Annotated in this window: 65 protein-coding genes and 1 riboswitch (2 of these 66 running past the window's edge); of the genes, 62 read left to right on the forward strand and 3 right to left on the reverse strand. The window is 45.3% G+C overall.

The annotated features are described in order from the left end of the window. From scpB to H9630_RS04225, 10 genes are all read left to right on the forward strand, one after another. Positions 1-153: the 3' portion of an SMC-Scp complex subunit ScpB gene (gene scpB / locus H9630_RS04180; RefSeq protein WP_191714206.1), read on the forward strand. The gene continues 438 nt to the left of window position 1, outside the view; only the last 153 of its 591 coding nucleotides appear in the window; the start codon falls outside the window, past its left edge; it ends in the stop codon at positions 151-153. Between the two features lie 262 nt (positions 154-415). Then, entirely contained in the window at positions 416-1,147 is a 732-nt protein-coding gene (locus H9630_RS04185; RefSeq protein ID WP_191714207.1) for a pseudouridine synthase, read from the forward strand. Positions 1,148-1,238: 91 nt separating this feature from the next. Then, the gene (gene resA, locus H9630_RS04190; protein ID WP_191714208.1) at positions 1,239-1,799 is read left to right on the forward strand and encodes a thiol-disulfide oxidoreductase ResA; all 561 of its coding nucleotides are present in this window, start codon (positions 1,239-1,241) and stop codon (positions 1,797-1,799) included. Positions 1,800-1,812: 13 nt separating this feature from the next. Continuing rightward, positions 1,813-3,471 carry a cytochrome c biogenesis protein ResB gene (locus H9630_RS04195; RefSeq protein ID WP_191714209.1) on the forward strand — a complete coding sequence of 553 codons (1,659 nt, stop codon included), beginning with the start codon at positions 1,813-1,815 and terminating at the stop codon, positions 3,469-3,471. Beyond that, on the forward strand, positions 3,468-4,652 hold the full coding sequence (gene ccsB, locus H9630_RS04200) for a c-type cytochrome biogenesis protein CcsB (protein ID WP_191714210.1): 1,185 nt from the start codon (positions 3,468-3,470) through the stop codon (positions 4,650-4,652). The genes H9630_RS04195 and ccsB overlap by 4 nt, the downstream gene beginning before the upstream one ends. 160 nt (positions 4,653-4,812) lie before the next feature. Then, the gene (locus tag H9630_RS04205; RefSeq protein WP_191714211.1) at positions 4,813-5,529 is read left to right on the forward strand and encodes a response regulator transcription factor; all 717 of its coding nucleotides are present in this window, start codon (positions 4,813-4,815) and stop codon (positions 5,527-5,529) included. Beyond that, positions 5,522-7,303, forward strand: coding sequence for an ATP-binding protein (locus H9630_RS04210; protein ID WP_191714212.1), 1,782 nt, complete (start codon positions 5,522-5,524; stop codon positions 7,301-7,303). The genes H9630_RS04205 and H9630_RS04210 overlap by 8 nt, the downstream gene beginning before the upstream one ends. Before the next feature lie 46 nt (positions 7,304-7,349). Continuing rightward, positions 7,350-7,883 carry an RNA polymerase sigma factor SigX gene (gene sigX, locus H9630_RS04215; protein ID WP_191714213.1) on the forward strand — a complete coding sequence of 178 codons (534 nt, stop codon included), beginning with the start codon at positions 7,350-7,352 and terminating at the stop codon, positions 7,881-7,883. After that, positions 7,873-9,057: a GerMN domain-containing protein gene (locus tag H9630_RS04220; protein ID WP_191714214.1), complete on the forward strand. Its 1,185-nt coding sequence runs from the start codon at positions 7,873-7,875 to the stop codon at positions 9,055-9,057. Before sigX ends, H9630_RS04220 begins: the two co-directional genes overlap by 11 nt. Before the next feature lie 76 nt (positions 9,058-9,133). Continuing rightward, positions 9,134-9,266: riboswitch (FMN riboswitch) on the forward strand. Positions 9,267-9,411: 145 nt separating this feature from the next. Next, positions 9,412-9,993 carry an ECF transporter S component gene (locus H9630_RS04225; protein WP_191714215.1) on the forward strand — a complete coding sequence of 194 codons (582 nt, stop codon included), beginning with the start codon at positions 9,412-9,414 and terminating at the stop codon, positions 9,991-9,993. Positions 9,994-10,199: 206 nt separating this feature from the next. Here the strand turns inward: H9630_RS04225 and H9630_RS04230 are convergent, their stop codons facing one another. Then, positions 10,200-10,451 carry a ferredoxin gene (locus tag H9630_RS04230; protein ID WP_142826477.1) on the reverse strand — a complete coding sequence of 84 codons (252 nt, stop codon included), beginning with the start codon at positions 10,449-10,451 and terminating at the stop codon, positions 10,200-10,202. A gap of 106 nt (positions 10,452-10,557) precedes the next feature. On the opposite strand from H9630_RS04230, the gene H9630_RS04235 reads away from it, so the two are divergent. From H9630_RS04235 to H9630_RS04410, 36 genes are all read left to right on the forward strand, one after another. Beyond that, positions 10,558-11,583, forward strand: coding sequence for a helix-turn-helix domain-containing protein (locus H9630_RS04235; protein ID WP_191714216.1), 1,026 nt, complete (start codon positions 10,558-10,560; stop codon positions 11,581-11,583). Then, positions 11,580-13,007, forward strand: a complete 1,428-nt coding sequence (locus H9630_RS04240) for a RecQ family ATP-dependent DNA helicase (protein ID WP_191714217.1) — start codon at positions 11,580-11,582, stop codon at positions 13,005-13,007. Before H9630_RS04235 ends, H9630_RS04240 begins: the two co-directional genes overlap by 4 nt. Before the next feature lie 79 nt (positions 13,008-13,086). After that, on the forward strand, positions 13,087-13,905 hold the full coding sequence (locus H9630_RS04245; protein WP_191714218.1) for a LysM peptidoglycan-binding domain-containing protein: 819 nt from the start codon (positions 13,087-13,089) through the stop codon (positions 13,903-13,905). Positions 13,906-13,977: 72 nt separating this feature from the next. Continuing rightward, positions 13,978-14,607, forward strand: coding sequence for a CBS domain-containing protein (locus H9630_RS04250; protein ID WP_191714219.1), 630 nt, complete (start codon positions 13,978-13,980; stop codon positions 14,605-14,607). A gap of 71 nt (positions 14,608-14,678) precedes the next feature. Further along, positions 14,679-15,431 (forward strand): metallophosphoesterase, encoded by a 753-nt coding sequence (locus tag H9630_RS04255; RefSeq protein ID WP_191714220.1) that lies wholly within the window; start codon positions 14,679-14,681, stop codon positions 15,429-15,431. A gap of 66 nt (positions 15,432-15,497) precedes the next feature. Further along, on the forward strand, positions 15,498-16,475 hold the full coding sequence (locus H9630_RS04260) for a YpdA family putative bacillithiol disulfide reductase (RefSeq protein WP_191714221.1): 978 nt from the start codon (positions 15,498-15,500) through the stop codon (positions 16,473-16,475). Positions 16,476-16,545: 70 nt separating this feature from the next. After that, on the forward strand, positions 16,546-17,514 hold the full coding sequence (locus tag H9630_RS04265) for an asparaginase (RefSeq protein WP_191714222.1): 969 nt from the start codon (positions 16,546-16,548) through the stop codon (positions 17,512-17,514). 88 nt (positions 17,515-17,602) lie between these two features. Continuing rightward, positions 17,603-18,298: a glutamic-type intramembrane protease PrsW gene (gene prsW, locus H9630_RS04270; protein ID WP_191714223.1), complete on the forward strand. Its 696-nt coding sequence runs from the start codon at positions 17,603-17,605 to the stop codon at positions 18,296-18,298. A gap of 154 nt (positions 18,299-18,452) precedes the next feature. Next, on the forward strand, positions 18,453-19,127 hold the full coding sequence (cmk, locus tag H9630_RS04275; protein WP_191714224.1) for a (d)CMP kinase: 675 nt from the start codon (positions 18,453-18,455) through the stop codon (positions 19,125-19,127). Between the two features lies 1 nt (position 19,128). After that, positions 19,129-19,719 (forward strand): lysophospholipid acyltransferase family protein, encoded by a 591-nt coding sequence (locus tag H9630_RS04280; RefSeq protein WP_191714225.1) that lies wholly within the window; start codon positions 19,129-19,131, stop codon positions 19,717-19,719. A 68-nt stretch (positions 19,720-19,787) separates the two neighbouring features. Beyond that, complete coding sequence (gene rpsA / locus H9630_RS04285; protein ID WP_191714226.1) at positions 19,788-20,933, forward strand: 30S ribosomal protein S1; 1,146 nt, start codon at positions 19,788-19,790, stop codon at positions 20,931-20,933. 22 nt (positions 20,934-20,955) lie between these two features. After that, positions 20,956-21,990 (forward strand): type 2 isopentenyl-diphosphate Delta-isomerase, encoded by a 1,035-nt coding sequence (fni, locus tag H9630_RS04290; RefSeq protein ID WP_318247977.1) that lies wholly within the window; start codon positions 20,956-20,958, stop codon positions 21,988-21,990. Between the two features lie 93 nt (positions 21,991-22,083). Then, entirely contained in the window at positions 22,084-23,394 is a 1,311-nt protein-coding gene (der, locus tag H9630_RS04295) for a ribosome biogenesis GTPase Der (protein ID WP_191714228.1), read from the forward strand. Positions 23,395-23,416: 22 nt separating this feature from the next. After that, positions 23,417-24,436: an NAD(P)H-dependent glycerol-3-phosphate dehydrogenase gene (locus H9630_RS04300; protein WP_191714229.1), complete on the forward strand. Its 1,020-nt coding sequence runs from the start codon at positions 23,417-23,419 to the stop codon at positions 24,434-24,436. 87 nt (positions 24,437-24,523) lie between these two features. Beyond that, positions 24,524-24,727, forward strand: a complete 204-nt coding sequence (locus H9630_RS04305; RefSeq protein ID WP_191714230.1) for a DUF2768 domain-containing protein — start codon at positions 24,524-24,526, stop codon at positions 24,725-24,727. 10 nt (positions 24,728-24,737) lie between these two features. Further along, the gene (locus H9630_RS04310) at positions 24,738-25,448 is read left to right on the forward strand and encodes a hypothetical protein (RefSeq protein ID WP_191714231.1); all 711 of its coding nucleotides are present in this window, start codon (positions 24,738-24,740) and stop codon (positions 25,446-25,448) included. A 173-nt stretch (positions 25,449-25,621) separates the two neighbouring features. Continuing rightward, positions 25,622-25,894: an HU family DNA-binding protein gene (locus tag H9630_RS04315; RefSeq protein ID WP_006829858.1), complete on the forward strand. Its 273-nt coding sequence runs from the start codon at positions 25,622-25,624 to the stop codon at positions 25,892-25,894. 691 nt (positions 25,895-26,585) lie between these two features. Beyond that, complete coding sequence (folE, locus tag H9630_RS04320) at positions 26,586-27,170, forward strand: GTP cyclohydrolase I FolE (RefSeq protein WP_191714232.1); 585 nt, start codon at positions 26,586-26,588, stop codon at positions 27,168-27,170. A gap of 21 nt (positions 27,171-27,191) precedes the next feature. Continuing rightward, on the forward strand, positions 27,192-27,413 hold the full coding sequence (mtrB, locus tag H9630_RS04325) for a trp RNA-binding attenuation protein MtrB (protein ID WP_142826459.1): 222 nt from the start codon (positions 27,192-27,194) through the stop codon (positions 27,411-27,413). A 77-nt stretch (positions 27,414-27,490) separates the two neighbouring features. Continuing rightward, entirely contained in the window at positions 27,491-28,267 is a 777-nt protein-coding gene (locus tag H9630_RS04330; RefSeq protein ID WP_191714233.1) for a heptaprenyl diphosphate synthase component 1, read from the forward strand. Between the two features lie 5 nt (positions 28,268-28,272). After that, complete coding sequence (locus H9630_RS04335) at positions 28,273-28,971, forward strand: demethylmenaquinone methyltransferase (protein ID WP_191714234.1); 699 nt, start codon at positions 28,273-28,275, stop codon at positions 28,969-28,971. A gap of 21 nt (positions 28,972-28,992) precedes the next feature. Further along, a complete protein-coding gene (hepT, locus tag H9630_RS04340; RefSeq protein WP_191714235.1) occupies positions 28,993-29,967 on the forward strand; it encodes a heptaprenyl diphosphate synthase component II in 975 nt (324 codons plus the stop codon). Positions 29,968-30,052: 85 nt separating this feature from the next. After that, the gene (ndk, locus tag H9630_RS04345; RefSeq protein WP_191714236.1) at positions 30,053-30,499 is read left to right on the forward strand and encodes a nucleoside-diphosphate kinase; all 447 of its coding nucleotides are present in this window, start codon (positions 30,053-30,055) and stop codon (positions 30,497-30,499) included. A 228-nt stretch (positions 30,500-30,727) separates the two neighbouring features. Next, positions 30,728-31,900, forward strand: a complete 1,173-nt coding sequence (gene aroC / locus H9630_RS04350) for a chorismate synthase (protein ID WP_191714237.1) — start codon at positions 30,728-30,730, stop codon at positions 31,898-31,900. Positions 31,901-31,902: 2 nt separating this feature from the next. Beyond that, positions 31,903-32,976, forward strand: coding sequence for a 3-dehydroquinate synthase (aroB, locus tag H9630_RS04355; RefSeq protein WP_191714238.1), 1,074 nt, complete (start codon positions 31,903-31,905; stop codon positions 32,974-32,976). Further along, complete coding sequence (gene aroH / locus H9630_RS04360) at positions 32,976-33,359, forward strand: chorismate mutase (RefSeq protein ID WP_191714239.1); 384 nt, start codon at positions 32,976-32,978, stop codon at positions 33,357-33,359. Before aroB ends, aroH begins: the two co-directional genes overlap by 1 nt. Continuing rightward, positions 33,356-34,444, forward strand: a complete 1,089-nt coding sequence (locus H9630_RS04365) for a prephenate dehydrogenase (RefSeq protein WP_191714240.1) — start codon at positions 33,356-33,358, stop codon at positions 34,442-34,444. Before aroH ends, H9630_RS04365 begins: the two co-directional genes overlap by 4 nt. Before the next feature lie 16 nt (positions 34,445-34,460). Further along, complete coding sequence (gene aroA / locus H9630_RS04370) at positions 34,461-35,744, forward strand: 3-phosphoshikimate 1-carboxyvinyltransferase (RefSeq protein ID WP_191714241.1); 1,284 nt, start codon at positions 34,461-34,463, stop codon at positions 35,742-35,744. A gap of 86 nt (positions 35,745-35,830) precedes the next feature. Further along, on the forward strand, positions 35,831-37,084 hold the full coding sequence (locus H9630_RS04375; protein WP_191714242.1) for a tetratricopeptide repeat protein: 1,254 nt from the start codon (positions 35,831-35,833) through the stop codon (positions 37,082-37,084). Positions 37,085-37,098: 14 nt separating this feature from the next. Continuing rightward, on the forward strand, positions 37,099-37,659 hold the full coding sequence (locus H9630_RS04380; RefSeq protein WP_191714243.1) for a ReoY family proteolytic degradation factor: 561 nt from the start codon (positions 37,099-37,101) through the stop codon (positions 37,657-37,659). A gap of 9 nt (positions 37,660-37,668) precedes the next feature. Beyond that, positions 37,669-38,121: a YpiF family protein gene (locus H9630_RS04385; RefSeq protein WP_191714244.1), complete on the forward strand. Its 453-nt coding sequence runs from the start codon at positions 37,669-37,671 to the stop codon at positions 38,119-38,121. Positions 38,122-38,261: 140 nt separating this feature from the next. Then, positions 38,262-38,765, forward strand: coding sequence for a QcrA and Rieske domain-containing protein (locus H9630_RS04390; protein ID WP_191714245.1), 504 nt, complete (start codon positions 38,262-38,264; stop codon positions 38,763-38,765). 21 nt (positions 38,766-38,786) lie between these two features. After that, a complete protein-coding gene (qcrB, locus tag H9630_RS04395) occupies positions 38,787-39,461 on the forward strand; it encodes a menaquinol-cytochrome c reductase cytochrome b subunit (protein ID WP_191714246.1) in 675 nt (224 codons plus the stop codon). 39 nt (positions 39,462-39,500) lie between these two features. Next, complete coding sequence (locus H9630_RS04400; protein ID WP_191714247.1) at positions 39,501-40,283, forward strand: menaquinol-cytochrome c reductase cytochrome b/c subunit; 783 nt, start codon at positions 39,501-39,503, stop codon at positions 40,281-40,283. Positions 40,284-40,345: 62 nt separating this feature from the next. Beyond that, complete coding sequence (locus H9630_RS04405; protein WP_191714248.1) at positions 40,346-40,957, forward strand: DUF1405 domain-containing protein; 612 nt, start codon at positions 40,346-40,348, stop codon at positions 40,955-40,957. A gap of 54 nt (positions 40,958-41,011) precedes the next feature. Next, positions 41,012-41,692: a zinc metallopeptidase gene (locus H9630_RS04410; RefSeq protein ID WP_191714249.1), complete on the forward strand. Its 681-nt coding sequence runs from the start codon at positions 41,012-41,014 to the stop codon at positions 41,690-41,692. Between the two features lie 41 nt (positions 41,693-41,733). On the opposite strand, the gene H9630_RS04415 is transcribed toward H9630_RS04410, so the two are convergent. Beyond that, a complete protein-coding gene (locus H9630_RS04415) occupies positions 41,734-42,585 on the reverse strand; it encodes a YitT family protein (protein ID WP_191714509.1) in 852 nt (283 codons plus the stop codon). Positions 42,586-42,707: 122 nt separating this feature from the next. Between H9630_RS04415 and H9630_RS04420 the strand changes: the two genes are divergently transcribed. The 16 genes from H9630_RS04420 to H9630_RS04495 all read left to right on the forward strand — a co-directional run bounded on the left by H9630_RS04420 (position 42,708) and on the right by H9630_RS04495 (position 56,871). Beyond that, a complete protein-coding gene (locus H9630_RS04420) occupies positions 42,708-43,046 on the forward strand; it encodes a nucleotide pyrophosphohydrolase (protein WP_191714250.1) in 339 nt (112 codons plus the stop codon). Beyond that, entirely contained in the window at positions 43,043-43,843 is an 801-nt protein-coding gene (gene dapB / locus H9630_RS04425; RefSeq protein ID WP_191714251.1) for a 4-hydroxy-tetrahydrodipicolinate reductase, read from the forward strand. Before H9630_RS04420 ends, dapB begins: the two co-directional genes overlap by 4 nt. Positions 43,844-43,856: 13 nt before the next feature. Next, complete coding sequence (gene mgsA, locus H9630_RS04430) at positions 43,857-44,261, forward strand: methylglyoxal synthase (protein ID WP_191714252.1); 405 nt, start codon at positions 43,857-43,859, stop codon at positions 44,259-44,261. Between the two features lie 11 nt (positions 44,262-44,272). After that, on the forward strand, positions 44,273-45,415 hold the full coding sequence (gene bshA, locus H9630_RS04435; RefSeq protein ID WP_191714253.1) for an N-acetyl-alpha-D-glucosaminyl L-malate synthase BshA: 1,143 nt from the start codon (positions 44,273-44,275) through the stop codon (positions 45,413-45,415). After that, a complete protein-coding gene (locus H9630_RS04440; RefSeq protein WP_191714254.1) occupies positions 45,412-46,545 on the forward strand; it encodes a CCA tRNA nucleotidyltransferase in 1,134 nt (377 codons plus the stop codon). The genes bshA and H9630_RS04440 overlap by 4 nt, the downstream gene beginning before the upstream one ends. Next, the gene (locus H9630_RS04445) at positions 46,523-47,506 is read left to right on the forward strand and encodes a biotin--[acetyl-CoA-carboxylase] ligase (RefSeq protein ID WP_191714255.1); all 984 of its coding nucleotides are present in this window, start codon (positions 46,523-46,525) and stop codon (positions 47,504-47,506) included. Before H9630_RS04440 ends, H9630_RS04445 begins: the two co-directional genes overlap by 23 nt. Before the next feature lie 286 nt (positions 47,507-47,792). Continuing rightward, entirely contained in the window at positions 47,793-48,629 is an 837-nt protein-coding gene (panC, locus tag H9630_RS04450) for a pantoate--beta-alanine ligase (protein WP_191714256.1), read from the forward strand. Between the two features lie 3 nt (positions 48,630-48,632). Beyond that, on the forward strand, positions 48,633-49,016 hold the full coding sequence (panD, locus tag H9630_RS04455; RefSeq protein WP_191714257.1) for an aspartate 1-decarboxylase: 384 nt from the start codon (positions 48,633-48,635) through the stop codon (positions 49,014-49,016). Positions 49,017-49,159: 143 nt separating this feature from the next. Beyond that, on the forward strand, positions 49,160-51,922 hold the full coding sequence (dinG, locus tag H9630_RS04460) for an ATP-dependent DNA helicase DinG (protein ID WP_191714258.1): 2,763 nt from the start codon (positions 49,160-49,162) through the stop codon (positions 51,920-51,922). Positions 51,923-51,945: 23 nt separating this feature from the next. Next, on the forward strand, positions 51,946-52,116 hold the full coding sequence (locus tag H9630_RS04465; RefSeq protein WP_191714259.1) for a YpmA family protein: 171 nt from the start codon (positions 51,946-51,948) through the stop codon (positions 52,114-52,116). A gap of 8 nt (positions 52,117-52,124) precedes the next feature. After that, positions 52,125-52,601, forward strand: a complete 477-nt coding sequence (locus H9630_RS04470; protein WP_191714260.1) for a cell wall elongation regulator TseB-like domain-containing protein — start codon at positions 52,125-52,127, stop codon at positions 52,599-52,601. A gap of 15 nt (positions 52,602-52,616) precedes the next feature. Continuing rightward, positions 52,617-53,807 (forward strand): pyridoxal phosphate-dependent aminotransferase, encoded by a 1,191-nt coding sequence (locus H9630_RS04475; RefSeq protein WP_225218335.1) that lies wholly within the window; start codon positions 52,617-52,619, stop codon positions 53,805-53,807. 31 nt (positions 53,808-53,838) lie between these two features. Then, a complete protein-coding gene (asnS, locus tag H9630_RS04480; RefSeq protein WP_191714261.1) occupies positions 53,839-55,134 on the forward strand; it encodes an asparagine--tRNA ligase in 1,296 nt (431 codons plus the stop codon). Positions 55,135-55,163: 29 nt separating this feature from the next. After that, positions 55,164-55,865, forward strand: coding sequence for a DnaD domain-containing protein (locus tag H9630_RS04485; protein WP_191714262.1), 702 nt, complete (start codon positions 55,164-55,166; stop codon positions 55,863-55,865). A 12-nt stretch (positions 55,866-55,877) separates the two neighbouring features. Beyond that, on the forward strand, positions 55,878-56,558 hold the full coding sequence (gene nth / locus H9630_RS04490; protein WP_191714263.1) for an endonuclease III: 681 nt from the start codon (positions 55,878-55,880) through the stop codon (positions 56,556-56,558). Further along, positions 56,533-56,871: a YpoC family protein gene (locus H9630_RS04495; protein WP_191714264.1), complete on the forward strand. Its 339-nt coding sequence runs from the start codon at positions 56,533-56,535 to the stop codon at positions 56,869-56,871. Before nth ends, H9630_RS04495 begins: the two co-directional genes overlap by 26 nt. Positions 56,872-56,916: 45 nt before the next feature. Here the strand turns inward: H9630_RS04495 and H9630_RS04500 are convergent, their stop codons facing one another. Beyond that, on the reverse strand, positions 56,917-57,671 hold the final stretch of the coding sequence (locus tag H9630_RS04500; protein WP_191714265.1) for a penicillin-binding protein 1A. 1,990 nt of this gene lie beyond the right edge of the window; only the last 755 of its 2,745 coding nucleotides appear in the window; its start codon lies beyond the right edge, outside the window; its stop codon occupies positions 56,917-56,919.

The raw sequence follows: 57,671 nt of genomic DNA on the forward strand, positions 1-57,671 counted from the left end.
GGAACGACCAAAGAATTTTTGAATTATTTTGGCTTGAAGAATTTGGATGAGCTTCCGCCATTGCCTGAAGAAGCGGCAAATGACCTCGACGAGGATGCGGATTTGTTTATGACCAATTTTCAAGAAACCTTTAAAGAAGAAGTGAAAGTATAAAGATGTTTCCGGAAGACTGAGCCATTGACAGTCTTCTTTTCTTTTGAGCTAAGCACTTTCGCTTTTCGGGGAAATGTGACATAATTCCGAGAGGAACGAACGGCATATCGAGTTATTGTAAAAAATTTGCAGTACTTGGCTAGGCAAGGCCGAAAGTGGGTTCTTGCACTTTTCTGCTTGTCTGGCTTCAGCCTCCTTCATTCTTTTGAATGGGAAGGTGCGTACGCTTTTCGAAAAAAATACTAATGAGGTGAACTTATTTATGGAAAGATTACAGAAAGTACTTGCACATGCAGGCGTGGCATCACGACGTAAGTCGGAACAATTGATTTTAGACGGCAAAGTGAGGGTCAACGGAAAAACGGTGAAAGAATTAGGGGTGAAAGTTTCCAGTTCAGATAAAATTGAAGTGGAAGGCGTTCAGCTTGAAAAAGAGCAGAAAGTTTATTATTTATTGTATAAACCACGGGGCGTTATTTCTGCGGTTTCTGATGACAAAAACCGCAAAGTCGTTACCGATTTCTTTGGCGATATTGAAAAACGGATTTATCCGGTCGGACGATTGGACTATGATACATCTGGCTTGCTGATAATGACCAATGATGGGGAATTTGCCAACATGCTGACTCATCCGAAGTTTGAAATCGAGAAAACCTATGTAGCCCGTTTAAAAGGGATTCCCGAAAGAGAAGACCTGAAGAAATTGGAGCGCGGCATCAAGCTGGAAGACGGCATGACGGCCCCTGCTAAAGTGAAGTTTCTGTCAGGCGATAAAAAGACGGGCAAAGCCATTGTCCAGATCACCATACACGAAGGAAGAAACCGTCAGGTCAGAAGAATGTTTGAAGCGATCGGCTATCCTGTCCAGAAATTGAGCCGGGAACAATTTGCATTCCTGACATTGCACGGACTGAATGCAGGCGAATCACGCGAGCTGTCTGCCCATGAGGTGAAGTTGCTGCGTGTTATGGCTGAAACAGGCAAGCGCATCTAACGTTCACAAACCCTTCAAAAGTCGCGATTTTTGACAGTTTAAACTTTGCTATAATTGAGTTTGCATAATATCCCTCGAAGGAGGATCATGTATGGGCGAACAAGTAAAACAGAAGAAGAAGAACAAGAAACAAAAAAGAGCTGTGATGAGAACGGTCATCCTGGCGGTTTTAGTAGCCGCTATCGGTTACACCATCTACAATAGCGCTACAGCTAAAGATGTCACGCTGCTGGAAGTCGGAGATAAAGCACCCGACTTTGCCTTAGTGGATCTTGAAGGCAATGACCATAAATTATCGGATTATGAAGGCCAAGGAGTCTTTTTGAATTTCTGGGGTACATGGTGCAAGCCGTGTGCAAAAGAGATGCCAGCTATGGACCGGCAATACGAAGCTTTCTCTAATGACGGCGTTCAAGTGCTTGCAGTAAACATTGCTCAATCAGATTTTGAAGTCCAATCTTTCGCTGATCAATATGGTTTGTCTTTTCCAGTAGTGATTGACAAAACGAAAAGTGTGATGACGGCCTACAACATCAGGCCATTGCCAACTACCGTGCTTGTGAATCCGGAAGGGAACATCGAGCGCATCATTACGGGTGAAATGACGGAACAGGATATTGCAGGGTTTATGGAAGAAATCAAACCTGAATAAGGAGATTTTTTGGATGGAAAATTTACAATGTCAATGTGGTCATACGAATCCGCCTGGTACGAAGCTTTGTGAGTCGTGCGGGCGGTCTTTGACTGAAAAAGAGCAAAACAGCAAACTCGTCGATATGCGGTACGAAGGAACGGCCAGAAGGTCGCAAACTTACAACAAATCCATCATCGACAAAATTTGGAATTTCTTTTCAAGCGTAAAAGTGGGAGTCAGCATCATCGTCATTCTGCTTGTAGCTGCAGCAATCGGTACGATTCTTCCTCAACAGGCCTTTGTGCCAGCTAGCACTGAAGCGACAATCAAGGACTACTATGCCGACACATATGGCAGCGTAGGGCGTGTCTACCATTTCCTCGGATTTCATGACTTATACAGTTCCTACTGGTTTATCGCGTTGGTCGGGATGCTTGCCATCTCGCTCGTCATTGCCAGTCTAGACCGTTTTGTGCCTCTTTATAAATCATTGAAAAACCAACGGGTTCTGCGCCATCCGAGCTTTATGGACAAGCAGCGGATTTACGCTGAAGGTCCGGGAGCGGAAGATACGCTGTTAAAAGCGGAAGAGAAATTAAAAGAATTGAAATACAATGTCCGCACAGATAAGAATGGCTTGCTGGCTGAAAAAGGCCGGTTCTCCCGATGGGGCCCGTATGTGAATCACATCGGTTTGATTATTTTCCTATTTGGTGTGATGTTGCGTATGGTTCCTGGTTTCTATATCGATGAAAGCCTATGGCTGCGCGAAGGAGAAACAAGAGCAATTCCTGAAGTGCCAGGCTATTATCTGGAAAGCAAAAACTTTGAGCTTGAAAACTATACGGGTGAAGACGGCGAAGAAGTATTCGGCGAAGCCCTCGACCGTGTAGGTACTGTAGCGAAAAATTACCAAACGGATGTTATTCTGTATCAGAAAGCAGAAGAGGCATTGCCGGGGGCTTCTGACAGTCAAGAGGCCGTTGGAGAATATGCGATCCGCGTCAATCAGCCTTTGAAGTTTGACGGCTATGCCATCTATCAGATGGATTACCGATTGGACGAGCTGAAAGCGATGAAATTTGCTTTCACCAACAAGGAAACAGAAGAATCCCTGGGCGAGTTGACCATCGATTTGATCGACCCGGAAAAAACGTATGAACTTGAAAGTGGTGCAAAAGTTGAATTGCTTGGGTATTATCCGGACTTTTCAGGATTTGAAGGCGGAGAACCCCAAACGGCAACACCGCTGCCAAATAATCCGGGCTTTCTTGTAAAACTGACTACTCCTGAAACGCCTGAAGGAGAGACCAGTTTTATCACCATTCAAAACACGGTTGAGCCTTTAGGGGAAAATGATTACAAATTAACTTTCCAAAGCGTAGAAACACGTGATGTTTCGGGGCTAACCGTACGGAAAGACAGCACTTTGCCGATTCTTGGACTTGGCGGTTTAATCTTCATGATCGGTGTAGCGCAAGGCATGTACTTCAACCATCGCCGTTTCTGGATTCAACAGAAGGCTGATGGTACGATCTTACTGGCTGGCCATACCAATAAAAACTGGTTTGGCTTGAAGAAAGACCTTGATCAAGTTGTTGACTATGCATCATTGCCTGCTTACACAGACCAGCAAGATGAAATCGACAAAAAAGAGAAAGCGGAAAAGGAAGGTGAAGCATTGTCATGACGTTAGCTGAAATGAGTTCAAATCTATTATACGTTGCCTTTATTGCTTACCTTATTGCGACATTCGTCTTTGGCGGAGCAGTAAAAGGAAATAAACAAGGTACGTTCAAGTCTGAAAAACGATGGGGCATTGCCGCGATTACCATCACTTTGATCGGTTTTGCAGCCAATCTTGGTTACTTCTTTACACGTTGGGGCGCAACTGGACATCCGCCACTAAGCAATATGTTCGAGTTTACAACAGCATTCGGCATGACGTTGGTCGGTGGATTCATTATTTTGTATTTCCTCTATAGAACACCTGTCCTTGGCATGATTGTATTGCCTGTCGCTTTATTGATTATCGCATTTGCAAGTATGTTTCCAAGTGAAGTCAGCCCGCTTATTCCGGCTCTTCAAACAAACTGGTTGGCGATCCACGTCAGTACAGTAGTGATTGCAGAAGGAATCCTGGCCATCAGTGCGGCTGCGGGTCTGATTTATCTATTGAAAGTTGTGGATCTTACAAAGAAATCAAAACAGCGTTTTTGGCTTGAAGCCATCATGTATTCATTGGTATTGGTAGTTGGCTTTGTAGTAGCCAGTTCGTTCTTCTCGTTGACCGGTTATGAAGCTGAATTCAACTATGTGGATAAGGAAGACAATGAAGCGGCTATTACCTATGCTATGCCTCCTGTCTTTGGTATGAACGAATACGTGGCGTTGACAGATGACGCCATGACGCCATTAGTTGAAACACCGGCAATGGTTCATGCCGGAAAATTGACGACAGTGTTCTGGTCAGTGCTGTTCGGTACCGTTATTTATTGGCTGATCCGCTTGATTTTCAGAAAGCGCATTGCCGGCATATTGAAACCGTTCGTCAAGAACGTCAATCTGCAATTGATGGATGAAATCAATTACCGCGCCATTATTATCGGCTTCCCGATCTTTACTTTGGGTGCTTTGATCTTTGCTATGATTTGGGCGCAAATCGCTTGGTCACGCTTCTGGGGCTGGGACCCGAAAGAAGTATGGGCATTGATCACTTGGTTGTTCTATGCCGCTTACTTGCATTTACGATTGGGCAAAGGCTGGCAGGGCGAGAAATCCGCCTGGTTGGCTGTGATCGGTTTTGCCATCATCATGTTCAATCTGGTCGCAGTAAACTTAATAATCGCGGGATTGCATTCCTACGCATAAAGCTGGATGAACAAATGGGCCTTTTCCGGAAACGGAAAAGGCCTTTTATTGATTGTTCGGGCTTAGACGTTGAGATATGGCGTGGGTTAGCGCTTTTCTTTATTTTTGACAGGGTTATCGTTACAATAGAAATTAACAGAAGAAAGTTGGAGGGGTTAGCATGTCTGAAGAGATAACGGTATTGGTAGTAGACGATGAAGAACGGATTCGGCGCTTGCTGAAAATGTATCTGGAGCGTGAAGGATATTTAGTGGAAGAAGCCGAAAATGGCTTACAGGCATTGGATATGGCAATGGAAAAAGATTATCATTGCATCCTTCTCGATCTGATGATGCCTGAAAAAGATGGCGTCGAAGTGGCAACTGAACTTCGCGAAACGAAAATGACCCCGATAATTATGCTTACCGCTAAAGGGGAAGAAGCTAACCGTGTAGAAGGCTTTGAATCTGGAGCGGATGATTATATCGTCAAGCCGTTCAGCCCGAGAGAAGTCGTGTTGCGTGTTAAAGCAATCTTGCGCAGATCATCGGCCTATTCTCCGGTTTCCAATTCCACCGTTTCAAAAGATTTGGTCGTCTTTCCACATCTGACCATCGATCACGATGCACATCGCGTAACAGCTGATGGTGTGGAAGTAAATTTGACGCCAAAAGAATACGAACTCTTATACTTTTTGGCGAAGGCGCCGGATAAAGTATTCGACCGGGAACATTTGCTGAAAGAAGTTTGGCATTACGACTTTTTCGGTGATTTGCGGACTGTCGATACGCATGTTAAGCGCTTGCGCGAAAAATTGAATCGTGTGTCTGAATCTGCAGCGAAAATGATTGTCACTGTATGGGGCGTCGGTTATAAATTCGAGGTTGGCAATGAATAGAATATGGAATAGTGTCGTCGGGAAGCTTTGGATTACGATCCTGCTTCTCGTTTCCTTTGTCCTTTTTATTGTGACAGTCCTGCTTTTGGAGTTTCTTGGGAACTATCACAGTGAAACAGTGGAAGAAGCACTGAACAGTGAAGCGAACATGATTGCCAACATTTTTAACGAACATGACGAAGTGGAAACTTCACTCGAGGTCATTAAAGATGTATTAGGTCCGGAGACCAATGCGGTTATCGCTGAGGAGCCTTATGAAAACAGCTATTACATTCATGATGGGTTGAATGGCGATGACACGAGAGAAAAAATATTAAATGAACCGTCCTTCCAAAAAGTTTTTGAAACCAGTGAAACTGTCATGAAGGAAATGCTGTTGCCTTCATTGACAGAAGAAAATCGCCTTGAGTCCTATATTGTTCTGGCAAACCCTCTAAAGACCAGTGAAGAGCAGCATGGCGTAGTATTTATCTATCAATCCCTTGAAGTGATGGACCGAACAGCAGAGCGGACTACAAATATCGTCTTTCTGTCCGCATTTATCGCTCTAGTATTAACGACCTTTTTTGCGTTCTTTTTGTCGTCGCGGATTACGTCGCCGCTCCGTAAAATCCGGGAAGGCGCATTCGAATTGGCGAAAGGGAACTTCGATACTAAGGTCACAGCCTCTTCAAGTGATGAAATCGGCCAATTGGCTACTGCTTTTAATCAGATGGGCCGCCAGTTGAAGCATCATGTCGAAGTGATCAATCAGGAGAAGGAGCAATTATCCAGTATTTTGACATCCATGGCCGACATCGTCATCACTTTTAATCAGGATCGAACTATTCTTTTAAGCAATCCGCCAGCAGAAAAATTACTGCAGCAATGGATTTTTAAGAACGGGTCTTCTGAAGCGCAACCATTGCCTTCCGAAATGCTCCATATGCTTGACCATGTGTTGGATTTTGAAGAAGAAATCGAGGAAGAGCTTGAAATCGAAGGGGCTTATTATGCCATCAATTTCAGTCCTTTATACAGCGGCGCGTCTATTCGGGGAGCGGTTGCTGTCCTGCACAATATGACGGAACAGCATCGCTTGGAGAAGCTTAGAGAAGACTTTATCGCTAATGTATCGCATGAATTGCGGACACCGATTGCCATGCTCCAAGGCTATAGCGAAGCGATTCTCGATGATGTTGGTGCAACGGAAGAAGAACGCCGTGAAATGACGAAGATCATCTATGAAGAATCACAGCGGATGGGCCGTCTGGTTACCGATTTATTGAATTTGGCACGGATGGAATCGGGCCATATGCGCCTTTACAAAGAAATCGTTCAGCTGAATACTGCCATTGAAAGAATGACGCTTAAATTCTCCCAAATCGCTAAAGAAAATGACATTCAGTTGTTGTTTGAAACCGAGATTGATGATTGGGCGGCTTGTGATATGGATGAAGACCGGATTGAACAGGTCATGACCAATTTGATCGATAATGCAATTCGCCATACGCCTAAAGGAGGGCAAGTGGTGGTCCGTGTCGAAAATCAAGAAGAGTACGCCAAAATCTCGATCAACGATAATGGTGTAGGAATTTCAGAAAAAGATCTGGAATTCGTTTTTGAGCGATTCTATAAAGCGGATAAAGCCCGTACGCTCGGCAAGGGCGGTACAGGTCTGGGTCTTGCGATCGCCAGCAATATCATCCAGGCGCATGAAGGGAAAATCTATGCAGAAAGCAGAATGGGGCAAGGAACTTCATTTGTCTTTTTGCTGCCTTTGAAGAAAATGTAACTTTCTTTTAGGCTGGACGACTAATCCTAAGAACGGGGGGAGTAGAGTGAATGACTCCGTTTTTCATCGGTTATATGAAGAATACCATCAGGATGTTTTTCAGTTCCTGATTTATCTTGTGAAAAACAGGCACTTATCAGAAGACTTGATGCATGAAGTTTATATTCGTGTATTTCGTGCATATGACCGGTTTGAAGGGAAGAGTTCTGAGAAAACATGGCTTTTTTCGATTGCAAAAAATGTAGCAATCGATCATTTTCGGAAAACAGCTGTGCGAAAAAAACATTCCATGGAGTTTTTTGATTGGGAAACCCAGCAATTGGTGTCGACCGAAAGGATTCCTGAAGAAGTCTCCATGTTGAACGAAGATAAGATTTTACTCTATAAAACATTGGATACCTGCACAGGCGATCAGAAAATGGTGATCATCATGCGTTTTTTTCAGGATTTGTCGATAGCCGAAACGGCCGATATTTTAGGCTGGACGGAAGGCAAAGTAAAAACCACTCAACATCGTGCAATCAAAGCCTTGCGTGAAAAATTAATAGCCAAGGAAGGGGGAGATGAAAATGCCGAATAACAAATGGACCGATGATTCCATCGAAGATTTGTTGAAGGATTTCCCCGCAATAAAAGACCATCGGCCAAAAGAAGAAGTTTACAATCGGTTGGTTCAGAAAGAGAAAAGTCCAAAACGGCCGAAAAAATGGTTGCCTTTGCTGGCAGCTGCATTGGCGTTTATTACTATCGGCATTTTGGTTGCTGCAATCATCAATCAAAATGGTATTGATTCTGCCCAAAACCCCCAAAATCCGGTCGAAGAACCTCAAGAACCTTCTGCTACCCAAGATGGTGCAGCAGAGGAAACAGGCGAGGTTCCTGAAGCGGAAGGAGCAGGAGGGTTTACCACAGCGCAGGTGGACGAGCCGTCACGGACTGCTGCCTATGAAGAACTGATCGGTGACCAAACACTGATGACGATCGGCCTCACTGAAAATGCATTTGTCGTGCCGGTATCGTTTTTGGTTCCTGAAGAACAGATAAATGCGGTTTTTGGAAATGCCGCTCCGTCTTCACTTGAGCTTTATCAGGAATTTGCAGATGACATCGATGAGACACTTCTCGGCTTTGACGAATACCATCCGTACGCTGGAAGCTTTGAAGAAACATCCATGGGTATTCGGCACCTATTGCCGCCTGACCATGCATACGACTTGGCTTCTGCAAGCATCGGTGTCTACTTCAATACCTTGGCAGCGACATTCCCGGATGCAAATGAAATTGAAATTGCCAATGAAGATGGATCGCCAGCAGAATTCGGTGAAATCGGTCCAGTAGAACCAATGAAACCTAAAGTGGAAAATCTCGCTTATTATTCTTATTCTGCTGCTAACGGTGAAGTTTACCTCGTTCCTGGATACGATATGCCGTTTGATACAGCAAATGAAGCAATTGAGGCGTTGGCGAAAAATCCAAATGATTTTTATCAGGCAACCATACCAGTTGATACGGACTTTGAAATTACGGAAGCGGAAGGCATAATGCAAGTTGAATTTAAAGAGACAGTTGATTTGGACTCGCTAGATCAGCGGGAAGCGGTTCGGATGATTGAAAGTCTGGCCTTGACCGCTGCGGCTTTTGATAAGGAACTGGCTATAACGGGCGTTCAGCCGGAAAAGTGGAACAGCTTCGACTTTAGCCGACCTTTGCCGGTTCCGTTAGCGCCGAACTTGATGGACTGGCCGATACCTTAATAAAAGGAGCGTTGTAAAACAAATATGTTTACAACGCTTCTTTTTTATACTAAGATTAGGCCATAACAAAATATCGATTCATCTTCGGGGCAGGGTGCAATTCCCTACCGGCGGTAATTGAACTCTGTTCATAAGCCCGCGAGCCGTAAAACGCAGGATTTGGTGAGACTCCAAAGCCGACAGTATAGTCTGGATGGGAGAAGGTGAAGGTGCGGACGTTTGTCGTTTACATGTAGACGGAACGCTTATTAAGTGTGCCTTTTCTCCCTTAAGTGTTTGTTGCTTAAGGGTTTTTATATGTAAATGCAGTGTCCAAGCCTTTCTTCTGGTGAATCACGACAAGGAGAGAGGAATATGAAGAACAAGAAGTTGCAAACGATGATCGTAATTGGGATGTTGAGTAGTATTTCATTTATTTTAATGCTTTTCAACTTTCCGCTGCCAGCTTTACCTGCATTTTTGAAAGTTGATTTCAGTGACGTTCCTGCTTTGATCGCAGCCGTTACGATGGGGCCAGTTGCCGGAATATTAGTGGCATTCTTCAAAAATGTATTGGATTGGCTATTTGCTGGAAGCCCGACAGGCGTTCCCGTCGGCCATATGGCCAATTTTGTGACAAGCCTGCTATTCATCTTGCCGGTTTATGCCATCTACCACAAAGTAGCGACAAAGAAAGGCATGGCATTCGGATTGGCCATCGGTACATTATCGATGGCGATCGGGATGAGTGTATTGAATTACTTGGTCTTTCTGCCAATGTACACTTACTTCCTTAATATGCCAGCAGAAACAGGCAATGCCCTATTTGGCACCATCGTTTTAGGGATCCTACCATTCAATTTAATCAAAGGCGTACTTTTGACTGCGGTCGTTCTGTTGATGTTCAGCAGTATGCACACGTGGATCGAAAAGCAGCGTTCCTATTATTTATCATAGATAGAAAAGCGCAAGCAGCCGTTAAGCTCCGACAAGCGCTGAAAGCTTTACCGGGAAAGGTGTTCTTTGCCATACAGCTGGGTTGACTTATGACCCTAGGACCTGGGCCGCTGGAATGTGGCCATAAAAGAAAAGTGAAGCTGACATAACGCAATAAAAAGAAGGCGTTCGGGAGTATTTACTCCCGAACGCCTTTTCCATTTAAATCAGTCTTCGTATTTTAAAGGGTCGCCTTCGAATGATGAATCTGCAACTTTAATGGAGTCTGTTGGACATCCTTCAAATGCATCTTCCATGTCTTCCTCGAGTTCGTCTGGAACTTGTTCTGTCCCCATGTTATTATCTAAAATAACAAATGCGATTCCTTCGTCGTCATAATCATAAATATCAGGTGCCGCTGCACCACAAGCACCACAAGCGATACAAGTATCCTTGTCGACAATGGTATACTTAGCCATATTGTTTTCCTCTCCTTTATCTCCGAACAAGTTCAGTTATACTATCGTTTTTATTCTAAAGGTGTTTGAGTAGTTTTTCAACCCAAAACCGCTAGGGGGCGCAAGCTTGTTATTCACCGAACTGATTATGGCCATTATGAAAGCCGTCGACAGGCAGCGGACGCTCACTTCCCCATTCCATTTGATTAAAGGAAAGAAGTCCGGCCAGACCATCCAGGATATCGGTTATTTCAACCTATATCCCTATTTCGGCGTGTTACCTAAACTGGATAAGAAAGCCTATGACCAAGCGGTTCAGCGCTTGTTTATGGAGGGGTACTTACTGGAAAATGAACAGGTTATTGAACTGACTCCGAAAGCGCTGGATGCTGAGGTCGCTCCATCCCCGTTAAATGGCTGGAAATACCGTGGAAATGAGATTATTTTCTTTCAACGGTTGTCACTAATTGTTCAAACTTTATCTAATACCAGCCAAGGCATTAAAATATTTGATCCCATTGTCAATAAGGAAGAAGTACAGGCATGGGTCAAAATGTATTTGAAGCGAATCGGATTTCGGGATTTAACAGTCGTACAAACGTTTAAAGAGCAACTATTGGCTACCTTAACCAATACGGAAATATCAGAAATACATAAAATGATCCTGATGGAGCGTTTATCAGGACATGAATTGAGTGGGTTAACATGGCAGCAGATCGCCGATTCCAAGGAGTTGGCGATTCTGGATGCCCAATTGATGTTCGTGGAAGCACTGCATGGATGGATGGCTGCCATTGAACACGCAAAACCATCCCTGCTCATTGGATTAATGGAAGGAATCATTCAGCAGTCTTCTTTGACAGAAACCGCTAAACGCACAGAAAAATTATTTGAAAGAGGATTTTCATTGGAACAAATAGCTTCCCTGCGGCAATTGAAAACCAGCACAATAGAAGATCACTTCGTGGAATTGGCGATGAACGATCCCTATTTCAATTTTACGCCGTTTGTAGATCCGCAGTTGTATGAAGCCATCATTGCTGAAAGCCGGCAACGAAAAACGAAAAGATTGCGTGATATCAAAGAGCATTTGCCTCAAGCCAGTTATTTTCAAATCCGTTTGGCTTTAGCCATTAGGGAGGAACAAGGATGAATCTAGAGAAATTATTGTATTCTGCCTACGGTTTTTCTTCATTCCGTCCAGGTCAACGGGAGATCATCGAGCAGGTATTGGCTGGAAAAGATGTCATTGCACTGCTGCCGACAGGAATGGGGAAATCCATCTGTTACCAGCTTCCAGCAAAGATTCTGCCTAACAGTGTATTGATTATTTCCCCGTTATTGTCTTTAATGCAAGATCAAGTGGCGCAGTTGAAGAAGATGGGGGAAAAATCAGTAGTTGCCATCAATTCTTTTCTGAAGCCTGAGGACAAAGAAAAGGTATGGAGCAATCTCGGCTCCTATAAATTCATTTTTGTTTCACCGGAAATGCTGGTTCAGCCATATGTGAAACAAAAGCTTCAGCAAATACGAATTTCTTTACTGGTTGCTGATGAAGCCCATTGCATTTCTCAATGGGGATTTGATTTCCGGCCGGATTATTTGCGGATTTCAGAAATCCTGCCCGCTTTAAACTTTCCGCAAGTACTGGCATTGACGGCGACTGCTACAGATAAAGTAACGGAGGAAATAAGGGAATACTTATCCTTGAAAGAACCCTATATCTATAGGCATCCAATGGACAGGGAAAATATTGTCTATGATATCAAGAAATTCGATGACCAACGTGACAAGCTTGAATTTCTGAAGGGGTTTATTTGTAAGTTCAGCGGTCCCGGAATCATTTACGCAGGAACTAGAAAAAAGTCCCAAGAACTTTCTTCTCTTTTGGCAGAACAGGGAGTTTCTTCGGCATTTTACCATGGCGGTATGGAACATCAGGACCGTGTCTTTGTCCAACAGCAATTTCAAAACGGAGAGCTGCAATGGATCTGCTCAACAAATGCTTTTGGCATGGGTGTCCATATACCGAATATCCGGCACGTCATCCACTTTCAATTGCCGACTTCGATAGAAGGTTATGTTCAAGAAGTGGGAAGGGCCGGACGGGATGGACAGCCGGCATTGGCTACCCTGCTTTATGCGCAAGGAGATGAAGCTTTGCTGGAAAGTTTGGTGATGGATGACTTGCCGACACAGCATGAAATCGAAGCTGTTTATCGAAACGGCACGGCTGCAACTCATTTAATCGACCAAGGAATTGTCCGGGAGACGGCTTTTCGGGTTGCTTCTTATTGGATCACCAAATTGCCATTGGAAGGCGTAAACAAGCAAATGGAGCTTCTGAGACGAGGGAAATGGGAGCAGGCGGCAAAAATCCGTGAATTGCTGTCATTGGAAAGTTGTTTGCGGAGCTATATCATCAGCTGTTTTGATCAACAGCTTGCCGATAAGCCTTCGAATTGCTGTATCAACGATGGAATCAATTATGAAGTGTTTGCGGAGTTTTTGCCTCCGGCAGAAAAGCAGCAACCGCTTGATTGGCAAGATCGATTGCGTGTAATATTACCTATATAAGATTCTCGTTAACTGTCATTTACAAATGAGTCTTTTTTCGTCATAATAGATATATTAGTACAGATAGGGGTCGTCATGAATGGGAAATAACAGTTATTATGAGTCGGTTGAAAAAAACCGGCAGGAAATATCGATAGACAAAAATTCTGCTTTGTCGAGAGCAGCTCAGCGACAGGCACAAAAGCCTAGGCCAAACCCTAAAAAGAACAAAAGCCTATTGATGCCTGCGTTATTCTTTATTTTTATCTTAATACCCGTTACTTTACTGATTTTTGTAGCTTTCTTATATGAACCCGATGATTCATTGACAGCTAAACCTGCAGAAAATGAAGTGAGTTTTGAGATGAATTCCCAACCATCCAATTCTGCTGTAGTGGCGGCCGAGGAAGAAGACAAAGAAAAAGACAAAGAAAAAGCGAAAAAAGCAGCTGAAGAAAAAGAGAAAGCTGCTGCAGAAAAAAAACAAGCTGAGAAAAAAGCTGCTGCAGAAGCCGATGCCGCTGAGAAAGCTGAAGCTGAAGCAAAGGCGAATGCTGAAGCTAAGGCAATAGCCGATGCACAAGCGAAGGAAAAAGCTGAAGCAGAGGCCAAAGCGAAGGCGGATGCAGAAGCGAAAGCCGTTGCTGATGCTCAAGCGAAAAAAGAGGCAGAAGCGAAAGCCGCTGCTGAAGCCCAGGCGAAAAAAGAAGCGGAAGCAAAAGCTGAAGCGGATAAAAAAGAAGAAGTGCCAAGCGCAAACGGCAAAACTTACGTGGTCCAGTCCAGTGAAACGCTTTACCGCATCGCCGTCAATAATTACGGTGCTGCAGGAGCCGCTGCGGCAGTCGAAAAGATCAAACAGGCTAATGGCTTGAGTTCAAACAGCATCAGCCCTGGCCAGACATTGATTCTGCCATAAGCAAATTCGGCTGATTAATAAACTTCCGAAAAGGGAATAGATGTTTATAGATTATAGAAGTGAGGCGAGCAGATGTTTGTAAAAAGCGTAATGGTCAAAAGAGAAAAATGCCATACTGTGCAGTTGGATGATTCCGTACAAGTAGGTTTTGAGTTGCTGGAAAAATACACAATTGATGCATTGCCTGTAGTGGAGGGAACCGAGTACAAAGGGATCTTCACTTGGTATTATGCCTATCGCGCATTTTTCCATTCCGGAAAAACAAAAGAAGAGTTTGCCAAAACCACTAAGGTCCGTGACGTCATTGTAAATGAAGATGTGTATTTGAATATCAATGATGTTTATGAAAAAGCATTGGTGGAATTGAATGATTTCCCGATCATTGCAGTTGTTGAAGACCATCAATTTTTGGGGATTGTAACCAGGTTTGATGTTGTCAATCAATTGCAAAGTGCTTTTGGCATGGACAGACCGGGCTATCGCATCACATTTACATCCGTAGAATCAGAAGGCCGTATCGGCCGCCTTGGTGAGATCATCGAAAAGTTCAAGGAATCGGTTGTTTCCCTTGTGACATTTGATGAGACCAATAAAATGGTTCGCCGCATTGTCCTGAAAATTGAAAAGAAAGACAACATTGACCGTTTTGTAAAAGAACTGGAGAAATCCGGCTTCCGTGTCTTGGATATCGCAGAAGATTAATTTTAAACTAAAATGAAAAAGCATAAGCCTCGCTTATGTTTTTTTCGTTTTTTGGAAGGACGCATCCCCTGATGAAATATTTTATCCGATTAGCTCTAGCAGCTTTTGCGCTGCTTCTTTTTATGGTGCGAAACGCTTTTGCGGAAAAGCTGAATAAGCAAACTATCCATCTGGCCTCAGAAAAGCCATTTGATCCATTTCAACTTCTTTTCATAGCAGATATCCATAGACGAACCATTAAAGCTGATCTTATTGATTTTCCGATCGATCTTATTGTCATCGGAGGCGATCTAGTCGAAAAGGGAGTGCCTTTGAAGCGAGTCGCTGAAAATATCAAAAACCTGACAGCTATCGCACCTGTTTATTTTGTATGGGGAAATAATGATCGTGAAGTGGATGAAACTTCACTCAGAAAAATTTTCGCGCATTACGGTGTGACTGTGCTGGATGACGAATCGGTGTCGCTATTCGGCAATAGCCGGTTGAAACTGGTTGGGCTGGATCATTTCGCTTACAAACCTGATGGCTTTGACAATGCATTTAAAGCTGTTGAAGTCGGTGATACCGTATTGTTTGTATCCCATACCCCTTTTGATTTTTGGAAAATCAAAGGGCCTTATTCAGCCGAATTGCTGCTGGCTGGCCATACTCACGGTGGCCAGATACGCATTGGCCCTTTCGGACTGTTTAAAAAAGGCTCGCTGAAAGTGAAAGAGGACCGGGTGGAGTTGATCAGCAATGGATTCGGTACGACAACACTCCACTTGCGTCTGGGAGCTCCAGCCGAATTTCATGTGCTGACCATAAAGCCTAAATTGAAATAAAATTTGTCACAAAGTGGATCCATCCATTATGCTTAAACAAGGATCAAGTACAGGAGATGTTTTGGAATGGAATATGTAGATGCTCTTATTATTGGAGGCGGCCCATGCGGATTGTCGGCCGCCATTGAATTGAAAGAAATCGGACTGCAGACGGTTGTGATTGAAAAAGGCAATATCGTTAATGCGATTTTCAACTACCCGACGCATCAAACCTTTTTCAGCACAAGTGAAAAGCTGTCTATAGGCGATGTCCCGTTCATCATTGAAGGACGCAAGCCGAAGCGCAATCAGGCGCTGGTCTATTATCGTGAAGTGGTAAAACGGAGCGGCATAAAAGTGCAGCCGTTTGAGACCGTGGAGCACGTGGAACGGAACGAGCAGGACGGTTCGTTCAGCGTCAAGACTTCAAAAGGCTATTATCAAGCAAAATATGTCATAGCGGCAACGGGCTATTACGATCAGCCCAATGCCTTGAATGTAGAAGGTGCAAAACTGCCGAAAGTGATGCATTATTTCAAAGAAGGCCATCCTTATTTTGATCAGGATGTGTTAATCATAGGGGGCAAGAACTCTGCTGTCGATGCTGCTCTGGAATTACATAAAGCAGGCAGCCGCGTCACGGTCTCCTATCATGGAACGAGCTACTCGAAAAGCATAAAACCATGGATTCTTCCGGAATTTGACGGTTTGGTAAGAAAAGGTGAAATCACCATGTTGTTTGATTCGATGGTCGACAAAATAACAGATACCAGCGTGGAGCTGACTGTCAACGATCAAAAAGAAACGATTCCCAACCACTTCGTCTTTGCCATGATCGGCTATCATCCAGACCATGCTTTCTTAAAGTCGATGGGAATTTCCATTGATCCGGCTTCCGGTCGCCCGACTTTCAATGAGGAAACGATGGAAACGGAAGTGGATAACCTTTACATTGCCGGCGTAATTGCGGCTGGGAATAATGCCAATGAAATCTTTATTGAAAATGGGCGCTTTCATGGACAGCAAATTGCGGAAGCTATTGCAAAAAAAGAAAGCACAGTTTAAATGTGCTTTCTTTTTTGTTTTGTTTTGATTTGAACGGATATAAACCGTGAACAAGAAAGGGTGTTTATTTATGAAAAAGAAAGTTTCACTAATTACAACGGGCGGAACAATTGCCAGCAGGCAGGTGTCTAACGGGCTCTTGAAATCCGGAGCGATTTCAGGAAAGGAATTGGCTGAACTTTGCCAACTTCCTGAAGAAATAGAAGTCAAAGTGATTGACGTATTTCAATTGCCGAGCATGCATATCGGATTCGATCAAATGCTGGAAATCAGAGAAGCCATCCTCCGGGAACTTCAGGATCCGGAAGTGGAAGGGGTTGTCGTTACACATGGCACGGATACATTGGAAGAAACCGCTTATTTCCTGGACCTGACAATCGGCGATGATCGGACGGTTGTCGTTACGGGGTCTCAACGTTCACCTGAAGAAGTTGGAACCGATGTTTATTCAAACCTGCGCAATTCCATTTATGTGGCTGTAGATCATAATTTAAGAGGCATAGGGGCTGTGGCAGTCTTTAACGAACGGATTTACAGCGGCAAATACGTAAAAAAAGTCCATTCCAGCAATCTGCAGGGATTTGATTCGTTTGGGCATGGTTATTTAGGTATCATCGACAATGACACGGTACGTGTATACCAGAAACCTGTAATGCACGAAGTCCATTTGGTTGAAAGTCCATTGCCAAGAGTGGATATCATAAAATGCCATTCCGGACAGGATGGTTACTTGATTGATATGTTGGTGGCAGGGCCAACTAAAGGGATTATTTTGGAAGCGGCAGGAAGAGGCCAGGTATCACCGCATATGGTGGAAGCGATTGACCATGCAATCAGACAAGGGATTCCCGTAGTAGTGACGACCAGTGCGGAGGAAGGAAATGCTTATCCGGCTTATAGCTATCCGGGAAGCGCGCATGATTTGCTGACTCGGGGTGTCATTCTTGGAAGTGACTATGACAGCAAAAAAGCGCGCATCAAACTTGCGGTCTTATTGTCTGCCGATGCGGACATTCCAGCGAATGCTTTTGAAAGATAGGGAATCTTAAAAGACAGCTCAGGAAACCTGAAAATCATGGCAATAAACATGATACAATTAAGGTAATACAAACAAAGGGGTATAGCGTATGATTATTTTATTAACTGTAGCAATAGCCCCGAGTTTAGCCCTGTTCAGTTACTTGTATTTGCGTGATCAATTTGCCAGTGAACCTTCGAAGCTGCTGTTTCAAAGTTTTTTATACGGAGCTATTTTGACTTTTCCAATTCTATTTGTCCAATATGTATTCGATGCTGAAGGCGTTTTTACCAGCGGCTTTGCCCAAAATGTCATTTTTTCCAGTGTAATCGAAGAATTTTTCAAATGGCTGGTTTTATTGATAGCTGTATACCGCCATGTCGATTTTGAAGATCCTTATGACGGGATTCTTTATGGAGCCAGTGTTTCTCTGGGATTTGCGACGGTGGAAAACATTTTGTATTTACTGGAATTTGGATTGCAGACCGCATTTCTGCGGGCATTTTTGCCGGTATCCAGCCATGCTTTGTTCGGCGTTGTCATGGGTTATTATTTCGGGAAAGCAAAATTCTCGAAAAGCAGCCAGCGCAGGCGTTGGCTTGGCTGGGCATTCCTCAGCTCTGTGATTCTGCACATGGCTTATAATACCAGTCTATATGTCTACGATAATATCATGTATGGAGCGATTCCATTTATGCTGTTTCTCTGGTGGTTTGGCCTTAAAAAAGTCAAACAGGCGCATTTGCTTTCTTTATCGCATTACCATGACCGCAATTCATCGATGCAATCCAGCGAACTGAAATAAATACCCGAAGAAAAGCCTCGATCTTAAAGGCTTTTTTTTGTTGGAGAAATTTTGCTTTCAGCCGATCATTTTATGTTTGGAGTTAAGTTCAGCCCGGGCGCTGGTGCATTTCTTATGGTAAAATATGATGAATACATATGATGAGGTGACTATTTTGACGAAACCGATACAAATAGCAATTGATGGACCGGCAGCTGCGGGCAAAAGCACGATTGCAAAAATCGTGGCCGAAAAGCTGGGTTATGTTTACATCGATACGGGTGCAATGTACCGAGCTATCACATTAAAAGCATTAAATGAAGGCATTAATATGGCCAGCAATACAGAGGCAGGCAAATTATTGGCAGAAACGGAAATTGATCTGCAGCCGTCAGAAGATGGCCAATTGGTTTTTTTGGATAAAAAAGATGTAACAGAAGCAATCCGTTCTCAGCATGTGACAAAGGCTGTTTCAGAGATGGCTGCACATGAATTGGTCCGGTTGCGTATGGTAGAGCTCCAACAGCAATTGGCTGAAGCGCGCGGAGTGGTTATGGATGGCCGGGATATCGGAACACATGTCCTTCCACACGCTGCGCTGAAAGTGTTTATGTCGGCATCCGTAGAAGAACGTGCGAGAAGAAGATTTGAAGAAAATAAGAAAAGAGATATCCTGACTCCGCTAGAAGAGCTTCAGGCTGAAATCGCCAAACGGGATAAAATGGACAGCGAACGTGAAGTTGCTCCGCTTCGGCAGGCGGATGACGCCATTTATCTCGATACAACCGCTTTGACGATTGATCAGGCGGCACAGAAAATATTGAAACTGGCTGAAGAGAGGTTGGTGTAAAGTGAATTTATATGCAGTTGGCAAAGGTTTGGTCAAAACCGTATTAAGCCCTTTATATCGTTTCGAAGTCATCGGAGCTGAAAATTTTCCGAAAGAAGGCGGCATTCTTCTATGTTCCAATCATATTCACGCGCTCGATCCGCCTGTTGTCGGAATGACAGCACCAAGAACCGTTCATTTTATGGCAAAAGAGGAACTATTTAAAGCTCCGATCCTCGGACCGATCCTTCCGAAAGTCAATGCCTTTCCTGTAAAACGTGGGATGAGTGACCGCGAAGCGCTCCGGACTGCTTTAAAGATCCTAAAAAGCGGCGAAGTTGTCGGACTGTTTCCTGAAGGAACCCGTTCAACTGACGGCGTCCTAAAAAAAGGGCTGAGCGGTGCAGGTTTTTTTGCGCTGCGAGGCAATGCGGATGTAATGCCTTGTGCAATCATCGGACCTTATAAAGCGTTTCGCAAAGTAAGGGTGGTGTACGGTGAGCCGATTCTAATGCAGCCGTTCCGTGAACGAAAAGCATCGGTAGATGAGGTAACCGAAGCCATAATGGCAAGCATCCAGAAGATTCTGGACAACTATGCTGAGAATAAGTGATAATTTTTGTTTTTATTAGAGAATTCGAATAAAATAGAAGGTGGATAGTTTGTGAAGGAGGGCTACTTATGTCAGAGGAAACGAACATGATGGAAAACCGTGACTTCCAAACAGGAGATCGCGTGAAGGGGATAGTGGCAAAAATTGAAGAAAAGGCAGTAACCGTAACAATTGAAGGGGCACCTTTTGATGGCATTATACCCATTAGTGAGTTATCGAGCCTGCATATCGAAAAAGCGTCGGATTCTGTACAAGTCGGTGATGAACTGAATCTGATCATCACGAAAGTGGAAGATGAAAATTTTGTTTTATCCAAACGCAAAGTCGATGCCGAACAGGCATGGGACGAATTGGAGAAAAAGTTTGAATCTGGTGAGATTATCGAAGCTGAAGTGAAAGACGTTGTGAAAGGCGGTTTGGTAGTCGATTTGGGCGTGCGCGGATTCGTACCGGCTTCTTTAGTGGAAGACTATTTTGTTGAGTCTTTCGAGGACTACAAAGGCAAAGTGCTGACTTTCAAGATTGTAGAAATGGAAAAAGAAAACAATCGCCTGATTCTTTCTCACCGAGCGGTGGTCGAAAAGGAAAAAGAATCCCAGAAAGAGCAGGTAATGGAACACATTCACGCTGGCGACGAGCTGAAAGGGAAAGTTCAACGGATCGCTTCCTTCGGTGCTTTTGTCGATATCGGAGGAGTGGACGGTTTGGTCCATATCTCGCAGCTGTCGCATGAGCATGTAGAAAAGGTATCTGATGTTGTAACGGAAGGGCAGGAAGTGACTGTCAAAGTGCTGTCTGTCGACCGTGATTCAGAACGTATTTCCTTGTCCATTAAAGATACCTTGCCAGGGCCATGGGATTCCATCGATGAAAAAGCGCCGAAAGGTTCTGTTCATGCCGGAACAGTTAAGCGCTTGGTCAGCTATGGTGCATTTGTGGAAGTATTGCCCGGAGTTGAAGGGCTGGTCCATATTTCTCAAATCGCCCATAAGCATATCGCAACACCGAATGAGGTGCTGACAGAAGGCCAAGAAGTTCAGGTCAAAGTGTTGGAAGTCAACAAAGCAGACAAACGCTTGTCCCTCAGCATCAAAGAATTGCTGGAAAAAGAAAGCGGCCAGGATTTTTCTGAGTACGACATGCCTGAAGAATCGACCGGATTCTCGATCAGTGATGTAATCGGTGATAAACTGAAAGGCTTTAAATCCGAATAATATGTCGAGAGCTCAGCGTAAAATGGATCATATACAATATGCTTTATCCACAGGACAAAGTAAAAAAAACATGTTCAATGATATTCGTTTCGTGCATCAGGCTTTACCGGATAGCGCGGTATCAAGTATCAGCATAAAACCGAAAACAGGTGATTTGAACTTGAAATCACCTGTTTTTATTAATGCCATGACAGGTGGCGGAGGCAGAGATACTGAACAGTTGAATGGCCTGCTTGCGCGAGTTGCCAAAGAGACGGGAGCAGCCATGGCGGTCGGATCACAAATGTCGGCACTTAAAGACCGTAATGAACGGGAATCTTATGCCATCGTGCGGAAAGAAAATCCGCATGGCATCCTATTTGCCAATCTCGGAAGCGAAGCAACGGTCCAGCAGGCACAGGAAGCAGTCGAGATGATCGAAGCCAATGCCCTGCAAATCCACTTGAATGTGGTGCAGGAATTGACGATGCCTGAAGGGGATCGTGATTTCCGTGGGGCATTCGACCGCATACAGGCAATCGCTGAACAGCTCCAAGTCCCGGTGATTGTTAAGGAAACAGGTTTTGGAATGTCCCGGGAAGCGGCTGAAAAATTAGCGGGAACTGAAGTTGCAGCTATTGATGTCAGTGGCTTTGGCGGCACGAATTTCGCCTCGATTGAAAACGAACGCCGCAGAAGAAAGCTGGCCTATTTTGAAGATTGGGGAATTCCGACAGCCGCTGCAATTGTGGAAGTGAAGAGCGTCTTTAAAAAGACGGTTCTCGCATCTGGTGGCATACAGGATGCCCAGGACATGATCAAAGCCTTTTTATTGGGTGCGGATGCTGTCGGCTTGGCAGGCTCTTTTTTGAAGACAGCCATGCAAGAAGGCGAAAAGCAGCTGATCGAAGAGATAGAAGCGCTGCATGAAGACTTAGCGATGATGATGACGGCTCTCGGAGCTGAAAACCTGACGGATCTGCAGAAATGTCCTGCGGTCATTTCGGGAGAATTGGCGCAGTATCTCAGTGCCAGAGGCTTTAGTCCGGCTTCATATGCAAACCCGAAGAAAAACTGAATATTACACATTTAAAGGGGATGGACATTTAACTGATGCCATCGCCTTTTTCGTGTATAATAGGCATATCAGAAGTGGAAGGATGAATTTTATATGTCAAAACCGGTAGTAGCAATAGTTGGCCGGCCGAACGTTGGTAAGTCCACGATTTTTAATCGCGTGGTAGGAGAACGGGTTTCCATAGTGGAAGATATTCCAGGAGTAACGCGTGACCGTATTTACAGCTCGGCAGATTGGCTGACACATGAATTTAATATTATAGATACGGGAGGCATTGATCTTCGTGACGAGCCATTCCTTGAACAAATCCGTCAACAGGCAGAAATTGCCATGGACGAAGCGGATGTCATCATTTTCCTTGTCAATGGGCGTGATGGTGTCACAACGCAGGATGAACAAGTAGCCAAAATTCTTTATCGTACAAAAAAACCGGTCATTCTGGCCGTCAATAAAATCGACAATCCCGATATGCGCCACCTGATCTATGATTTTTACACATTGGGAATGGGCGAGCCTTTTCCTCTTTCAGGATCTCACGGATTGGGTCTAGGGGATCTTTTGGACGAAGTGGCCAAAAACTTTCCGACCGAAGACGATGAGGAGTATCCGGATGATGTCATCAAATTCTCATTGATCGGCCGTCCGAACGTCGGCAAATCTTCTCTTGTAAACTCATTTTTAGGGGAAGAACGCGTTATTGTGAGCGAAGTCGCGGGAACGACACGCGACGCTATCGATACGCAATATGAATACAATGATCAGCCGTATGTCATTATCGACACGGCGGGAATGCGCAAAAAAGGGAAAGTTTATGAAACAACTGAGAAGTACAGTGTATTGCGCGCTTTGCGTGCCATCGAACGCTCAGATGTTGTTTTAGTGGTCTTGAACGCAGAAGAAGGCATTCAGGAGCAGGACAAAAAAATCGCCGGTTATGCACATGAAGCCGGCAAAGCAGTCATTATCATTGTCAACAAATGGGATGCTGTTGAAAAAGATGAAAAAACCATGAATGTCATGACACGCAAAATCCGTGAGCATTTCCTGTTCCTGGATTATGCACCGATTATGTTTGTGTCGGCAATCAGCGGCAAGCGCGTCCATAATATTTTGGAAATTGTCAATAAAGTCAATGACAACCATTCAAGACGAATCCAATCGAGTATTTTGAACGAAGTGATCGAAGACGCAGTAGCCATGAACCCGGCACCATCAGACAAAGGCCGTCGTCTGCGTGTTTATTATGCAACCCAAGTGGCCATCAAGCCTCCGACATTCGTTGTCTTTGTCAACGAGCCGGAAATGATGCACTTCAGTTATGAACGCTTCTTGCAAAACCGGATTCGTGAGAGTTTCGATTTTGAAGGAACTCCGCTTCGTCTTATCACGAGAGCGCGTACTTAAGGTAAAAAGGTGGTTTAATCTTATGGAAAAAGTTTCTGTTTTTGGAGCAGGAAGCTGGGGAACTGCGTTGAGTTATGTACTTGCTCAAAACAACCACGATCTATTGCTCTGGACACATCGTCAGGAGCAAGCAGACGAAATTAACCAGAATACCAATAAACGCTATTTGAAAGATACACAGCTACCGGAAAATCTGAAAGCAACCAGCGATTTATCAGAAGCTGTTGAGCATGGAGATATTTATGTATTGGCTGTTCCGACCAAAGCCATCCGTGAAGTCTGCCAGGACATTAAAAAAAGTCTGAATCGGAAAATTCTGTTCGTCCATGTTTCTAAAGGAATCGAACCGGATTCACTAAAGCGGATCAGCGAAATGATCCGTGAAGAAATTCCGGAGCAATGGATTGAAGATGTTGTCGTCCTGTCCGGACCAAGCCATGCGGAAGAAGTGGTGCAAGAGCATCCAACGACTGTTACGGCTGCCTGTGAGAACACAGCAGCAGCCAACCGCATTCAGGATCTGTTCATGAACCATTATTTCCGTGTTTATACGAATACCGATGTAATCGGTGTGGAAATCGGCGGAGCCTTGAAGAACATCATTGCTCTGGCTGTTGGAATCACAGACGGCTTGGGCTACGGCGACAACGCCAAAGCTGCTATCATGACGCGGGGGCTGGCTGAAATTGCACGCCTCGGTGTAAAGATGGGTGCAACTCCGTTAACTTTCTCCGGTTTGACCGGAGTGGGTGATTTGATCGTGACTTGCACCAGTGTGCATTCACGTAACTGGCGGGCAGGAAACATGCTTGGCAAAGGAAAATCATTGGACGAAGTGCTGGAAGAAATGGGCATGGTTGTCGAAGGGATACGGACGACGAAAGCAGCGTATCAATTATCAAAAGCTTATGACGTTCCGATGCCGATTACGTCTGCACTTTATGCCGTTCTATTCGATAATGTGTCGACCGATGACGCTGTTGAAAAGCTGATGGGCCGCATGAAGAAGAACGAAATGGAAGATTTGATCAACTTGCTTTAATTGTCACAAAAGAAGAGGGTGCAAGCTGCAGCCTCTTCTTTTTTTATGCTATACTATTGACTGAAACAGTATGAAAGGCGGGCATTTATGAGTGCGTTAGATAAAATGTGGGTATCGTTTGCCGGAATTGCTTTTTTGATGATTTCGATGGGTTTTATCTACTTGAGCAGATACAAGTTAAAAAATGGCATCCTTAAATTTATTTTTGCGCTAGTTGCTTACATTTTGCTGATTCTTGGATTCTTTATCATGATATTCATAGTATTCAGCGGCCCTACAGGCGGCGCTTGAGGTGAGGAAAATGAAAAAACCGACAATGTTTATTCTGCTTTTGCTCATTACCGTCTTTTTGACGGCCTGCGGATATCCGCAAAGTGAGAGAGCGGAGAACCAGATTCCTTATGAGGATCAATTGATTACCGTACAAAATGCAGTAAATCAATACAGAGGTGCATCAGGCGGCTTGTTGCCGATCAAAACTCGGGATATGGAAGTGGACCAATATATTAAGTACCCGATCGATTTTTCGAAAATCGTACCGGATTATACAGCAGAGGTCCCGACTAACGCATTTGAAACGGGCGGCATTTTTCAATATGTCCTGATGGATGTAGAAGAGAATCCAACCGTAAAACTTGTGGATTTGCAGGCGGCAGAAGCAATCAGATCCGTGAATGTGCGGAAAAGTGCAAACGGCGGAAAAGCGCCGATTTCTGAAATCCTTGCAGACAATGTTTATAAGTTCAATCACGATGCGATGGGGTTCTCGGAAGAACCGACAGTAGTCAGCCCATACAGTGGCCGTAATTTGCCGATGGTCATTACGGGCAGCGGAGATGTCTATATTGATTACTCGATGGATCTCTATTCAGCTCTTCAGGAATATGAAGGGGAGCTGGAAGCCGGTCAAGACATTCGCTTTATTCTGTACGAAGACCATGCAGTGGTGCCTGCTTATTCACTTCCCTACACTATAAATGAAGACAACGAACCGGTATTCTTAACCGAGTAAAAAACATTGATATGACGCGTTTTTAATAGAAATGACCCCTTTTTAGAAAATTTTGTTAGTATTTGGGGGTTTTATTGAAAAAGCAGGCTGTTTGTTGTTGCTATGCGATTTTCGATGTGATACTCTTTTTACAGGATTGATGGTTGCATCCCCTTTGAGAGGAGGTGAATAGCATGAACAAAACAGAATTAGTGAACTCTGTTGCTGAAGCAGCTGAACTTTCTCGTAAAGACGCTGCCAAAGCAGTTGACGCTGCATTTGAGACGATTCAAGACGCTCTTACTAAGGGTGAAAAAGTACAGTTGATCGGATTCGGTAACTTTGAAGTACGCGAACGCGCGGCCCGCAAAGGACGTAACCCACAAACTGGTGCTGAAATTGAGATCGCTGCAAGCAAAGTTCCTGCATTTAAGCCAGGTAAAGCGCTTAAAGACGCAGTGAAGTAAGCTTTAGCCTCTGTACATAGGATGACTTTTGCGAGACACAATCTTGCAAAAGTCATTCTTTTTTTGAGTCAACAATTTTGCGAAACACCTGTGCGTATGCTACGATTCATGTGAGAAAAGCGGAAGGAGCCGTTAAGACCCGACAGGCATAAGGCAGACCGGCAGAGTGGCGTTTTTTGCCGCACAGCTGGGCTGACTTATGACCCCGAGGGTCTGGCTCCTGACGCTAGACAGTGAGAAAAGCGGAGGCGATCGAGCAAAACCCGACGGGCATAAGACGGGCCGCCGAAGTGGCGCACTTTGCCACACAGGCGGAACGGCTTATGACCCCGAGGGTTTGATCGCCGAAGCTAGACAGTGAGAAAAGCGGAGGCGGCCGTTCTGCTCCGACAGGCATAAGACGATCTGGCGAAGCGGCGTACTTTGCCGCACAGCCAGAGTGGCTTATGACCCGAGGTGCAGGCCGCCGAAGCTAGACGGTGAAAAAAGCGGAGGCGGCTAAGGAAGGTAACCTAAAACCGCGGCTTCCTGCCGCAACGGTTACCTGACCCACATCCTGCGGGCCGCCGGAGCTGTACAATGAGAAATATGCACATACAAGTGGAGATTGCTGACATACAAAGAAAATCCACCGGTTAGCCATCCTGCTGCCAAAAAAATAACCGATTCGTCTTCAACAGGAGGAAACAGAATGATAGATGTGAAAGCACAAACAGTAGACCTAGATAAAATTGAAAAAGCTGTCTCGATGATTTTGGAAGCAGTTGGGGAAGACGTAAGCCGAGAAGGATTACAGGATACGCCTAAAAGGGTAGCTAAGATGTACGCCGAAGTATTTTCTGGATTAAAAGAAGATCCAAGAGAATATTTTAAAACAGTTTTTCATGAAGGCCACGAAGAACTCGTGCTCGTTAAAGATATTCCTTTCTACTCGATGTGCGAACATCATCTTGTTCCGTTTTTCGGAAAGGCACATATCGCCTATATTCCTCGCGACGGAATCGTGACAGGATTAAGCAAACTGGCTCGTGCTGTGGAGACGGTCGCTAAACGCCCGCAGCTGCAGGAACGCATTACTTCTACGATTGCAGACTCTCTGATGGAAACCTTAAACCCGCATGGCGTATACGTCATGATTGAAGCAGAACATATGTGCATGACTATGAGAGGCATTAAGAAGCCAGGATCCAAGACGGTAACCGCTGTTGCACGCGGCATTTTAGAAACGGACGACATAAAGCGTTCAGAAGTAATCACATACATTAATATGAATTAAATTGGAAAAGCAGGTGTAGACATGGCTCAAACGGAATACATTGTAATTCGCGCCCAAGAAGATGGCGTGAACGTAATCGGACTGACACGCGGTAATGACACAAAATTTCACCATACTGAAAAATTGGATAAAGGCGAAGTGATGATTGCTCAATTTACGGAGCATACTTCAGCTATGAAAATCCGCGGCAAAGCGGAAATTCATTCTGCCCATGGTATCGTTGAAAGTGACGCTAAAAAATAAACGATATTGGATGAAGGCAAGGCTTTGCCTGTGATATACTATTGTAGTATGGCTAAATCATGAATGGAGCAAGCAGTATGAATGGACACCAAATACAATCGAAAATTATTTCCATGGGGATTGAAGTCTTGGACGCTGTGCGCCAGCGGACACTCGATCAATATACAGAAGGTCCATCGGTAAAAGAATCCCGTTTGTTTTTTTTGCTACTGCCTTTTTTTGACGGAAAAGAGTGGTCGCCTGAAATTGAAGCCTCAGCAAAGACAGTTTCCATCGTTTATGCCGCTTTGCATGCCCATGATCAAGTAAGGGAAGATGCTCCAATTATCAAAGAGCAGCAGCTAACGGTGTTGGCTGGAGATTTATACAGCGGCATTTATTACCAGATGCTGGTCAATACGAAAAATATTGCGATGGTCCAGCGATTGGCTTCAGCTATCATCCAAGTGAGCGAAAAGAAAACATCCTTTTTTGAAGGAGTTGTTCGTCCGCTGGAGGAAGTGGAAGATGCCATCAGCATTATTGAAACAGAACTTTTAATGTCATTTTATCGATTTTATGGTTTTACCGAATACGAAACGCTTGCTAAGCAAGCATTGCTTTATATCCGCTACGCTGATGAATTGCAGCGGTTGCAGTCTAAAAACTATTCGCATGCATTGCGCGAATTGAATACCAGTTTTGTTCACGAAATCTATACAGAGCATTGGCTGCTGGAAAAACTGGACAGTCTCCATGGGAAAATTTTGACGTCCATTGCTGACTGTTCGTTGGATTATGAACTGGAAAAATATTTGCTCCATCAAATAACCCCGCACCAGCATAGAGCTGAGCAGCTGACCCGAGAAGGATGACTGATATGCCTAAAACGAAAGAACAAAGAGTCCACGAAGTATTTGAAAAAATATCCGAGAACTATGACCAAATGAATTCGGTCATCAGCTTTCAACAACATAACAAATGGCGTGAAGATACCATGTACAAAATGCAGGTTCCTAAAGGTGCCGCTGCCATTGACGTATGTTGCGGAACGGCTGATTGGACTATTGCACTTGGTAAAGCAGTCGGTGAAACAGGACAAGTGGTAGGGCTGGATTTCAGCCAGAATATGCTGAATGTCGGACATGAGAAGACCAAGGATATGCCTCAGATCAAGTTGATCCAAGGAAATGCGATGTCTTTGCCATATCCTGATAATTCATTTGATTTTGCGACAATCGGCTTTGGTTTGCGGAATGTTCCGGATTACCGACAAGTCCTTTCCGAAATGCACCGTGTGCTGAAACCGGGTGGGATGATTGCATGCCTAGAAACATCGCAACCGCAAAACATCGTGTTCAAACCGTTTTTCAGAATTTATTTCCGGTTCATCATGCCGGTTTTCGGTAAGCTTTTTGCTAAAAGTTACAAAGAGTATTCATGGTTGCAGGAATCGGCAAAAACATTCCCAGGCATGAAACAATTGGCGAAGTTGTTTACAGAAGTCGGGTTTGAAAAAGTGAAATACAAGCCTTACACCGGAGGCGCCGCAGCCCTCCACCTAGGTATAAAAAAGTAAATTAGCGGGAGAAGGATTTTAGTGGAAAAGATGAAGTTGAAATTGCTCTATTCCGACCTTGGACCGGAACTGGAAATGATCGAAAAGGAATTGGAACAGGCAGTGGATTCCGAGTCTCTCCTATTAAATGATGCATCTCTTCATTTATTGCAGGCCGGAGGGAAAAGAATCCGACCTGTTTTTGTTTTGCTTGCAGGAAAATTTGGCGATTACAATATAGACGTCATGAAACGCGTAGCTGTGCCGCTCGAGCTGATTCACATGGCTTCTTTGGTCCATGATGACGTTATAGACGAATCGGAGATCCGAAGAGGGCGCCCGACCGTCAAGGCACAGTGGAACAACAGTGTTGCGATGTATACAGGTGATTTCATACTGGCACGTGCATTGGAACGAATTACGGAAATTGAATCGCCTCGCATCCATGAGATTCTTTCTAAAACGCTCATTGAAGTTTGCCGGGGTGAGATTATTCAGATCAAGGATAAGTACAAGCTTGATCAAAACTTGCGGGATTATTTTCGGCGTATCAAACGGAAGACGGCCCTACTCATTTCATCAAGCTGTGAATTAGGGGCATTGGTGTCAGGTACGGATGAAAAGACCGCAGCGCATTTGCGCCGCTTTGGTTACTTTATTGGCATGTCGTTCCAGATTATCGATGACATCCTTGATTTCACTTCAACGGATGAAGAGTTGGGGAAACCGGCTGGCAGTGACTTTATACAAGGCAATATCACTTTGCCGATTTTATGCGCACGAAAAGATACGGAAATCTATGCCATGCTGAAAGCTAACCTCAATAAGGAGCTCAGCAATGAAGATCGGCTGATGATTGTCGATACGATTCGCAGCAGCTCTGCCATTGAAGAAGCGAAGGCCATGAGTGACCGTTATTTGGAGAAAGCCTTGCGGGAACTTTCCTTTTTGCCTAAAGGGAAAGCGGTGAAGACCATGCGCAAAATCGCGTATTTCATCGGCAAGCGCAATTTTTAAGTTGCTGGTTGACAAATGAGCCGACAATGATAGTATTTTTTAAGGTGGGCAAAAAGCCCGAGCTTTTAATAGAGGAGTGTTTACATTGGAAAAAACATTTTTAATGGTTAAACCGGATGGCGTTCAACGCAACGTAATCGGAGAAATCGTCGCACGTTTCGAGAAAAAAGGATATCATTTGGCTGGTGCTAAATTGATGCAGATCCCTACTGAATTGGCTGAAGAGCATTACGGCGAACACAAAGAACGTCCATTCTTCGGAGAATTGGTTGAATTCATCACTTCAGGTCCTGTATTCGCAATGGTTTGGGAAGGCGAAAACGTGATTTTGACTGCACGTCAGATGATGGGCGCTACAAACCCTAAAGATGCGGCTCCAGGAACAATCCGCGGAGACTTCGCAGTCACTGTCGGCAAAAACATGATTCACGGTTCAGATTCTGCTGAAAGCGCAGAACGTGAAATCGGCTTGTTCTTCAAAGAAGAAGAATTGGTTTCATACGAAAAAACAATCAACAGCTGGGTTAACTAATCCAACCTGTTAAAAGCAGCCTAGCTGCTTTTTTTTATTTGATGATAGAGCCGTCCTGGTTTGGGGTTGGCTCTATTTTTTTAATTGGTTGAAATGAACAATTCATGAAGGTAAAAATTCTCAATTGATTGAAGTTTCACTTTATCTGAATTTCATATAGAATTGAAGAAATGCCTTATGGTATAGTGATACATAAATACTTTAGCACGTTGAAGGGAGAAAGCGTAAATGCGTTATTTAACAGCAGGAGAATCACACGGTCCGCAATTGACTGCCATCATAGAGGGGTTGCCGGCGCAATTGCCTTTGACGGCGGAGATGGTCAATAAAGAATTGAAAAGACGCCAAGGCGGACATGGCCGCGGAAGACGGATGCAGATCGAGAAGGATACGGTGGAGATCGTTTCCGGCGTTCGACACGGCAAGACATTGGGCTCTCCTGTCGCTTTAGTCGTCAAAAATGACGATTGGAAACATTGGACTTCCATCATGGGGATTGAACCAATTGAAGATACAGAAGAAGTAAAGCGCCAAATCACGCGCCCACGTCCCGGCCACGCTGATTTAAACGGTGGTATGAAGTATGGCCACCGGGATCTCCGAAACGTCCTGGAGCGGTCGTCAGCGCGCGAAACGACTGTCCGTGTGGCAGTTGGTGCAGTAGCGAAGCAATTGCTTGCTGAACTGGGCATTAAAATCGTCTCGCACGTAACAGAAATTGGCGGAATCAAAGTGAATCCGGAAAGCTATCTTGGAAAGTCTGCAGATGAAATCCGTGACATCGTTGAAAATGATGCGGTGTATTGTGCGGATCCTTCCGTCACAAAACAGATGACGGATTTGATTGACCAAACCAAAAAGAACGGCGATTCCATCGGCGGGACAGTAGAAGTGATTGTAGAAGGCATGCCGGCCGGAATCGGCAGCTATGTGCATTACGACCGCAAGCTGGATGCAAAACTGGCGGCGGCCATCATGAGCATCAATGCTTTTAAAGGGGTGGAATTCGGCTTAGGCTTTGAAATGGCCAGAAAACCCGGCAGCGAAGTGCATGACGAAATCCTGTGGGATGAAGAAAATGGCTATACGCGTAAAACCAATAACCTGGGTGGATTCGAAGGCGGCATGACGACCGGGATGCCGATTATCGTCAGAGGCGTCATGAAACCGATCCCGACTTTATACAAACCATTGAATAGTGTCGATATCGAAACAAAAGAACCGTTCCAGGCAAGCATTGAACGCTCGGACAGCTGTGCCGTTCCGGCAGCTTCCATCGTTGCTGAACACGTTGTAGCGTGGGAAGTGGCGAACGCTTTACTGGATCAATTTGATGCAGACCAAATGCCGCGCCTGATCGATAACTTGAAAAATTACATGAATTACACGAAGGAGTTTTAAGCATGAAGCAATTGCGGGTCGAAGCTGACCATCCTTATACAGTCCATATCGGAGCAGGAGCATTCGGGTTGTTTGCCAATGAATACCGCCCTTTGCTGGATGCAGCAGACCGCATTGTGGTCATAGCGGATGAACAGGTGGCGGAACTGCATTTGCAGTATCTATTGGATTTTTTGAAAGAGTGGGATGTCCGTGTGTTGACGGTGCCGTCGGGTGAAGCCGCAAAATCCGTCGAAACCTTCATGGCTTGCCATAGTTTCCTCTTATCCGAAAATTGTTCGAGAAATTCATTGCTCATGGCATTTGGAGGAGGCGCAACAGGCGACGTGGCCGGGTTTGTCGCTTCAACGTTCATGCGGGGTATTCCATTCATCCAACTCCCCACCACCATTTTGGCCCATGACAGTGCGGTAGGCGGAAAAACAGCCATCAACCATGAACTCGGCAAAAACATGATCGGGACGTTCTACCAGCCGAAAGCTGTTTTATATGACAGCAAGCTGCTCGAAACCTTGCCTCCCGGTGAAGTGCGGTCCGGCATGGCTGAAGTGATCAAACATGCTTTTATCTCCAATGGAACATGGTTGGAGGAGCTTTTGGCTATCCGTGACTTCAAAGATATGGCTCGGGAAGAATTGAACCAACACCTGGAAAAAGGCATTGCTGTGAAAGCGGCTATTGTCGAAGAAGATGAATTTGAAGGCGGCGTCCGGAAATACCTCAACTTCGGCCATACGCTGGCACATGCTCTAGAAGGCCATTTGGGTTATGGCAATATCACCCACGGAGAAGCTGTGGTTCTGGGCATGTCCTATGCCTTGTTATTGTCCGAGCACGAAAAATTGGATGACTACATCCGATGGGCACATGAAAACGGCTATCCGCTTCATATAGTAAAGGACATCCGATTTGATGCGTTATTGCCTTACATGAAAAAAGACAAAAAGTCTTCACAGGGGATATTGAATTTTGTTCTCCTTAAACAGACGGGAATGCCGTTTGTGGAAAAAGTGGAGGAGCAGCGGGCAAGATCCGCCTATGAAAAATTAATCCTACAGATAGAAGAGGTGATTTGATGATACGTGGAGTAAGAGGAGCAATCACAGTTTCGGCAGACCAGCCGGAGGAAGTCCTGCAAGAAACCAGACGCCTGGTGCTGGAAATTGCGAGGGAAAACAAAATCGAACCTGACCACGTTGCTTCTGTGATCATTTCGACTACGACAGATATTTCATCTGCTTTTCCTGCTAAAGCTGTACGCACCATTGATGAGTGGAATTTTGTGCCGGTCATGTGCACACATGAAATGGATGTTCCAGGCAGCATGCCTTTATGCATCCGAGTCATGATGCATGTCAATACAGAGTTAAGCCAAAAGGAAATCCATCATGTTTATTTAAATGAAGCAACAAAATTGCGTCCGGATTTGACGGCTAAAAGCCAGGTGAGTTCCACGTGACAACACATATTTTGATCATCGGCCTGGGCTTGATTGGCGGATCGTTGGCTAAAGCACTGCAGCGCAACAGCGATGTCCATGTGGCAGGATACGATGCCGACGCTTTAACGGCTAGAAAAGCTTTTAAAATGGGCATTATACATAGTTCTCCGCCATCTCTTGAACAGGCTGCTTCTGAAGCGGACGTTATTGTTTTTGCTACGCCGGTCGGTGCCACAATCAAGTTGATGGAACAAAGCAAATACTGGGATTTGAAAAAAGACGTTATTTTGACGGATACTGGCAGCACGAAAATCCAAATCATGGAATCAGCTAAAAATCTGGATCATGTCTTTATTGGCGGCCATCCAATGGCGGGTTCGCATAAAAGCGGTGTAGAAGCAGCCAAGGATGTCTTATTTGAAAATGCCTTCTACATCCTGACGCCCGGGGATAAAGCTGATGGCAAGAGCCTCCAGCTATTGAAAGGCCTATTGGTTGCCACAAAAGCAAAAATCGAAGTGCTGTCAGCAGAAGAACACGACCACATGACAGCCATTGTCAGCCACTTCCCCCATTTGATTGCTGCTTCTTTAGTGCATCAATTGGATCAAGAGGAGAAATTTCCTTTTGCACGGCAATTGGCTGCCGGTGGGTTCCGTGATACAACACGGATTGCTTCATCGAACCCGGAAATGTGGCGCGATATCACCACACAAAACAATACCATGATCGTCCAGCAATTGAACAATTGGATGGAACAGATGGATCAACTAAAGGATATGCTCGTGAAAAACGATCCTGAACCGATTCAACAATTCTTTTCGCATGCCAAAACGGTTCGTGATGAATTGCCGATAGCGGGGCATGGTGCCATGTTTTCTGTATTTGATTTGTATATTGATATCCCCGATGTTCCGGGAAGCATTTCAGAATTGACGGGTTACCTGGCTGAAGAACAGATCAGCATCGTCAATCTGCGGATTTTGGAAACACGCGAAGACGTATTCGGTATTCTCGTCATCAGTTTCCAGACAGCGGAAGACCGTGCCCGTGCACAAAAATGCATTTCGGCACGGACAGTTTACGATTCGTATATTTCCTGAAAGGACGGATACGCCCATGGCATTATCGTTAGCATATAAAAAACCTTCCCTGACAGGCAGCATTCAAGTGCCCGGGGACAAATCCATCTCCCACCGCGCCATCATGTTCGGTTCTATGGCTTCGGGTACCACCACAGTGAAAGGCTTCCTGATGGGAGATGATTGTTTAAGCACCATATCCTGCTTTCAAAAGCTGGGAGTGAAAATTGACATTTCGGATGAAGTCGTGACAATCCAGAGTGAAGGCGAAGATTCGTGGAAAGAGCCTTCTGAAGTGCTGGATACCGGGAACTCTGGAACTACGACGCGCTTGATGCTTGGGCTGTTGGCGGGAACTTCATTTCATTCTGTGCTCGCCGGTGATGAGTCGATCGCCAAACGCCCGATGAAACGCATTATTAATCCACTGCGTGAAATGGGTGCAGACATTCGCGGTCGTATGGATGGCCAGTATACGCCTCTAGCGGTACAAGGAACGGCTCTTAAAGCGATTGACTACACGTTGCCAGTTGCCAGTGCGCAAGTGAAATCCGCTATCTTGCTGGCTGCATTGAAGGCAGAAGGAAAAACGGTCATTCACGAGCCGATCGCTTCACGTGATCACACTGAAATTATGCTGGAACATTTCGGAGCGACGATTACACGTGAAAACCAGCTGATCAAGTTGGAGGGCGGCCAAAAGTTGACGGCTGCCCATGTTCAAGTGCCTGGCGACATTTCGTCCGCTGCGTTCATGATCGGGGCTGCCTTGGTTACAGAAAACAGCAAAGTGACGTTGAAGAATGTCGGCATCAATCCGACACGTACCGGCATTCTGGATGTAATCGAAAAAATGGGCGCCTCTTTCGAGCTGGTGGAAAACGATACGGAGGGAGAACGTTCTGCGGACGTAACCGTCTATTCCAGCAAGTTAAAAGGTACAGAAATCGGTGGAGAGCTGATTCCTCGATTGATTGACGAGATTCCGCTGATTGCCCTGATTGCGACGCAGGCAGAAGGAACGACGGTCATTAAAGACGCAGAAGAACTCCGGGTTAAAGAAACCGACCGCATCGCTGCAGTCGTCAAGGAATTGACAAAAATGGGAGCGAATATCGAAGCGACAGAAGATGGCATGATCATTCAAGGGCCGACTGCTCTAACTGGAGCAGAAATGACTTCCTACGGAGACCACCGCCTTGGCATGATGGCTGCAATCGGTGCTTTGGCTGCATCTGGAGAAGTCGTAATCGATGATCCGGAATGCATATCGATTTCTTACCCTAATTTCTTTGAACATTTGAATTTACTGACAAAATGACTCTCCTGTTGGAGAGTTTTTTTATTATGATAAAGCAGGTATTTCGTGTAGGATGAGAGTAAGAACGTGAAGGAAAAGGTGATAGGATGTCTAATATTGAAGAGATACAGAATGCCGTTAAGCAAGGAGATCCCAATCTCCTGAACACATTGCTGGATAAATATTTGCTGCAGGGAGATCCAGATGAGCAATATGGTTTGTCGGAATGGCTGGCAGAAATCGGTTTTGTGGAAGAAGCGATCAAAGTGTTGGAACATCTGCAGTACATTTTCCCGGAAGAAGCCCAGCTCATCATTGATCGTGCGAACCTTTTGATCGACGCTGACCGTGAAGACGATGCGTTGAATGCATTGATGGAAGTGCCGAAAGACGACGAGCTTTATGCTCAGGCGCTGGTGACACTGGCGGATTTGTTCCAGTTGCAGGGCTTGCTGGAAGCCGCTGAAAACCGTTTAAACGAAGCGATAGAGCTTATGCCGGACGAACCGCTCCTGCAACAGGCGAAAGCCGAGTTGCTGCTGGATTCGGGGCGATACCTGGAATCGGCAAAAATCTATCAGGAATTGGAAGGGCGCAATATTGAGATTGAAGGCGTCAACTTTTCCGAAAGGCTTGCTGAAGTATACAGTGCAGGAGCTGCTTATGAAGAAGCTTTGCCTCATTATGAAAAAGCCTTGGAAGACCAAACAACTCCGGATGTCCTGTTCGGGGCAGCATTTGCTGCCTTCCAGACACGCCAGTATGAAATGGCTGTCCGGCGTTTGGATGAATTGATCGATATCGATCCGGATTATTTTTCCGCTTACTTGCTGAAGGCGCAAAGCCTGAATATGTCAGAAGACTATGATGCTGCATACAAAGCAATAATTGAAGGCATAAGCCGTGATGAATTCGATAAGGAACTATACTTGTTCGCCGGCAAACTGGCGATGAAACTCGGCAAACCCGAAGAAGGAGTCAACCATCTGCGCCAGGCAATCGCATTGGATCCCGAATACATGGAAGCCATCTACACCTTGGTGTCTTACTTCCATGGCGAAGAGATGGATGAAGATGTTCTGGAACTTGCAGAAATGGTGATTGAAAGCGGCGATGACTGGGCTGGCCTTTACCCGATGATCGCGGAAGCTTACGAGCGCTCTGAAAATTACCAGCAGGCGACAGTTTATTACGAGAAAGCTTACCCGTCATTTAAAGACGATGCGGCTTTCCTTAAAAACTACGCTTTATTTCTCATAGAAGAAGGAAAAAGAGGGGCGGCCCTCGAAATGATTAAAGAGCTGCAGGCCCTGGAACCGGAAAATCCGGAATGGTTCGACTGGCAGCAATCGTTTGAATGAAAGGAGGAAATTTCATGACCGCTTCAGTATCGATAGGTGAAAAAAAGCAATTCGTCCGTTGGTTTCTGCAATCGTACAAAATGAAAAGACGCGAATGCATTTGGATTCTTAATTATATGTTGAGCAACGAAGAACTGCTTGAAAAAACCCATTTTGTTGAAGAAGCGCATTATTGTCCACGTGCAATGGTCATGTCCTCAACAGAATCAAAAGAAATCCCGTTCCGCTTCTACAAAGGGAACCTAATGACAGCAGATGCAGAAAAATCGTTCCACGATCTGCGTCTGAATCCAGATGATGATTTATACGTTCAGTTGAATTTCCCGAACATTCCTCCACCGTCCTTGTATTTATCGGTTTTGGAAGAAAATCCGTATATCCCTAAAAATGTCTCTGTCAGCGAGCAGGACCAATTAATCGCTGAAAAGATTCTGGAAGAGAGTATGCAGATTTTCCAGGAGGAAACGATTCATAAGCAAATTGATGAAGCACTGGATGCCAACGACCGCGAAAAGTTCTTTGAACTATCGGCTATGCTCCAGGCATTTAAAACCTTAAAAAAAGATGGAGTGTGAAATAGCTTTATGCATTTTTTCGGAAAAGAGATCGATCAATATTTGAACCAGCAGGATTATGTCGATACGGCTGTAATTCCGCTTCTTCCGTTGGACATGAGCGCTGCCGGAATGAAGTCGAGTGCCGGTGCTTCTGAATACCTGCAATCTTTGACTGCTTTATTGGAGAAACAATTCAAAGGGCGGATACTTTTGCTTCCGCCTATTTCTTATGCCAAAATAGCAAATCGCCAGCGGATAGCAGAAGAATTGACGGAAGAATTAAAGCAGACAAAGTTCAAACATGTGTTTTATTTGACCACTGATGCCGAATGGCGGACCATTGACAGTTTAAAAAATGTATTATGGCTGCCGGCGATTCCAATCGAAGATATGGACCAATCTTTTAAGAAATCCGTAATGGAAGACCAGTTGAGACAAGTATTGCCGCTATTTATGAAAGAATGGTCACATCATTCATGAAATGTTCACAATCTGCAGGAATAGGCTCTTTGCGATATTGACCTAAAGATTTGATTGATATATTATTAGGTTGTCCTAGTAATTATATTTGAATGAGTATGTCCATTGGACTGACCTTGAATGTTAGAGGGGGGAAAAGGATGAGTAACAATCGTGTATCACGACGTCAATTTTTAGGCTACACATTAACTGGTGTAGGTGGCTTTATGGCAGCAGGAATGTTGATGCCAATGGTTCGTTTTGCGGTAGACCCGATACTTCAGCAACATGAAGGCGGAGATTTCGTTTTAACTGATCAAGCTGTAGCTGATATTACGGAAGAGCCAGTACGTGTCGACTTTGCATTTGAACAAGTTGATGCATGGTATACATCTGAAGTAACGAATTCAGCTTGGGTGTATAAAGAAGGCGATAAGTTAATCGCGCTTTCACCTGTCTGCAAACATTTAGGTTGTACAGTGAACTGGGCGGGCGATACAGAAAACCCGACACAATTCTTCTGTCCATGCCACGCAGGCCGTTATGAGAAAAACGGACAGAACATCGCAGGAACACCGCCGCTTGGGCCACTGGATGAGTATGAAGTACGAGACCAGGATGGCTTTGTTGCAATCGGTGCAGTAAGAGACAACACATTAGTTTAATAGTTAGGGGGTACGACACCAGTGCTAAACAAGTTATATGATTGGGTTGATGAGCGATTAGACATTACGCCTATCTGGCGTGATATTGCTGACCATGAAGTACCTGAGCACGTAAACCCCGCACACCACTTCTCAGCATTTGTTTATTGTTTTGGGGGACTTACATTTTTCATTACAGTGATTCAGATCTTATCCGGTATGTTCTTAACGATGTATTATGTACCAGATATTGAAAATGCTTGGCAGTCGGTTTATTATCTTCAAAACGAAGTTGCTTTTGGAGAAATTGTGCGTGGTATGCACCACTGGGGAGCTTCACTTGTAGTTGTTATGATCTTCCTTCATACACTGCGGGTATTCTTTACAGGTTCTTATAAGAAACCTCGTGAATTGAACTGGGTCGTAGGGGTTATGCTATTCGGCGTTATCCTTGGATTGAGTTTCACAGGTTACTTGCTTCCATGGGATATGAAAGCTCTATTTGCAACAAAAGTTGGGATTGAAATTGCAGCATCTGTACCGGTTATCGGTGAATCAATCAAGATTCTATTGGCTGGGGATTCAACAATCCTTGGTGCACAGACTTTGACACGATTCTTCGCTATCCACGTCTTCTTCTTGCCTGCGGCTTTGCTTGGGTTGCTAGCTGCTCACTTTATCATGATCAGAAGACAGGGTATTTCAGGACCGCTATAATTTAGTCTGCAACAAGGATTTATTAAGGAGGGAACACTTATGCATCGCGGAAAAGGGATGAAATTTGTAGGGGATTCGCGTGTTCCGAGTATGGAATTCCGTAAGCCGAATGTTCCTAAAGATTACTCCGAATACCCTGGTAAAACAGAAGCTTTCTGGCCGAACTTCCTTTTGAAAGAATGGATGATCGGTGCAGTCTTCTTGATCGGTTATCTGCTTTTGACCGTCGCACATCCGTCGCCTCTTGAAGGCCAGGCAGATCCGACTGATACAGCTTATATTCCTTTGCCAGACTGGTATTTCTTGTTCTTATATCAATTACTGAAATACGAATTCGCTTCCGGCCCATACAACGTGGTTGGTGCCATCATCGTTCCAGGACTTGCTTTTGGAGCTTTGGCATTAGCACCATTCTTGGATCGCGGACCGGAAAGACGTCCTTCGAAACGTCCTTTGCCAACTGGCTTCATGCTTCTTGCCGTAGCTTCTATCATCTTCCTTACTTGGGAGTCGGTAGCAAACCACGACTGGGAAGCTGCAGCAGCGCAAGGTGAAATTACGGAGGAAGTAGAAATTGATACAGCGGACCCGGGATATGAAATTTATTCTGGAGCTGCATGTATCAGTTGCCATGGCGACAATTTAGAAGGCGCAGTCGGACCGACACTTATCGGAACTGGCTTGTCTCCTGAAGAAATCGCTGACATTGCTGTCAACGGTATTGAAAAAGACGGGGCTCAAGTAATGCCTCCTTCATGGGACGGAACAGATGAAGATCTGCAAGTCCTATCGGAATTCATTTCAGGCCTTGAAGCTGAATAATAAAAATAAAAAAAGAGCCGGGAAACCGGCTCTTTTTTTCTACCTTGAAAGGAAGAAAAACGATGCTTTCCTTCGCGATTAAGATTTCCACGTGGCTGATGTACCGACCTTTTCTAATTCTTCTGTTCCTCATCAATTTGGGCGGTACGATATATGGATACATATGGTACGGTTGGCAATTGAAGATTACAGAGCCGATCTTTTTGATTTTCGTTCCAGACAGTCCGACAGCCAGTCTCTTTTTTACGATGGTGTTGGGACTCTGGATTATTGGAAAACGGAGCCGTTTGTTTGAGGCTTTGGCTTTTGTGACCTTAATTAAATATGGTCTGTGGGCAGTCGTCATGAACTTGCTGACGCTGTGGGAAACAGGGTCCATCGGTTGGATGGGCTGGATGCTTATCGCATCCCATTTTGCAATGGCGCTTCAGGCAGTGCTGTATATTGAGCATTTCCGCTTTGGCTGGCTGGCAGTGGCCTTGACCGCCGTTTGGACTTTGCATAACGACGTCATCGATTATGTCTTTGGACAGATGCCGATCTACAGCACTTTAAGTGAATACAGCAGCCAAATCGGCTACTTTACTTTCTGGTTATCGATTGCTTGTGTCAGTTTTGCCTTATATGTTGCTCATCTGAATCGATCTCAATCCATATCAGTTGACCAATATTGACTAACACAAGTAAAATAAAGGTATCAAGCAGAAAGAAAGAGGTGCGATTTACACATGGGTATGAGCTATATCTTCTATTTTATCCTTTTGCTGATCATTCCAATTTGGGCACAATTTAAATTAAAAAGAACGTATGGAAAATATTCGAAAGTCCGGTCGACATCCGGCCATACAGGTGCACAGGTAGCACGTACCATCCTCGATGCCAATGGACTCCAGAACATCAAAGTCGTTGAAAGCCGTGGGATGTTGAGTGACCATTACAATCCATTAACGAAAACAGTGGCACTCAGCAGCCACAACTACCATGAAGCTTCTGTTGCGGGAACCGCAGTAGCCGCTCACGAAGTGGGACATGCGATTCAAGATGCTGAGGACTATTCCTTCTTGCGCCTTCGCCATCGCATGGTGCCGATCGTTAATATTTCATCGAATATGTCTTGGGTTTTCATCATGATCGGTTTCTTCTCGGCTTGGAGTGGTGCATTATTGATCGGAATCATTCTGCTTGCTGCCGGTGTGGTATTCCAATTGGTGACTTTGCCGGTTGAGTTTAATGCATCGAGCCGGGCGATGGACCAATTACTGTCACATAACATCATCCGCAACGAAGAAGAACGCCATGCGAAAAAAGTACTGAGCGCAGCCGCGATGACTTATGTCGCAGCTACTGCAGTCGCAGTTCTTGAATTGGCTCGACTGATTTTGGTCTATACAAGCATGAATCGTTCGTAAAAAAAAACGGCCCTTTTACAGGGCCGTTTTTTCTATGCTTTTTAACCGATCGGCTGTTTTTCCTCATCAAGCGTAAACCCTTCGCCCATGACATCATGGACTTCCATTAAGGAAACAAAGGCGTGGGGGTCGACGGAGTTGATGATGTTCTTTAAACGGACAATTTCATTTCTCGCGACGACGCAATACAATACTTCGCGTTCTTCTTTTGTGAAATGGCCATAGCCACGCAGAATGGTAATTCCGCGGTCCATCTCAACAGCAATGCGGCTGGCGATTTCTTCCTGAGAATTTGAAATGATCAAAGCGCCTCTGCCGGCGTACGCACCTTCCTGCACGAAATCAATGACACGTGCCCCGACAAAAACTGCGACCAGCGTATACATCATAGAGCGATGATCCAGGAACGTCAGCCAGGAAAGCATAATGACGCAGGCATCGAACAGGAACATCGTTTTTCCCATGCTCCAGCCGATGTATTTCTGCGCCAAACGCGCCAAAATGTCGACGCCTCCTGTAGTGCCGCCAAAACGGAAAATGATTCCGAGCCCCACTCCGACGAAGACCCCAGCGAACAAAGCCGCAAGGAATAAATCATTCTGCAAGTTGATCTGGATTTCGTAGATCAGAAAAATCTTCAGAAACACCGAAACAGCTACTGTGCCGATAATCGTGTAAAGAAAAACTTTTCTTCCGAGAAGCTTCCAGCCAATAAAAAACAAAGGAATGTTCAATAGCAAGTTCATCAATGCCGGGTCCCAATGGAAAATAAAGTACAAAATCAATGTAATACCGGCAAATCCGCCCTCGCCCAATTCATTTTGAATATTGAAGTGGACAAATCCGAAGCTGTAGATGGCAGCTCCGAGCAGGATGAAAAAGATATTTTTCATTTTCAATTCTTTCAATTTACTCAAACCCCTTTCGTGAATATCAACTTCTGTATTATCGTTTAATTAATGTATTTTGACAACATCATCAGTTTTCTTTACGATTGACTGAGGAGTGTGATGATATGAGCGGAGATAAAACGATGAAACAGCTTCAGCTGGACGTGGACCGATACATAGGACAGTACAAAGAAGGCTATTTTCAGCCGATGGAAATGATGGCTCGCATGACCGAAGAACTGGGCGAACTGTCCAGAGAAGTGATGCACCAATATGGTCCGAAGAAAAAGAAAAGCTCGGAAGCTGAAAACAGTATTGAGGAAGAGATGGGCGATGTCCTGTTCGTCTTGATTTGTATGGCGAATTCAATGGATATCGATTTGGCGCATGCTCATGACCGGGTGATGGAGAAGTTTGCGAGCAGAGACAAAGACCGCTGGACAAGAAAGGATGGAGACAAATGACGATTCGCGTGTCAATTGCAGGAGCAAGAGGGAAAATGGGCAAAGAGGCTGTACATACAGTCATGAACAATCCGGATATGGAATTGGTTTCTGTTCTGGATTACAAAGAAGTTGGGAATACATTGGCAGATACGAACTTGTTTCCTTCTTCCTATACCGCACCGGTCTTTACGGATTTGCAGGAACTGCACTCGAAAACCAAACCGGATGTATTGGTTGACTTAACGACGCCTGAATTTGTTTACGAGCATACGAAACAGGCTTTGGAATTGAAAATCCGTCCGGTGGTCGGTACAACCGGTTTTTCGGATGAACAGCTTGAAGAGTTGACTACACTTTCAAAAGAATCGAAAATTGGCTGCATCATTGCACCGAACTTTGCAGTAGGAGCAGTTCTTATGATGAAGTTCGCTGAACAGGCGGCCAAATATTTGCCCGATATCGAAATCATCGAAATGCATCATGACCAAAAATTGGATGCCCCTTCCGGAACCGCAATGAAGACGGCCCATTTGATTTCACAAGAACGCCCAATCCATGAACAGGGGCATGCCCGTGAGAAAGAAACGCTTCCAGGGGCACGCGGAGCCAATTACGACGGCATGCGCATCCACAGTGTGCGTTTGCCGGGTCTTGTTGCGCATCAGCAGGTGCTGCTTGGAGGAGACGGCCAATTATTGACGCTTCGCCACGACTCGTTTAACCGCGGCTCATTTATGTCAGGCGTGGTTTTGTCCATCAACACTGTTATGGAAAAAGAAGAGTTGATCTATGGTTTGGAACACATAATCGTTTAAAGGGGAAGATGATATGAAAATTGCCTTGATTGCCCATGACCGAAAGAAAGACGATCTGATCCAATTTGTTACAGCATATCAGCCGATATTGGCTAAGCACACGCTTTATGCGACTGGGACGACCGGCCAACGGGTCATTGATGGAACAGGACTGCCAGTCATCCGTTTTCAATCCGGCCCCCTTGGCGGCGACCAGCAGATTGGTGCCATGATAGCCAAAAATGAGATGGATATGGTCATTTTCTTCAGGGATCCATTGACTGCACAGCCTCATGAACCTGATGTAACGGCATTGATTCGCCTGTGTGACGTCTACGGAATCCCATTGGCCACCAATATGGGAACCGCTGAAGTGCTTTTGAAAGGGTTGCAGGAAGGCTTTATTGACTGGCGGCTGCTCGGAGAACGAAGAGGATAGGAGAGAGCATTGTGCGCAAAATGAAAATCGGCATCACCTGCTATCCAACGGTTGGAGGATCAGGTGTAATTGCCACGGAATTAGGGAAAATGCTGGCAGAAAAAGGGCACGAGGTGCATTTTATCACGTCCAGTACGCCTTTTCGCTTGAATAAAACATATGCAAATATCTACAGCCACCAAGTGGAAGTCAATACGTATTCCGTTTTCCAGTACGCACCTTATGACATTGCGTTGGCGACGAAAATCGCGGAAGTCATCAAAAATGAAAAACTGGATCTGATGCATGTGCATTATGCAATTCCACATGCCGTCTGTGCCATTCTTGGGCGGGACATGGCAGGCTCCAACATCGGCATTGTGACGACTCTGCACGGTACGGACATTACAGTATTGGGGTCAGATTCTTCTTTGAAAGAAGCGATTCGCTACGGCATCGAGAAGTCCGATATCGTCACAGCCGTTTCAGATTCGTTAAGAGATCAAACTTACGATCTTATTAACCCGGATAAAAAGATAGAAACAGTCTATAATTTTGTTGATGAAAGGGAGTATTTCCCGCAGGACTCTAAAGAACTGAAAGCTGAATTAGGAATAGAACCCGATCAGAAAGTGATGATCCATGTTTCGAATTTCCGGAACGTCAAGCGTGTCCAGGATGTTGTAGAGACATTTTCACAGGCACGTCAACAACTGGATTGTAAATTATTGCTGGTCGGGGATGGACCTGAAATGGGACGGATCATTCAGCAAGTGCAGGATCTTGGATTGGAAGATGACGTGTTGTTCCTTGGAAAACGGGACAGCCTGGCAGAATTCTATAATATCAGTGACATCAAAATTCTTCTTTCTGAAAAAGAAGCGTTCGGCTTAGTGTTGCTGGAAGCGATGGCATGCGGGGTGCCGGTGATCGGCTCCAATATCGGAGGAATGCCCGAAATTATCGAACCGGGCGTGAATGGCTACCTAGTCGAATTGGGTGACACAAAACAGGCCGCTGAATACGCAATCGAAATGATGAGCGATGAGAACAAGCTGGAGGAATTGCGGCAAGGTGCTTTGAAAACAGTGGCTGAACGTTTCCATTCCTCTAAAATCCTGAAACATTATGAAGGCTTGTATGAACGCTTGCTGGCAAAGGATGACACACAATGAAGACGGCCATCAAAGTGATCGGCATCTTGCAGAAAGCAGGTTTCGAAGCTTACATGGTCGGTGGAGCAGTGCGCGATTTTCTGCTCGGCCAGACGCCTCATGATATCGATGTGGCTTCTTCCGCATCACCGCAGCAAGTGAAAACGCTGTTCAAGCGAACGGTCGATACGGGAATTGAGCATGGCACTGTGTTGGTGCTGATTGACGGTGAAGGCATAGAAGTGACGACATTTCGGACGGAAGGCAGTTATTCCGATAACCGCCGGCCTGATTCGGTGGAGTTTGTCCAATCGTTAGAAGAGGATTTAAAGCGCCGCGATTTCACCATCAATGCGATGGCGATGACGGAAACCTTGAAAATCATCGATCCGTTTGGCGGGACAGAAGATCTCCGAAAGCATATTATTCGTGCGGTGGGAGAACCAGATCAGCGCTTTCAAGAAGACGCACTGCGCATGCTGCGAGCGGTGCGTTTTTCGGGGCAGCTGGATTTTTCAATCGAGCAACACACACTTGAGTCAATCCGCCGCCATGCGTCGTTGATCCAATCCATCGCGGTCGAACGTTTAAAGTCGGAAATCGATAAGATATTCGCCAATCCTCGTACGGCCCGCAGCATGGAGTATCTGGGGAAAACGGATTTAACGGCTTTTCTTCCCGCCGGCAAGCTTTTCGAAATGGATTGGAGCCGTTACGAATCCAGCGGCAAAGCGGTATTTGGCTGGTTTTATTTATTGCATAAAAACAATCAGCCATTTTCAGAAATAAAGGATTACCGTTTTTCAAATGAAGACAAGCGGCTCATAGAGAAAAGCCTGGAGTTGGCCAAGCTGGAATTTTGGGATCAATGGACGTTCTACTATTATGCCGTTGACCAATTGGAGATGGCAGCTAAAGCAAGCGGGAAATTGCTTGACCCGGCAGCCGCCAAAGCCGAATTGCCCATTCAATCAAAATCCGATCTCGCAGCAAGCGGACGGGAGTTTATGGAATGGAGCGGAGAGCGTTCCGGCCCATGGCTGAAAGTGTGGATAGAAAAGTTGGAAAAACTGATTGTCTATGGTGAATTGAAGAATGACAAAGAACTCATAAAGGACTGGTTTGTGAATGAATATCACCGTCACGCATAAGTTAGCGAAGCGATTAATCGAATCGAACGGTGAAGCCGTGTCGGGCCAACAATTGGCAGAAGAATTCGGAATTTCCCGGACAGCAATCTGGAAGCACATCAAAGAGCTTGAAGAAAAAGGCTATGCCATTGAGTCAGTCAAGAAAAAAGGCTACCGCATCGTTTCCATTCCGGATACATTAGAGCCCTTGGCCATTCAAACAGGATTGAAGACCAAACACATCGGACAGAACATCGAATATGTGGAAAGCTGCTCTTCAACTCAAATCATCGCCCATAAACTGGCCCAGGAAGGGGCGCCAGGCGGCACTGTCGTGCTGACAGAGACGCAGACGGCCGGACGTGGGAGAATGGCCCGGAAATGGGATTCAGCGGCAGGAAAAGGCGTCTGGATGAGCGTTATCCTGCGGCCGGATGTCGTGCCCCAAAAAGCGCCTCAGTTTACGCTCGTCACTGCCGTCGCAGTGGTAAGAGCGATTGAAGAAGTCACCAAATTGCAGCCGAAGATCAAATGGCCGAATGACATTCTCCTGAACGGCAAAAAGTGTACCGGCATTTTGACAGAGCTGCAGTCAGATGCAGATGGCATTCAGGCATTGATCATCGGCATCGGCTTGAACATCAATCAAGAGAAAACGGATTTCGATCCGGAAATCCAAGCTATTGCGACTTCGCTGAAGATGGAGAGCGGGGACACAGTAAGCCGCCAAAAACTGGTCCAGTCCCTGCTGTATTACTTGGAAATTTATACACAGATGTACATTGAAGAAGGCTTCGGCCTGCTGAAAGTCATGTGGGAAAGCTACTCGACGACCATCGGACACCCGATCCGGGCGCGTATGACGAACCAGACACTTGAAGGCATCGCTGAAGGCATCACCGAAGACGGAGTTCTGCAATTGCGGACAGCGGACGGCAAACTCCACGGCATCTATTCAGCTGATATCGAAATGACCAACTAGAGGGTGCAGGATTCATTCCTAGCATATTGCCTCCAACTTGCATAACCCTTAAGCATGGAATATGTTTTTTTCTGGATTTCTGGTATAGTGTTTTTAACGGGCAGTATCGCTTGCGAACTGCACCGAACAACCGCAACACACCCAAAAATTCATAGTAATCTAGTTCTGCCTTGATCACTTATACGACAGGGACGGAGGAAACCAAACGTACATTTACTGTCCTTCTGTCTTTTTTTTCGGCGGAAGGGCTTTTTATATGGTTTTCTTCCCGAGAGGAGAGAAAAAATTGTTGATTTTACAGACGGTGGACGAACTTAAAAAATGGGTTCGGGAAACCAAAAAAGCAGGCGAGACCATTGGTTTAGTGCCGACGATGGGTTTTTTGCATGAAGGGCATTTATCTTTAGTGGAAAAGGCCAAGTCAGAAAACGACAGGGTAGTCATGAGCATTTTCGTCAACCCTGCGCAATTTGGGCCGAATGAAGATTTCGACCGCTACCCGAGAGACCTTGATCGCGATCGGCAGCTGGCTGAAGGAGCAGGGACGGATGCAATTTTTGTACCGAGTGTAGAAGAGATGTATCCACGGGAAAGCCAAATCAAAATTACAGCCGGTGCACAGGCGGATGTCCTGTGCGGCGCTAAAAGACCTGGACATTTTGATGGCGTGCTGAAAGTAGTCACCAAGCTGTTTCATTTAACTGAGGCGGATATGGCGTATTTCGGCCAAAAAGATGCCCAGCAGTTGGCAATCATCGAGTCGTTGGTTGCAGATTTCAATTTTCCGATGGCAATCCGCCGTGGGGATACTGTCCGCGAAGAAGATGGATTGGCAAAAAGCTCACGTAATGTTTATTTGAGTGCTGCTGAACGCGATGAAGCGCCTCATTTGAAAAAAGCATTAGAGATGGGCAAGAACCTATTTTTGCAGGGGCAGGATCCGATTGCGCCAATGACTGACTATCTCACCAAAAACACGTCCGGAAAAATCGATTACATCGAATTGCTCGATTATCCGACTTTGACCGCGGATATTCAAAACGATGCTATATTGGCTTTGGCTGTGCAATTCGAAAAAGCACGATTAATCGATAATATCATTTTTAACCCAAAGGAGAACTGACTCATGCTTAGAATGATGCTGAATTCAAAAATCCACCGTGCAACGGTGACAGAAGCTGACTTGAATTATGTAGGAAGCATTACCATCGATCAGGATTTGCTGGATGCTGTGGGGATGCTGCCAAATGAAAAAGTGCATATCGTCAATAATAATAATGGCGCCCGTTTTGAAACGTACATCATTGCCGGAGAACGCGGCAGTGGCGTGATTTGTGTGAATGGAGCAGCAGCGCGCCTGGTGCAGCGTGGGGACATCGTCATCATCCTTTCCTATGCCTATGTCATGAACGAAAATGCCCGTGACCACAAACCAACTGTTGCCATTATGGATGCCGACAATCAAATCAAGGAAATCATCCATTACGAACCTGAAGCAACCGTCATGTAAATTGTGCAGCCTCCGATATGATTCGGGGCTGTTTTTCTTTTGCCTGAAGTAAAGCAAGAAGATTGAATTTTCATCTTGAAAGCGGAAAGCCGCTGGATATGTTACAATTTTTTTAGGCTAACACCTAAGAAAGAGGGGCTAAGATGAACACGCAAAAGTATGTCGTTGTCGATATTGAAACAACGGGCCATTCCCCTGCAAAAGGTGACCGGATTATTCAACTCGCAATGGTAACGATTGAAAACGGTGTAATTACCGATACATATACAAAATTCATCCATCCGGGACGCACGATTCCATTATTTATACAGGATCTGACGAATATTACAGACGAAGATGTGAAGGATGCTAAAGCTTTTGAGTTTTATGCTGAAACGGTTTTCGAAAAAATGCAGGATGCGATTTTTGTGGCACACAACACCAATTTTGATCTGCCTTTCCTGCAGGCCGAACTAAAACGCAGCGGTTTGCCGAAATGGCATGGCATTACGATGGATACGGTTGAATTAGTGCGATTGATGTACCCGACGGCATTCAGCTATAAGTTGCAGGACATCACTTCAGAGCTGGGGATTCCGCTCGAAAGTGCCCATCGTGCAGATGATGATGCGATGGCGACAGCCTTGTTGTTTTTGCGTGCCAAAAATGACTTGGAATCCTTGCCGTACGATACTTTGGCATTTCTACACAAACGTTCTTTCCAATTGAAGTCGGATCTGTCCCGTCTGTTTTTTGAATTGACGCAGAAAAAAAGAAATGCACAGGCAGATGAGTTCGACCGTTTTCAGGGAGTTCCCCTGAAGCCCCGAAAATCATTTTCGTCTGATCCGGAACAGCAAAGTTCATTGCCGCGCGATTGGCGGGAGGGGCTTGAAACAGTCTTTCCGAATTTTGAGAAGCGGCCGAGCCAGTATGGCATGATGGCTTCTATTGAAGATGCATTGATGCATAAAAAAGAGCTGGTCATCGAAGCATCGACGGGAATGGGGAAAACGATTGCCTATTTGCTTCCCGCGGTCAACTATGCCCTGGACACAGGCAGGCAAGTCATGATCAGCACCTATACGACACACCTTCAGGATCAACTGGTCCTGAAAGAAGGCCGGATGGTCGAGCAATTCATTGGAGCGCCTGTGCGCATTTCGTTGATCAAAGGGTTATCGCATTACATCGATTTGGGGCGTTTTGTCGAGTTGCTGCACGGAGATGACGAATCCTATGACGAGACGTTCACCATCATGCAGGTCCTGGTCTGGCTGACAGCCACCGAAACCGGTGACTTAAACGAACTCAATTCATCGAGCGGCGGACAATTTGTACTCGACAAAATACGGCGTTCCCATATACGGAAACTGTCGAAGCAAGAAAAGAAAGCCGACTTTTACGAATTTGCCTTGAATCAGGCGAAGCATGCCCATGTCATCGTCACCAACCATGCGTTTCTGCTCAATCAGCATTTGAGCAAAAAATCAATACTGGCCAGTGTCGATGCCTATATCTGGGATGAAGCCCATCAGGTTGTCCAGGCAGCTGTTTCCCAGCATGAGAAAACCTTTGTCTATACCCAATGGAAATACATTTTCGGCCAGCTCGGCAGTTTTGATGATCAGCAATTATTCCGTGCTTTATACGATGCGGCCAACCGGACCGGCTTTTCGACTGTGCCGGAATTGCTCAAGCTGGAATCGCTGTTTTTAAAATTCACCACGCTGTTCGATGAGGTTTCGAATTTATTGGCTGATGAGTTCGCCGCTAAATTCGCCTCGAGCCGACATAAGAAAAATGCCTCGCTTTTAAGCGAACTGTATCTTGAAGACAGCCGTTTCCTGGAACTGCTGCGCTATTTGAATGAATGGATCGATTTGTCACAGCTCATCCTGCAAAAAGCAGAGCGCCTGACGGAAAAAACCATTCAAGACCAGCTGACGATCGCCGACTGGCGCTATTGGACGGAAGAAATGATGGTTAAAGCCGTTGAATTCAGTGAAATCTTCGTATTCCCTCTGACGGACGAAGTAAGTTGGATTGAAGGGGATATGAGAAGTCTGCCGACCAGCTTATCGCTCTATAAACGTCCCTTTGCAGTGGCTTCATTAGTGGATAAGGTCGTGGCTGATGCACGTCAGGATAAAGCGGTCATCTGGTTGTCCGGCACAATGACTGTACCCGCCAACGAACGTTTTATCGTCAACCAAATCGGCATTCCGCAGCATGTGCCTATCCTGAAATTTGAACCGCCAAAAGATTTTTATCAAGGTGCGCATGTATATATTGTGGAAGACATGCCGGATATCCAGCAAGTTTCCCAGCATGAATACATTGAATCCGTAGCGGATGCCGTCATTCAGACGGTGATTGTAACAGAAGGACGTTGTTTTGTGCTATTTACGTCACAGGATATGCTCCGGAAAACAGTGGATTTGATTCAGGACACAGGTTTGCTCGATGATTATATGCTGTTTGCCCAAGGCATTTCATCCGGCAGCCGTATGAAATTATTGAAATCGTTCCAGCGCTTCCAGAAATCTGTGTTGTTTGGCACAAACAGTTTTTGGGAAGGGGTCGATGTACCAGGGGATGCACTTCGTGCGGTCGTCGTGGTGCGTTTGCCTTTCACCTCACCGGATGAACCAATCTTCAAAGCGCGTTCTGAAGTTATTACCCGTGAAGGCGTAAATCCATTTTTGCAATATGCACTGCCTGAAGCGGTGCTTCGCCTGCGTCAAGGATTCGGCAGGCTGATCCGTTCCAAAAACGACAAAGGCCTGTTCATCGTGCTGGATCGCCGGATCGAGACGAAATCCTATGGACGGGAATTCATAAGTGCTTTGCCGAAAGTCAAAGTATCGAAAGTGTCTCTAGAAAAGATGGTAACGGATATTGAAGCTTGGTATAATAAGCAGTGATATAATGAAAGGAAGGCGCATGCATGGAATCCAAAATTGAAGTGATCTCTACAGTAGAGCTTACGTATCAGTCAGATTTATATAAAGTGGTGGACGCCTTGAACCGCACTTTAAAAGACAAGAATTTAATGTTCGGCCTGGCGCTTGACAAAGAAGACTCTGAAAAAGCAATTTTTACAATATATAAAACATAGGTGATGAAATGAAACAATGGATCACATTCATACTCGGTTTTCTGTCTTTTTTGGCCGTTGCCATCATCATCCTGATATTGTTTCTTGGCAATAAACCCTATTCCGAAACCGAAGAGTTGGCAATTGACCGCGCTAAAAGCGAGCAATTGATTGAAGAAGTGGAACGGGCCTATGTCTATACCAATACGGCCGCTTCTGTGACGGTGCTCGGCACTAACAGCAAGGGTGAACTCGTTGCAGTCTTTGTTCCGACAGGGGAAGGCAAGCTGCAGGCAATTCCGTTGGAAGATAAGATAACGGCGCAGCGAGCCAGAGAAATTGCCCTTGCTGAAATGGATGTCAAAGAAATACTGCATACCAGACTTGGGATGGAAAAAGACGGACCGGTCTGGGAGATCGCTTTTCTCAATGAAAAAGACAGCTTGAATTATGTTTATTTATCAGCAGGCGATGGAACCTGGTGGAAACGCATATTGAATTTGTGAAAGGGCGGAAAAAATTTGATCAACTTAGCGAATCGTGTAAAAACTTTAACACCTTCAACAACCTTGGCAATCACTGCAAAGGCAAATGAGCTTAAGGCACAAGGAGTCAATATCATCGGCCTCGGTGCTGGGGAACCGGATTACAATACGCCAGAAAACATCCTGGAAGCTGCTTATCAGTCAATGAAAGACGGCAAGACCAAGTATACGCCAGCAGGCGGATTGCCTGCTTTAAAAGAAGCCATCATCAATAAATTACAGCGCGATCAGCAGCTGAGCTATCAGCCGAAAGAAGTTATGGTCGGAATCGGTGCTAAGCATGTACTTTATACATTATTTCAAGTGCTCTTGAATGAAGGTGACGAAGTAATTATTCCGATTCCTTATTGGGTCAGCTATCCTGAACAGGTGAAATTGGCACAGGGTGTTCCGGTATACATAGAAGCGACAGCCAGCCAGGAATACAAAATTTCTCCTCAGCAATTAAGAGAAGCCATTACTGACCGGACAAAAGCAGTTATCATCAACACGCCTAGCAATCCGACAGGGATGATTTATTCGAAAGAGGAGTTGGAAGCACTGGCGGAAGTTTGCCGTGAATTTGATATCCTCATCGTTTCAGATGAAATCTATGAAAAGCTGATCTACGGAGACGTTGGACATACGTCCATCGCGACTCTTTCAGAAGATGCAAAGAACCGCACGATTCTGATCAACGGCGTTTCGAAATCGCATTCAATGACAGGTTGGCGCATCGGTTACGCAGCCGGAGATGCCCAACTGATCAAAGCGATGACGGATTTGGCGAGCCATTCAACATCCAATCCGACAACAACTTCGCAATATGCGGCAATCGAAGCCTATAATGGGCCACAGGATGCAGTAGAGGAAATGCGGCAGGCATTTGAAAGCCGATTGGAAGCCATATTCCCGAAACTGCAGGCAATTCCAGGCTTCCAAGTGATTCGCCCTCAAGGCGCGTTCTACTTATTGCCGGATGTTTCAGAAGCTGCAGAAAAAACAGGCTTCACATCGGTTGATGATTTTGTTGCGGCTTTATTGACAGAAGCAAATGTTGCGGTGATTCCGGGTTCTGGATTCGGTGCACATTCAACAATTCGTCTGTCCTATGCGACTTCGCTTGAAACGTTGACGGAAGCCGTGGAACGGATCCATCAATTTGTTACATCAAAATGGAAAGACTAAGACAACCTAATTCTTTGGAGGCTATCGCTGGATGAAAAAAATTACTATTGCCGAAATGGCTAAATATAATGGGGAAACAGTTAAGTTAGGGGCTTGGATCGCCAATAAGCGTTCGAGTGGAAAAATTGCATTTTTGCAGCTGCGTGACGGTTCTGGATTTGTGCAAGGTGTTGTCGTAAAAGCTGAAGTGGGAGAGGAATTATTCGCAACAGCTAAGGGATTGACGCAAGAAACATCTCTTTATGTAACAGGGGAAGTAAAAGAGGACGAACGTTCTGCGTTCGGCTATGAGCTTGCTGTTACAGGCATTGAAGTGATTCATGAAGCAAAGGATTTCCCGATTACACCAAAAGAGCATGGTACGGAATTTCTGATGGACAACCGCCATTTATGGCTTCGTTCGCGCAGACAGCATGCCATCATGAAAATCCGAAACGAAATCATTCGTGCGACTTATGAATTCTTCAACGAAAACGGCTTTGTAAAAGTAGATCCACCGATTTTGACGGGTTCATCACCAGAAGGGACATCTGAGTTGTTCGCAACGAAATATTTCGATGAAGATGCTTACCTGTCACAGTCAGGACAGCTTTACATGGAAGCCGCTGCAATGGCACTTGGAAAAGTATTCTCGTTCGGACCTACTTTCCGCGCAGAGAAATCCAAAACTCGCCGCCATTTGATCGAGTTCTGGATGATCGAGCCTGAAATGGCATTTATGGAACACGAAGAAAGCCTGGAAGTGCAGGAGCAATACGTCTCCCACATCGTCCAATCTGTCTTGAAAAACTGCAAATTGGAATTGGAACGTCTTGAAAGAGATGTATCGAAACTTGAAAAAATAAAAGCACCATTCCCGCGCGTTTCTTATGATGATGCCATCAAATGGTTGAACGAAAATGGCTTTGATGACATCAAATGGGGCGAAGATTTCGGGGCTCCACACGAAACGGCTTTGGCAGAAAGCTACGATATGCCGATTTTTATCACCAATTACCCGATTGGCATCAAGCCGTTCTATATGCAGCCGCATCCGGACCGTGATGATGTGGTCTTGTGTGCAGATATGATCGCACCTGAAGGCTATGGGGAAATCATCGGAGGATCAGAACGTATCCACGATTACGACTTAATGAAACAACGCATCCAGGAACATGGACTGGATGAAGAAGCTTATGCATGGTACTTGGACTTGAGCAAATTCGGGGCTGTGCCTCATTCTGGTTTCGGCTTAGGCCTTGAACGGACGGTTGCATGGATCAGCGGCGTTGAACACGTCAGAGAATCGATTCCATTCCCGCGTCTATTGAACAGATTGTATCCTTAAAAATAAATAAATGGAAAGGTGGTTGGGATATGAAACAACCTAATCGGCTGCAAACGTGGATCGAGCAGGGGAATGTTAACATTTCCCAGCTTTTTTTTCAGTTTTATAAAGAACTGAAGATTACAGACGAAGAAGCTATGCTGCTCATACACATTCAGGCATTCCAACAAACTGGGAACCAATTTCCAACGCCTGATGAAATTGGAGCACGTATGATGACTTCGCAAAAAAGCGTAACGACGATGTTGCAAAAGTTGATGCAGCAAGGATATCTAGCAATTGAACAAACGACAGAAAATGATGTGCTGACGGAAATCATTTCTTTGCAGCCTTTATGGGACCGACTGCTGGATTGTGTGTTCAAAGAACAACACGAAGTGAAAGAAAACACCCAGAAGGAATTGGAAGGAGAGATATTCCAATTGTTCGAACAAGAATTCGGACGTTTTCTTTCTCCGATGGAAATCGAAACCATCTCGATGTGGATGGACCAGGATGGCCATACGCCGGAAGTGATTCGGATGGCATTGAAAGAAGCGGTCATTTCACAAAAAATCAGTCTCCGTTATGTGGACCGGATTTTATTCGAATGGAAAAAGAAAAACATCAAAACTTCCACGCAAGTCACCAAACACGCAAGCTCTTTCAGAGAGAAAAATATCCGGATTCAGCCGACAGAAAACGTTGCGAAAAAAGTTCAGTTTTACAATTGGCTGGAAGACCGCAATTAGAAGGTGAAGTAGATGATGTCCAAAAAAGAATGGCTTGCCTGTCTCGAAGAAATGGATCGGATGTTTCCGGATGCCCATTGTGAGTTGGTTCACCGGAACCCGTTCGATTTGCTGATTGCCACCCTGCTGTCTGCGCAATGTACTGATAAGTTGGTGAACAGGGTGACGGCTGACTTATTCCAGAAATACCATACGCCTGAAGATTATGTATCGGTTTCTTTAGAAGAATTGCAGCAGGATATCCGTTCGATCGGCCTGTTCCGGAACAAAGCCAAAAATATTCAGGCGCTGAGCCGAATCCTGATCGATGAATACGGCAGCATCGTGCCTGCCGATCGCGATCTTTTGATGACACTTCCCGGAGTTGGACGCAAAACAGCCAATGTGGTTGTTTCCGTGGCTTTTGGCATACCGGCTTTAGCAGTAGATACCCATGTGGAACGTGTGGCCAAACGCCTCGGATTGAACCGTTGGAAAGACAATCCGCTGCAGGTGGAAGAGACGATCATGAAAAAGACGCCAGCGGACGATTGGTCCAAGACACATCACCAAATCATCTTTTTCGGCCGCTACCATTGCAAATCACAGAACCCGGGCTGCCACATCTGTCCGCTGTTTGACCGTTGCCGTGAAGGGCAGAAACGCGAGAAAAAAGGACTTGTCAAACGTGAAATCGTTACAGAAGTTAACTAAAGAACAACTCGATCCGTACTTTCTGGAATGGGACAGAATTTCAGTGGAACTGGCCGTTTTGCATAGGCAGCGCGATAAACGCGCGAAAATGGTTCTAGAAGTTGGAATCGAGCTATATAAACGACTGTTGTCCCATTGCCGTGAAGCACTTGGAGAGCCGGATTTTGAGCCGTTGAATGGTTCGGAGCGCCTGTCCTTTATGGAAGGTTCTCCGGGTACATATGCGGCCTATCGACAGCTTGCGGAACTGTTCGCTGAAATGAAAAAGACAGTTGCCAGAAAACGCATTGAATTGAAGCGTTCACTTGAATGACAACACAAAACCCCCGAATGCAGATGCATTCGGGGGTTTTGTTATTCAGTTATTATTTTCGTCTTCTTGTCCATTGCCATTATTGGCATTTCCGTTGCCATTGTTGCCGCTGCCGTTATTATTGCTTTCGGCATTGCCATTTCCACTGCTGTTGACAGAAGGCGTTTCGCTTTCCTCTTCTTCAGTTGGATCTGTCGGCTCTTCAATCGGTGCTTCTTCGGCTGGTTCTTCCTCAGCCGGTTCTTCTTCGGCTGGCTCTTCTACAGCTGGTTCTTCTACAGCTGGTTCTTCTTCAACTGGCTCTTCTTCAACCGGCTCTTCTTCAACCGGCTCTTCTTCAACCGGCTCTTCTTCAACCGGCTCTTCTTCGACCGGTTCTTCTTCAACCGGCTCTTCGGCTGGTTCTTCTTCCGGTTCTTCAGGAGCAGCTGCAACTTCCACTACTGTTGAAGCAGGGTCGCTGCGTTGTGTACTGTTGACTGCTACGACACGGAATGTGTAAGTTTTTCCTTCTTCAAGTCCATTGAATGTGTAGGACTTGCTTGATGAAGTGGTAAGGACCGAGCGTGATCCGTCCACTTCAACGGAGACTTCGAAGGATACGTCATCGTCTCCATGATTCCACGACAATTGGGCTGAGCTTCCACTGATATTTGCGCGCAATCCGCTTGGTGTAGCCAAATCTTCTACAACGTAGCGCTGAGATACGGAATTCGGTTCGGTTCCGCGAGCGAAAAGCTCAGTGCTTCTCATGCTGTAGGGTGTAAATGCACTAGCCAGTTTCAGTGGAACAGATCCTA

The sequence above is a fragment of the Planococcus wigleyi genome, assembly GCF_014836985.1.
GTDB classification, from domain to species: domain Bacteria; phylum Bacillota; class Bacilli; order Bacillales_A; family Planococcaceae; genus Planococcus; species Planococcus notacanthi.

Coding starts and splice junctions, on each gene's coding strand:
- H9630_RS04315 (WP_006829858.1), top strand. CDS start 25,622: ATGAACAAAACAGAATTAGTGAACTCTGTTGCTGAAGCAGCTGAACTT.
- ccsB (WP_191714210.1), top strand. CDS start 3,468: ATGACGTTAGCTGAAATGAGTTCAAATCTATTATACGTTGCCTTTATT.
- asnS (WP_191714261.1), top strand. CDS start 53,839: ATGAAAAAAATTACTATTGCCGAAATGGCTAAATATAATGGGGAAACA.
- H9630_RS04380 (WP_191714243.1), top strand. CDS start 37,099: ATGACCGCTTCAGTATCGATAGGTGAAAAAAAGCAATTCGTCCGTTGG.
- H9630_RS04300 (WP_191714229.1), top strand. CDS start 23,417: ATGGAAAAAGTTTCTGTTTTTGGAGCAGGAAGCTGGGGAACTGCGTTG.
- H9630_RS04405 (WP_191714248.1), top strand. CDS start 40,346: ATGCTTTCCTTCGCGATTAAGATTTCCACGTGGCTGATGTACCGACCT.
- nth (WP_191714263.1), top strand. CDS start 55,878: ATGATGTCCAAAAAAGAATGGCTTGCCTGTCTCGAAGAAATGGATCGG.
- H9630_RS04445 (WP_191714255.1), top strand. CDS start 46,523: ATGAATATCACCGTCACGCATAAGTTAGCGAAGCGATTAATCGAATCG.
- H9630_RS04375 (WP_191714242.1), top strand. CDS start 35,831: ATGTCTAATATTGAAGAGATACAGAATGCCGTTAAGCAAGGAGATCCC.
- H9630_RS04265 (WP_191714222.1), top strand. CDS start 16,546: ATGAAAAAGAAAGTTTCACTAATTACAACGGGCGGAACAATTGCCAGC.
- H9630_RS04470 (WP_191714260.1), top strand. CDS start 52,125: ATGAAACAATGGATCACATTCATACTCGGTTTTCTGTCTTTTTTGGCC.
- folE (WP_191714232.1), top strand. CDS start 26,586: ATGATAGATGTGAAAGCACAAACAGTAGACCTAGATAAAATTGAAAAA.
- der (WP_191714228.1), top strand. CDS start 22,084: ATGTCAAAACCGGTAGTAGCAATAGTTGGCCGGCCGAACGTTGGTAAG.
- H9630_RS04390 (WP_191714245.1), top strand. CDS start 38,262: ATGAGTAACAATCGTGTATCACGACGTCAATTTTTAGGCTACACATTA.
- aroB (WP_191714238.1), top strand. CDS start 31,903: ATGAAGCAATTGCGGGTCGAAGCTGACCATCCTTATACAGTCCATATC.
- H9630_RS04385 (WP_191714244.1), top strand. CDS start 37,669: ATGCATTTTTTCGGAAAAGAGATCGATCAATATTTGAACCAGCAGGAT.
- mtrB (WP_142826459.1), top strand. CDS start 27,192: ATGGCTCAAACGGAATACATTGTAATTCGCGCCCAAGAAGATGGCGTG.
- H9630_RS04185 (WP_191714207.1), top strand. CDS start 416: ATGGAAAGATTACAGAAAGTACTTGCACATGCAGGCGTGGCATCACGA.
- H9630_RS04310 (WP_191714231.1), top strand. CDS start 24,738: ATGAAAAAACCGACAATGTTTATTCTGCTTTTGCTCATTACCGTCTTT.
- rpsA (WP_191714226.1), top strand. CDS start 19,788: ATGTCAGAGGAAACGAACATGATGGAAAACCGTGACTTCCAAACAGGA.
- H9630_RS04240 (WP_191714217.1), top strand. CDS start 11,580: ATGAATCTAGAGAAATTATTGTATTCTGCCTACGGTTTTTCTTCATTC.
- H9630_RS04410 (WP_191714249.1), top strand. CDS start 41,012: ATGGGTATGAGCTATATCTTCTATTTTATCCTTTTGCTGATCATTCCA.
- aroC (WP_191714237.1), top strand. CDS start 30,728: ATGCGTTATTTAACAGCAGGAGAATCACACGGTCCGCAATTGACTGCC.
- H9630_RS04245 (WP_191714218.1), top strand. CDS start 13,087: ATGGGAAATAACAGTTATTATGAGTCGGTTGAAAAAAACCGGCAGGAA.
- H9630_RS04220 (WP_191714214.1), top strand. CDS start 7,873: ATGCCGAATAACAAATGGACCGATGATTCCATCGAAGATTTGTTGAAG.
- dinG (WP_191714258.1), top strand. CDS start 49,160: ATGAACACGCAAAAGTATGTCGTTGTCGATATTGAAACAACGGGCCAT.
- H9630_RS04230 (WP_142826477.1), bottom strand. CDS start 10,451: ATGGCTAAGTATACCATTGTCGACAAGGATACTTGTATCGCTTGTGGT.
- H9630_RS04400 (WP_191714247.1), top strand. CDS start 39,501: ATGCATCGCGGAAAAGGGATGAAATTTGTAGGGGATTCGCGTGTTCCG.
- H9630_RS04250 (WP_191714219.1), top strand. CDS start 13,978: ATGTTTGTAAAAAGCGTAATGGTCAAAAGAGAAAAATGCCATACTGTG.
- aroH (WP_191714239.1), top strand. CDS start 32,976: ATGATACGTGGAGTAAGAGGAGCAATCACAGTTTCGGCAGACCAGCCG.
- resA (WP_191714208.1), top strand. CDS start 1,239: ATGGGCGAACAAGTAAAACAGAAGAAGAAGAACAAGAAACAAAAAAGA.
- fni (WP_318247977.1), top strand. CDS start 20,956: ATGGATCATATACAATATGCTTTATCCACAGGACAAAGTAAAAAAAAC.
- panD (WP_191714257.1), top strand. CDS start 48,633: ATGCTTAGAATGATGCTGAATTCAAAAATCCACCGTGCAACGGTGACA.
- H9630_RS04205 (WP_191714211.1), top strand. CDS start 4,813: ATGTCTGAAGAGATAACGGTATTGGTAGTAGACGATGAAGAACGGATT.
- H9630_RS04465 (WP_191714259.1), top strand. CDS start 51,946: ATGGAATCCAAAATTGAAGTGATCTCTACAGTAGAGCTTACGTATCAG.
- H9630_RS04195 (WP_191714209.1), top strand. CDS start 1,813: ATGGAAAATTTACAATGTCAATGTGGTCATACGAATCCGCCTGGTACG.
- H9630_RS04225 (WP_191714215.1), top strand. CDS start 9,412: ATGAAGAACAAGAAGTTGCAAACGATGATCGTAATTGGGATGTTGAGT.
- H9630_RS04255 (WP_191714220.1), top strand. CDS start 14,679: ATGAAATATTTTATCCGATTAGCTCTAGCAGCTTTTGCGCTGCTTCTT.
- H9630_RS04415 (WP_191714509.1), bottom strand. CDS start 42,585: ATGAAAAATATCTTTTTCATCCTGCTCGGAGCTGCCATCTACAGCTTC.
- prsW (WP_191714223.1), top strand. CDS start 17,603: ATGATTATTTTATTAACTGTAGCAATAGCCCCGAGTTTAGCCCTGTTC.
- H9630_RS04260 (WP_191714221.1), top strand. CDS start 15,498: ATGGAATATGTAGATGCTCTTATTATTGGAGGCGGCCCATGCGGATTG.
- aroA (WP_191714241.1), top strand. CDS start 34,461: ATGGCATTATCGTTAGCATATAAAAAACCTTCCCTGACAGGCAGCATT.
- dapB (WP_191714251.1), top strand. CDS start 43,043: ATGACGATTCGCGTGTCAATTGCAGGAGCAAGAGGGAAAATGGGCAAA.
- H9630_RS04485 (WP_191714262.1), top strand. CDS start 55,164: ATGAAACAACCTAATCGGCTGCAAACGTGGATCGAGCAGGGGAATGTT.
- mgsA (WP_191714252.1), top strand. CDS start 43,857: ATGAAAATTGCCTTGATTGCCCATGACCGAAAGAAAGACGATCTGATC.
- H9630_RS04210 (WP_191714212.1), top strand. CDS start 5,522: ATGAATAGAATATGGAATAGTGTCGTCGGGAAGCTTTGGATTACGATC.
- H9630_RS04440 (WP_191714254.1), top strand. CDS start 45,412: ATGAAGACGGCCATCAAAGTGATCGGCATCTTGCAGAAAGCAGGTTTC.
- H9630_RS04335 (WP_191714234.1), top strand. CDS start 28,273: ATGCCTAAAACGAAAGAACAAAGAGTCCACGAAGTATTTGAAAAAATA.
- H9630_RS04305 (WP_191714230.1), top strand. CDS start 24,524: ATGAGTGCGTTAGATAAAATGTGGGTATCGTTTGCCGGAATTGCTTTT.
- H9630_RS04330 (WP_191714233.1), top strand. CDS start 27,491: ATGAATGGACACCAAATACAATCGAAAATTATTTCCATGGGGATTGAA.
- H9630_RS04420 (WP_191714250.1), top strand. CDS start 42,708: ATGAGCGGAGATAAAACGATGAAACAGCTTCAGCTGGACGTGGACCGA.